At 60.2% G+C, this 54,510-nt stretch carries 56 protein-coding genes (1 of these 56 only partly in view); 29 read left to right on the top strand and 27 right to left on the bottom strand.

Translation table 11 applies throughout. The annotated features are described in order from the left end of the window. On the top strand, positions 1-266 hold the final stretch of the coding sequence (locus tag Q1A07_RS07315; protein WP_299779324.1) for a DUF1523 family protein. It extends 385 nt beyond the left edge of the window; the window shows 266 of its 651 coding nt (coding positions 386-651); its start codon lies off the left edge, out of view; the stop codon is at positions 264-266. Positions 267-269: 3 nt separating this feature from the next. On the opposite strand, the gene Q1A07_RS07310 is transcribed toward Q1A07_RS07315, so the two are convergent. Then, positions 270-647 (bottom strand): histidine triad nucleotide-binding protein, encoded by a 378-nt coding sequence (locus tag Q1A07_RS07310; protein ID WP_299779322.1) that lies wholly within the window; start codon positions 645-647, stop codon positions 270-272. A gap of 9 nt (positions 648-656) precedes the next feature. Continuing rightward, the gene (locus tag Q1A07_RS07305; RefSeq protein ID WP_299779320.1) at positions 657-2,234 is read right to left on the bottom strand and encodes a DUF5928 domain-containing protein; all 1,578 of its coding nucleotides are present in this window, start codon (positions 2,232-2,234) and stop codon (positions 657-659) included. Positions 2,235-2,379: 145 nt separating this feature from the next. Between Q1A07_RS07305 and Q1A07_RS07300 the strand changes: the two genes are divergently transcribed. Further along, positions 2,380-3,198: a sulfotransferase family protein gene (locus tag Q1A07_RS07300; RefSeq protein WP_299779318.1), complete on the top strand. Its 819-nt coding sequence runs from the start codon at positions 2,380-2,382 to the stop codon at positions 3,196-3,198. A 9-nt stretch (positions 3,199-3,207) separates the two neighbouring features. Here the strand turns inward: Q1A07_RS07300 and Q1A07_RS07295 are convergent, their stop codons facing one another. Further along, on the bottom strand, positions 3,208-4,059 hold the full coding sequence (locus Q1A07_RS07295; RefSeq protein ID WP_299779316.1) for a hypothetical protein: 852 nt from the start codon (positions 4,057-4,059) through the stop codon (positions 3,208-3,210). A gap of 138 nt (positions 4,060-4,197) precedes the next feature. Here Q1A07_RS07295 and smpB point away from each other — a divergent pair, with 138 nt between their 5' ends. From smpB to Q1A07_RS07280, 3 genes are all read left to right on the top strand, one after another. Then, a complete protein-coding gene (gene smpB / locus Q1A07_RS07290; protein ID WP_299779315.1) occupies positions 4,198-4,686 on the top strand; it encodes an SsrA-binding protein SmpB in 489 nt (162 codons plus the stop codon). Between the two features lie 152 nt (positions 4,687-4,838). Beyond that, the gene (gene sseA, locus Q1A07_RS07285; RefSeq protein WP_299779313.1) at positions 4,839-5,693 is read left to right on the top strand and encodes a 3-mercaptopyruvate sulfurtransferase; all 855 of its coding nucleotides are present in this window, start codon (positions 4,839-4,841) and stop codon (positions 5,691-5,693) included. After that, complete coding sequence (locus Q1A07_RS07280) at positions 5,693-6,877, top strand: amino acid aminotransferase (RefSeq protein WP_299779311.1); 1,185 nt, start codon at positions 5,693-5,695, stop codon at positions 6,875-6,877. The genes sseA and Q1A07_RS07280 overlap by 1 nt, the downstream gene beginning before the upstream one ends. A gap of 125 nt (positions 6,878-7,002) precedes the next feature. Here Q1A07_RS07280 and Q1A07_RS07275 read toward each other — a convergent pair whose 3' ends face one another. After that, on the bottom strand, positions 7,003-8,337 hold the full coding sequence (locus Q1A07_RS07275; protein ID WP_299779309.1) for an ammonium transporter: 1,335 nt from the start codon (positions 8,335-8,337) through the stop codon (positions 7,003-7,005). Between the two features lie 28 nt (positions 8,338-8,365). Then, on the bottom strand, positions 8,366-8,704 hold the full coding sequence (locus Q1A07_RS07270) for a P-II family nitrogen regulator (RefSeq protein WP_195821407.1): 339 nt from the start codon (positions 8,702-8,704) through the stop codon (positions 8,366-8,368). A gap of 256 nt (positions 8,705-8,960) precedes the next feature. On the opposite strand from Q1A07_RS07270, the gene Q1A07_RS07265 reads away from it, so the two are divergent. Further along, positions 8,961-11,171, top strand: a complete 2,211-nt coding sequence (locus Q1A07_RS07265) for a transglycosylase domain-containing protein (RefSeq protein WP_299779307.1) — start codon at positions 8,961-8,963, stop codon at positions 11,169-11,171. Between the two features lie 18 nt (positions 11,172-11,189). Here the strand turns inward: Q1A07_RS07265 and Q1A07_RS07260 are convergent, their stop codons facing one another. Together Q1A07_RS07260 and Q1A07_RS07255 are read right to left on the bottom strand one after the other, a co-directional pair. Beyond that, on the bottom strand, positions 11,190-11,789 hold the full coding sequence (locus tag Q1A07_RS07260) for a phospholipid-binding protein MlaC (RefSeq protein ID WP_299779305.1): 600 nt from the start codon (positions 11,787-11,789) through the stop codon (positions 11,190-11,192). Further along, on the bottom strand, positions 11,779-12,540 hold the full coding sequence (locus tag Q1A07_RS07255; RefSeq protein ID WP_299779303.1) for a VacJ family lipoprotein: 762 nt from the start codon (positions 12,538-12,540) through the stop codon (positions 11,779-11,781). The genes Q1A07_RS07260 and Q1A07_RS07255 overlap by 11 nt, the downstream gene beginning before the upstream one ends. A 435-nt stretch (positions 12,541-12,975) precedes the next feature. Between Q1A07_RS07255 and Q1A07_RS07250 the strand changes: the two genes are divergently transcribed. From Q1A07_RS07250 to Q1A07_RS07230, 5 genes are read left to right on the top strand one after another with little or no spacing between them, the layout of a single operon-like run. Next, positions 12,976-13,434, top strand: coding sequence for a RidA family protein (locus tag Q1A07_RS07250; RefSeq protein WP_299779301.1), 459 nt, complete (start codon positions 12,976-12,978; stop codon positions 13,432-13,434). After that, on the top strand, positions 13,431-14,198 hold the full coding sequence (locus tag Q1A07_RS07245) for a glycerophosphodiester phosphodiesterase family protein (protein ID WP_299779299.1): 768 nt from the start codon (positions 13,431-13,433) through the stop codon (positions 14,196-14,198). Before Q1A07_RS07250 ends, Q1A07_RS07245 begins: the two co-directional genes overlap by 4 nt. A gap of 45 nt (positions 14,199-14,243) precedes the next feature. Beyond that, the gene (locus Q1A07_RS07240) at positions 14,244-15,431 is read left to right on the top strand and encodes a GNAT family N-acetyltransferase (protein WP_299779297.1); all 1,188 of its coding nucleotides are present in this window, start codon (positions 14,244-14,246) and stop codon (positions 15,429-15,431) included. After that, positions 15,428-15,724 carry a 4a-hydroxytetrahydrobiopterin dehydratase gene (locus Q1A07_RS07235; RefSeq protein WP_195821413.1) on the top strand — a complete coding sequence of 99 codons (297 nt, stop codon included), beginning with the start codon at positions 15,428-15,430 and terminating at the stop codon, positions 15,722-15,724. The genes Q1A07_RS07240 and Q1A07_RS07235 overlap by 4 nt, the downstream gene beginning before the upstream one ends. A 3-nt stretch (positions 15,725-15,727) precedes the next feature. Beyond that, the gene (locus Q1A07_RS07230) at positions 15,728-16,654 is read left to right on the top strand and encodes a mechanosensitive ion channel domain-containing protein (RefSeq protein WP_299779292.1); all 927 of its coding nucleotides are present in this window, start codon (positions 15,728-15,730) and stop codon (positions 16,652-16,654) included. A 65-nt stretch (positions 16,655-16,719) separates the two neighbouring features. On the opposite strand, the gene Q1A07_RS07225 is transcribed toward Q1A07_RS07230, so the two are convergent. Then, positions 16,720-17,208: a peroxiredoxin gene (locus tag Q1A07_RS07225; protein WP_299779290.1), complete on the bottom strand. Its 489-nt coding sequence runs from the start codon at positions 17,206-17,208 to the stop codon at positions 16,720-16,722. A gap of 98 nt (positions 17,209-17,306) precedes the next feature. Between Q1A07_RS07225 and Q1A07_RS07220 the strand changes: the two genes are divergently transcribed. The 3 genes from Q1A07_RS07220 to Q1A07_RS07210 are packed head-to-tail and all read left to right on the top strand — an operon-like array spanning position 17,307 to position 19,270. Next, positions 17,307-18,515: an FAD/NAD(P)-binding oxidoreductase gene (locus Q1A07_RS07220; protein WP_299779288.1), complete on the top strand. Its 1,209-nt coding sequence runs from the start codon at positions 17,307-17,309 to the stop codon at positions 18,513-18,515. Continuing rightward, the gene (gene rsmD / locus Q1A07_RS07215; protein ID WP_299779286.1) at positions 18,512-19,069 is read left to right on the top strand and encodes a 16S rRNA (guanine(966)-N(2))-methyltransferase RsmD; all 558 of its coding nucleotides are present in this window, start codon (positions 18,512-18,514) and stop codon (positions 19,067-19,069) included. The genes Q1A07_RS07220 and rsmD overlap by 4 nt, the downstream gene beginning before the upstream one ends. Positions 19,070-19,087: 18 nt before the next feature. Further along, on the top strand, positions 19,088-19,270 hold the full coding sequence (locus tag Q1A07_RS07210) for a hypothetical protein (RefSeq protein WP_299779284.1): 183 nt from the start codon (positions 19,088-19,090) through the stop codon (positions 19,268-19,270). Here the strand turns inward: Q1A07_RS07210 and map are convergent. Then, positions 19,255-20,073, bottom strand: coding sequence for a type I methionyl aminopeptidase (map, locus tag Q1A07_RS07205; protein WP_299779282.1), 819 nt, complete (start codon positions 20,071-20,073; stop codon positions 19,255-19,257). The genes Q1A07_RS07210 and map overlap by 16 nt on opposite strands. A 67-nt stretch (positions 20,074-20,140) precedes the next feature. After that, positions 20,141-20,848 (bottom strand): DNA/RNA nuclease SfsA, encoded by a 708-nt coding sequence (gene sfsA / locus Q1A07_RS07200; protein WP_299779280.1) that lies wholly within the window; start codon positions 20,846-20,848, stop codon positions 20,141-20,143. A gap of 50 nt (positions 20,849-20,898) precedes the next feature. Here sfsA and Q1A07_RS07195 point away from each other — a divergent pair, with 50 nt between their 5' ends. The 4 genes from Q1A07_RS07195 to Q1A07_RS07180 are packed head-to-tail and all read left to right on the top strand — an operon-like array spanning position 20,899 to position 23,870. After that, entirely contained in the window at positions 20,899-21,624 is a 726-nt protein-coding gene (locus Q1A07_RS07195) for a molybdopterin-binding protein (protein ID WP_299779278.1), read from the top strand. After that, positions 21,621-22,346: a GNAT family N-acetyltransferase gene (locus Q1A07_RS07190; RefSeq protein ID WP_299779276.1), complete on the top strand. Its 726-nt coding sequence runs from the start codon at positions 21,621-21,623 to the stop codon at positions 22,344-22,346. The genes Q1A07_RS07195 and Q1A07_RS07190 overlap by 4 nt, the downstream gene beginning before the upstream one ends. A 1-nt stretch (position 22,347) precedes the next feature. Further along, a complete protein-coding gene (locus tag Q1A07_RS07185) occupies positions 22,348-22,920 on the top strand; it encodes a peroxidase-related enzyme (protein ID WP_299779274.1) in 573 nt (190 codons plus the stop codon). Next, complete coding sequence (locus Q1A07_RS07180) at positions 22,917-23,870, top strand: OmpA family protein (RefSeq protein WP_299779272.1); 954 nt, start codon at positions 22,917-22,919, stop codon at positions 23,868-23,870. Before Q1A07_RS07185 ends, Q1A07_RS07180 begins: the two co-directional genes overlap by 4 nt. Positions 23,871-23,944: 74 nt before the next feature. On the opposite strand, the gene Q1A07_RS07175 is transcribed toward Q1A07_RS07180, so the two are convergent. The 4 genes from Q1A07_RS07175 to Q1A07_RS07160 all read right to left on the bottom strand — a co-directional run bounded on the left by Q1A07_RS07175 (position 23,945) and on the right by Q1A07_RS07160 (position 28,361). After that, on the bottom strand, positions 23,945-24,850 hold the full coding sequence (locus tag Q1A07_RS07175; protein ID WP_299779270.1) for a LysR family transcriptional regulator: 906 nt from the start codon (positions 24,848-24,850) through the stop codon (positions 23,945-23,947). Between the two features lie 151 nt (positions 24,851-25,001). Then, positions 25,002-25,739, bottom strand: a complete 738-nt coding sequence (locus Q1A07_RS07170) for a hypothetical protein (RefSeq protein ID WP_299779268.1) — start codon at positions 25,737-25,739, stop codon at positions 25,002-25,004. Continuing rightward, on the bottom strand, positions 25,736-26,230 hold the full coding sequence (locus tag Q1A07_RS07165) for an RNA polymerase sigma factor (RefSeq protein WP_299779266.1): 495 nt from the start codon (positions 26,228-26,230) through the stop codon (positions 25,736-25,738). Before Q1A07_RS07165 ends, Q1A07_RS07170 begins: the two co-directional genes overlap by 4 nt. Before the next feature lie 103 nt (positions 26,231-26,333). Then, on the bottom strand, positions 26,334-28,361 hold the full coding sequence (locus Q1A07_RS07160) for an NADPH-dependent 2,4-dienoyl-CoA reductase (protein WP_299779265.1): 2,028 nt from the start codon (positions 28,359-28,361) through the stop codon (positions 26,334-26,336). 106 nt (positions 28,362-28,467) lie between these two features. Between Q1A07_RS07160 and Q1A07_RS07155 the strand changes: the two genes are divergently transcribed. Both Q1A07_RS07155 and Q1A07_RS07150 read left to right on the top strand, forming a co-directional pair. Next, positions 28,468-28,926, top strand: coding sequence for a GNAT family N-acetyltransferase (locus tag Q1A07_RS07155; protein ID WP_299779263.1), 459 nt, complete (start codon positions 28,468-28,470; stop codon positions 28,924-28,926). Beyond that, a complete protein-coding gene (locus tag Q1A07_RS07150; RefSeq protein WP_299779261.1) occupies positions 28,923-29,405 on the top strand; it encodes an RNA pyrophosphohydrolase in 483 nt (160 codons plus the stop codon). Before Q1A07_RS07155 ends, Q1A07_RS07150 begins: the two co-directional genes overlap by 4 nt. On the opposite strand, the gene Q1A07_RS07145 is transcribed toward Q1A07_RS07150, so the two are convergent. From Q1A07_RS07145 to nth, 3 genes are read right to left on the bottom strand one after another with little or no spacing between them, the layout of a single operon-like run. Beyond that, complete coding sequence (locus Q1A07_RS07145) at positions 29,402-29,998, bottom strand: GNAT family N-acetyltransferase (protein WP_299779259.1); 597 nt, start codon at positions 29,996-29,998, stop codon at positions 29,402-29,404. The two genes, Q1A07_RS07150 and Q1A07_RS07145, sit on opposite strands and share 4 nt — an antisense overlap. Positions 29,999-30,000: 2 nt before the next feature. After that, positions 30,001-30,987 (bottom strand): adenosine kinase, encoded by a 987-nt coding sequence (locus Q1A07_RS07140; protein ID WP_299779257.1) that lies wholly within the window; start codon positions 30,985-30,987, stop codon positions 30,001-30,003. After that, the gene (gene nth, locus Q1A07_RS07135; RefSeq protein ID WP_299779255.1) at positions 30,984-31,628 is read right to left on the bottom strand and encodes an endonuclease III; all 645 of its coding nucleotides are present in this window, start codon (positions 31,626-31,628) and stop codon (positions 30,984-30,986) included. Before nth ends, Q1A07_RS07140 begins: the two co-directional genes overlap by 4 nt. Positions 31,629-31,775: 147 nt before the next feature. Here nth and Q1A07_RS07130 point away from each other — a divergent pair, with 147 nt between their 5' ends. From Q1A07_RS07130 to Q1A07_RS07115, 4 genes are all read left to right on the top strand, one after another. Then, the gene (locus Q1A07_RS07130) at positions 31,776-32,861 is read left to right on the top strand and encodes a Hint domain-containing protein (RefSeq protein WP_299779253.1); all 1,086 of its coding nucleotides are present in this window, start codon (positions 31,776-31,778) and stop codon (positions 32,859-32,861) included. A gap of 50 nt (positions 32,862-32,911) precedes the next feature. After that, positions 32,912-33,778 (top strand): bifunctional helix-turn-helix domain-containing protein/methylated-DNA--[protein]-cysteine S-methyltransferase, encoded by an 867-nt coding sequence (locus Q1A07_RS07125; RefSeq protein WP_299779251.1) that lies wholly within the window; start codon positions 32,912-32,914, stop codon positions 33,776-33,778. A 134-nt stretch (positions 33,779-33,912) separates the two neighbouring features. After that, positions 33,913-34,575, top strand: coding sequence for an OmpA family protein (locus tag Q1A07_RS07120; protein ID WP_299779249.1), 663 nt, complete (start codon positions 33,913-33,915; stop codon positions 34,573-34,575). A gap of 108 nt (positions 34,576-34,683) precedes the next feature. Beyond that, positions 34,684-35,226, top strand: coding sequence for an NADPH-dependent FMN reductase (locus tag Q1A07_RS07115; RefSeq protein WP_299779248.1), 543 nt, complete (start codon positions 34,684-34,686; stop codon positions 35,224-35,226). Here Q1A07_RS07115 and Q1A07_RS07110 read toward each other — a convergent pair. Both Q1A07_RS07110 and Q1A07_RS07105 read right to left on the bottom strand, forming a co-directional pair. Continuing rightward, positions 35,223-35,639 carry a VOC family protein gene (locus Q1A07_RS07110; protein WP_299779247.1) on the bottom strand — a complete coding sequence of 139 codons (417 nt, stop codon included), beginning with the start codon at positions 35,637-35,639 and terminating at the stop codon, positions 35,223-35,225. The genes Q1A07_RS07115 and Q1A07_RS07110 overlap by 4 nt on opposite strands. A gap of 110 nt (positions 35,640-35,749) precedes the next feature. Beyond that, positions 35,750-36,781 (bottom strand): FAD-dependent oxidoreductase, encoded by a 1,032-nt coding sequence (locus tag Q1A07_RS07105; protein ID WP_299779245.1) that lies wholly within the window; start codon positions 36,779-36,781, stop codon positions 35,750-35,752. Positions 36,782-36,844: 63 nt separating this feature from the next. Between Q1A07_RS07105 and mnmD the strand changes: the two genes are divergently transcribed. After that, positions 36,845-37,522 (top strand): tRNA (5-methylaminomethyl-2-thiouridine)(34)-methyltransferase MnmD, encoded by a 678-nt coding sequence (mnmD, locus tag Q1A07_RS07100; protein ID WP_299781362.1) that lies wholly within the window; start codon positions 36,845-36,847, stop codon positions 37,520-37,522. Continuing rightward, positions 37,519-38,388, top strand: coding sequence for a DMT family transporter (locus Q1A07_RS07095; protein ID WP_299779243.1), 870 nt, complete (start codon positions 37,519-37,521; stop codon positions 38,386-38,388). The genes mnmD and Q1A07_RS07095 overlap by 4 nt, the downstream gene beginning before the upstream one ends. Here the strand turns inward: Q1A07_RS07095 and Q1A07_RS07090 are convergent. Continuing rightward, positions 38,353-40,290: a lytic transglycosylase domain-containing protein gene (locus tag Q1A07_RS07090; protein WP_366944041.1), complete on the bottom strand. Its 1,938-nt coding sequence runs from the start codon at positions 40,288-40,290 to the stop codon at positions 38,353-38,355. The two genes, Q1A07_RS07095 and Q1A07_RS07090, sit on opposite strands and share 36 nt — an antisense overlap. A 163-nt stretch (positions 40,291-40,453) precedes the next feature. Here Q1A07_RS07090 and dapA point away from each other — a divergent pair, with 163 nt between their 5' ends. After that, positions 40,454-41,329: a 4-hydroxy-tetrahydrodipicolinate synthase gene (dapA, locus tag Q1A07_RS07085; RefSeq protein WP_299779241.1), complete on the top strand. Its 876-nt coding sequence runs from the start codon at positions 40,454-40,456 to the stop codon at positions 41,327-41,329. 70 nt (positions 41,330-41,399) lie between these two features. Here the strand turns inward: dapA and Q1A07_RS07080 are convergent, their stop codons facing one another. The 6 genes from Q1A07_RS07080 to Q1A07_RS07055 all read right to left on the bottom strand — a co-directional run bounded on the left by Q1A07_RS07080 (position 41,400) and on the right by Q1A07_RS07055 (position 50,360). After that, on the bottom strand, positions 41,400-42,272 hold the full coding sequence (locus Q1A07_RS07080; RefSeq protein WP_299779239.1) for a DmsC/YnfH family molybdoenzyme membrane anchor subunit: 873 nt from the start codon (positions 42,270-42,272) through the stop codon (positions 41,400-41,402). Next, positions 42,272-43,024, bottom strand: coding sequence for a 4Fe-4S dicluster domain-containing protein (locus Q1A07_RS07075; protein ID WP_299779237.1), 753 nt, complete (start codon positions 43,022-43,024; stop codon positions 42,272-42,274). Before Q1A07_RS07075 ends, Q1A07_RS07080 begins: the two co-directional genes overlap by 1 nt. 118 nt (positions 43,025-43,142) lie before the next feature. Beyond that, positions 43,143-45,956, bottom strand: coding sequence for a molybdopterin-dependent oxidoreductase (locus tag Q1A07_RS07070; protein ID WP_299779235.1), 2,814 nt, complete (start codon positions 45,954-45,956; stop codon positions 43,143-43,145). Positions 45,957-45,971: 15 nt separating this feature from the next. Beyond that, positions 45,972-46,970, bottom strand: a complete 999-nt coding sequence (pta, locus tag Q1A07_RS07065) for a phosphate acetyltransferase (RefSeq protein ID WP_299779233.1) — start codon at positions 46,968-46,970, stop codon at positions 45,972-45,974. A 44-nt stretch (positions 46,971-47,014) separates the two neighbouring features. Then, entirely contained in the window at positions 47,015-48,793 is a 1,779-nt protein-coding gene (xsc, locus tag Q1A07_RS07060) for a sulfoacetaldehyde acetyltransferase (RefSeq protein WP_299779231.1), read from the bottom strand. A gap of 70 nt (positions 48,794-48,863) precedes the next feature. Next, positions 48,864-50,360: a PLP-dependent aminotransferase family protein gene (locus Q1A07_RS07055; protein WP_299779229.1), complete on the bottom strand. Its 1,497-nt coding sequence runs from the start codon at positions 50,358-50,360 to the stop codon at positions 48,864-48,866. 483 nt (positions 50,361-50,843) lie between these two features. Between Q1A07_RS07055 and Q1A07_RS07050 the strand changes: the two genes are divergently transcribed. Then, entirely contained in the window at positions 50,844-51,083 is a 240-nt protein-coding gene (locus Q1A07_RS07050) for a DUF465 domain-containing protein (protein WP_299779227.1), read from the top strand. 80 nt (positions 51,084-51,163) lie between these two features. Here the strand turns inward: Q1A07_RS07050 and Q1A07_RS07045 are convergent, their stop codons facing one another. Continuing rightward, positions 51,164-52,558: an aminotransferase class III-fold pyridoxal phosphate-dependent enzyme gene (locus tag Q1A07_RS07045; RefSeq protein ID WP_299779225.1), complete on the bottom strand. Its 1,395-nt coding sequence runs from the start codon at positions 52,556-52,558 to the stop codon at positions 51,164-51,166. A gap of 773 nt (positions 52,559-53,331) precedes the next feature. Between Q1A07_RS07045 and Q1A07_RS07040 the strand changes: the two genes are divergently transcribed. After that, positions 53,332-54,333 carry an ABC transporter substrate-binding protein gene (locus Q1A07_RS07040; RefSeq protein WP_299779223.1) on the top strand — a complete coding sequence of 334 codons (1,002 nt, stop codon included), beginning with the start codon at positions 53,332-53,334 and terminating at the stop codon, positions 54,331-54,333. The last annotated feature ends 177 nt before the right edge of the window (positions 54,334-54,510 follow it).

The following is a 54,510-nucleotide window of genomic DNA, read 5'->3' as shown; positions in this document are numbered from 1 at the left end:
TTTCGATCTTCCCCAATGCGATCTCGGTCTGGCCGGTGGAGGGGCCGGAGGCCAACAAACCCTTGCCCTGGCTGAATGCGCTGATCCTGCTTTTCCTGGCGGCGATCTTCTACGGTATCTGGGTGCGCTGGCGGCGTTTTCGCGAAAAGCGGATCGACCCCAAGCTGGAAGAGATGCAGGATAGCTGGGAAGCCACCGAGGATAGTTTTGCAGAGAAGCGCAGCCGTTTGCGGCGCTGGTGGGCAGCAAAACGGCGTGGGTACTGACGCTTAGGCCTTCGCCAGCATCCGGCCCAAAGGGCGCCCGCCCAGAATATGCACATGCAGATGCGGCACGTCCTGCACACCGTCTGACCCGGCGTTGGAGATCATGCGAAACCCGTCGCCTGCCGTCAGGGCGACACCTTCCATCCGGCACACTTCTGCAATGGCGCGGGTGTAATCGACGATTTCCGCCTCCGATGCCTCTGACGCGAAATGGTCGTAACTCACGTAAGGCCCTTTCGGGATCACCAGTACATGGGTTGGGGCCTGCGGATAGAGATCGCGAAAGGCGAGGCTGTGTTCGGTCTCCAGCACGGTGGTGTTCGGAATCTCGCCGCGCAGGATTTTTGCAAAGATGTTCTGATCGTCGTAGGCGTAGCTCATGTGGGGTCCTCAATCGGCAAAGAGATGCGGGCTGCTGGCGATTTCGCGCGCGGAATCCTGTGAGATCGACAGGAACTGCGCCAGCGCCTGCGCATTGTCATCCAGATCACCGGTTTCACGGACGCGGTTGTAATTCTTGAATTCGGCGTCCCTGATGCGGTCGCTTTCAAAGATCATGTCGTTGCGGATGGTGGGCAGCAGCCGCTCCAGCGTCTCGGTCGAGGTCTGCTCCCCCGCAAGCCCCACGCGCATGGCGTGGCCAATCAGGTATTCATCCGTAAAGCCGCATTCGATCTCCAACAGGCGGGTAACGGATCTGTCTGCGGCGAAGTCCTGCAGCAGCTCGATGTTGCCCGGGTCCATGCAGACGATCATGCGGTCGGTTTCATAGTAGTCAAAGAGCATCCGCATCAGCGCCCGGCGGTGGCGGGTACGTTTTTCAAGGCTGGTCTGGATGCCGCCAAGATCTGGCAGGGGCGTGTCCTCTTCGTTGAAGAGGTATTCGACCGCGGGCACATTGGTGGTTTGCCGGATGCGTTCCAGCACCCGCTTGGCCACATGCCATTTCTTGCAGACCACGACGAGCAATTCCCGCTCGCGGCCCAGCGTCGATTCCGTTTCCCAGAACCGCGAGGCAAAGCGGCGTCCGATACGTCCGCGCCCGGTGAGGAACTTAAAGAGGCTTGGTCCCTCGCCGGAAATCTGGAAATCCACGCCCGAGGCGGCATAGAGCAGGCCGAGGCGGCGTTTCAGGTCGCTGGCCTCGGGGCTGATCTTGCGGGCAAAGAGGTAATCCTGACTGATCAGCATGTCGTAGTGATCGTTGTAGAAGGTCACCGGCATCCCGTAATCGGTGAACATCAGGAAGGTCAGGGTGCGGCTGCGGATTTCCGTTTCCGGCACCAGATGGGGCACGATGGTCTGGAAAAAGGTCTCGTCCGGAATCCATGTGGTTGCAAAAAAACGCATCACGTCACGGCGCTCTTTCAGAAACTCGAGCATCTTCTCAACCGTCTCACGACGCAGGCACCACCACTGGCTGCCGATCCTGATCTGAATGTCATCGGGCAGTTTGCGATCGAGCTTCAGGCGCCGCTGCAGGTCCATCGACGCATAGAACAGATGCTTGTGTTTGCGTTCGTTGAAGAAGTGACGGTATATCAGCCGTTCCTCCTTCATGCCGGTCTTGATCCAGTCGCTTTCGAAGTAATCGAAGCTCTCGATGAAATCCGCGTCGTTTTCATCCAGAAATTGGTGGGTGTATTCAGCTGTCTTGATCGCCATGCAATCGCCCGACAGCATGTAGAAATGCGTCGCGCGCGGGTAGGCATCCACCGCGGCTTGAACAGCGTTCAATGTGGCCTGTACCAGTGACCACTCCCCCCAACCGCATTTCACGCGTTTGCGGGCAAAGGTCACGTTCGCATTTCCGTTCAATGCTTTGCGGATTTTTTGGTAATGTTCTGGATTGGCGCGGGCATCGAAGTGGATGGCCATGTAGTCGCCAGCCGCAGTTAATTTCTCCGCCTGCCGGATGATGGCATCGGGGTCTTTATGGCATAAAAGGATAAAGGCGATCTTTGCCACGTTTGATTTGATCTGCTCTTATTGTTGCCACTCTATATGTTGATAAGCATGAAGGCTCATTGAATAAACCGAAATTATTTGCTTTTTTCTAACCTAACATCGTCAAAAGCCTCAAAACGGGCGGACCGGGCAGGAGTTAAACAGTATGGGTTTCCCAGGAACCTGGATGACCACCAGTGAAAGCATGGTGTACCGCGTGGTGCCCAAATGCGCCTGTTCGACCATCGGTCAGATCATGTACTATTCAGATCACGGCGTATTTTTCGACGGGGACATCCATGATGCGAAAGAGGGGCTGCACAAATGGGCGCTGGACGATAGTCAGACGCCGATCACCGAAAATGTGCAGCAGCATAAATCCTATGCTTTCACCTGTGTCCGGAACCCCTACACGCGCGTTCTGAGCTCGTTCTTCGACAAGATCTGCGGTATTCAGCGCAATGGCAAACGGTATCGCGGCAATCTGGTGCCGGTGTTGGTGCAGAAATACGGTATCGATGTGGGGGGCGATGACGGTCAGGAGGAATTTGACCAGATCGCGTCGTTCCGCCGGTTTCTTCTCTTCGCGCGCGACACCATCAAATTTCGTAAACCCATGGATCCGGACATTCATTGGTCGGCGATGTCAGGCCATGTCAGCACCTTTATCGTAAACGGCGGCACATACGACAAGATCGTCTGGACGGAGAGTTTCAACGAAGGCATGCAGGAGGTTCTGAATGCGATTGAGACACCGTATCAGATTAAGCTGGATGAGGTGCCGCGCTTTAACGAAAGCGAAGGGCATGGGCCCAAGCGGGCACATCCGGTTGAGGCGTATTTCGACGATCTGTCGATGCATCTGGTCTATGAGATCTACAAACGGGATTTCGAGCTCTTTCGGTATGATTTCGAGAACCCTGGCAACAAGATGCCTGTCTCCGAGATCGACCTCGATGAGGTGCACGCCAAGCTGGGGGACTGACCTGGTAGGTTACCGGCCGTCGAAAGGACCCAGAAGGCTGGTCCGATGGTGTACCTGAAAGATGTGGTTATAGAGTTGCGCCACCCACTGCTTGCCTTCCATCGTGTGTTCCAGATGGTTCAGCGCCGGGCCGATCAGCGGTTGCACCTGCGCCCAGAAGAAATCGGGAAACTTTTCCATCAGGTCCACCGCGCTTTTGTAGCCAAGCTGCTTGGCCATGCCGGTCTCCTCGAACTCCAGGTAAAGCGCGCCGATTTTGCGGTGATAAAACGGATCCGCCATTTGGCCGATCAGGTCGGCCGCCCGTACCAGAGCCGGTTCGCTTGTGGTGGAGCCGTAATGCGCGTCATCGGGCACCGGGAAGCGGGTGTAATCGATGGCCGCTGCAATGCGTTCTTCGTCAATCAGGGCCGAGTCGGCAAACCGCTGGCGGGCGTACATCATGCCCCGGTCCACGTGATAGGGTGCGAGGTAAGCGTCGGAGGCCCCACGAGGCGGGGTGATGGTCTTGCCTGAAGGATCAATGACCACCTTTGATCCGACATCCCCCTTGCAGATATCGCGCATGTATCCGACATCGTGCAGAAGCAGGGCGACGATGTAGTGCAGCCAGTCGCAGGGTTGCAGGGCTTCGGTAACCAGACGCCCGCGTATGATCTGCTGACCCACAAGCGTTACCATGATCGTGTGTTCGGCGTTGTGATAAAGCGCGTCTGAATTGGCCAGCCGCTCCAGCACCATCTTGGCGCATCCGTTTATGAAGGCAGCATATTCCGGTTCTCGTCCGGAAAAATACTGCAGGAATGTCTCCGATAGGTGGTCGCCGAAGGAGGACGCCAGCGTTGCTGTCGGGTTGAACATCTGGACCTCCCGGGAATGAATTATCCGCCTTGCATACACTATTTTTCTGTAGACGCCTATGTGTACGGGCCATGAAGGGCACAAGTGTCCATGCGGGGCGGCTTGCGCGTGGAGATCGCAGGCACTACATCTGCGCCCATGGCCCAGGTGAAATCAGCATCCAAATCCGATCCGAACTACAAGGTGGTCGCCGAAAACCGGCGGGCACGGTTCGACTATGCGATCGAGGAAGATCTGGAGTGTGGGATCATTCTGGAAGGCTCGGAAGTGAAATCCCTGCGCGGGGGCGGGGCGAACATTGCCGAAAGCTACGCCGCCGTGGAGGACGGGGAGCTGTGGTTGGTCAACAGCTACATCGCACCCTACAAGCAGGCCAAGAGCTTTCAACACGCGGAGCGGCGTCGGCGCAAGCTACTGATCTCGCGCAAGCAACTGGCTGACCTTTGGAATGCCACCCAACGCAAGGGCATGACACTTGTGCCCTTGGTGCTCTACTTCAACCACCGTGGCATGGCGAAGATAAAGATCGGCGTCGCCAAAGGCAAAAAGCTGCACGACAAACGCGAAACCGCGGCCAAGCGGGACTGGTCACGTCAAAAGTCGCGTCTGATGAAAGACCACGGATAGGCAAAGGTGGCCTGAAGCCCACCTTACCTGCAGGCGGTGAGCGCCGTGGTAGACAGGTAGGGTGGGCTTCAGGCCACCCGCGCGCAAGCAGGCTTGCCACTGCAGCTGGCGGAGGGTACCCAGAAGCCGATCTGCAGCACTAGGAGAATCTCATGTCCGATGATCCGAAAACACTGGTTTCCACCGCCTGGCTGGCCCAGCACCTAAAGGATCCGGATCTGCGGATACTCGACGCGTCCTGGTACCTGCCTGACGCTGGCCGCGATCCGAAAGCGGAATACGATGCGGCGCATATTCCAGGGGCCCGGTTTTTCGACATCGACGATATTTCCGACCATCGCTCCGATTTGCCGCATATGGCGCCTCCGGTTGAAAAATTCATGTCCCGGCTGCGGGCAATGGGCGTTGGCGATGGCCATCAGGTAGTTGTTTATGACGGCGCTGGTTTGATGTCTGCCGCGCGGGTCTGGTGGCTTTTCCGTTTGATGGGTCAGGAGAATGTGGCCGTTCTGGACGGCGGCTTGCCCAAATGGCAGGCCGAAGGTCATCCCATCGAGGATATGCCCCCGGTCATTCGGGACAGGCACATGACTGTCCGGTTCCAGAACCATCTTGTGCGGGACGTGACGCAGGTGTCTGCGGCGTCGAAGCTGGAGGACCACGTTATTGTCGATGCGCGGGCAGCCGCGCGGTTTCGCGGGGAAGCGCCCGAGCCCCGCGAAGGCCTGCGGTCTGGTCACATACCCGGCGCGCGCAACGTACCCTTTGCTGACCTGCTGAACGCCGACAGCACCCTGAAAGATCCCGAAGCCTGCCGCGCGGTTTTCGAAGCCGCAGGCGTGGACCTCGACAAGCCGATCATAACCTCCTGCGGGTCGGGCGTGACGGCGGCGATCCTCGCCCTGGCGCTGGAGCGCATGGGGCATCTTCAGTGGTCCGTCTATGACGGCTCCTGGGCCGAATGGGGGATGTTTCCCACCGTACCTGTCGCAACCGGAGACGCATGATGTTTGAAAGCCTGAAAACCCGTCCTGCCGATGGCATTCTTGCCCTGATGCAGATGTACAAGGACGATCCGCGCCCGACCAAGATCGATCTGGGGGTGGGTGTCTACAAGGATGCAACGGGCCTGACGCCGATCATGCGGGCCGTGAAGGCGGCCGAACATCAGCTTTGGGAAGCGCAGGACACAAAGGTCTATACCGGCCTTGCCGGTGACCCGGCCTTCTCCGATGCGATGATCAATCTGGTGCTGCGCGACGCAGTGCCCCGTGACAGTGTCGCGGCGGTGGCCACGCCCGGCGGGACGGGCGCCGTGCGTCAGGCGTTTGAGCTCATCCAGATGGCACGCCCCGAGGCGCGAGTCTTTGTCTCTGACCCCACGTGGCCAAACCATCTGTCCATTCTGGGCTATCTGGGTATCGAAGTGGTGAACTATCGCTATTTCGATGAGGACACGCGCGGCGTCGATTTCGACGGGATGATCGAGGATATCAAAACAGCCAGGGCGGGGGACGTGGTCCTGCTGCACGGCTGCTGTCACAACCCGACAGGTGCCAACCTGAACATGACCGAATGGCGCGCCGTTGTCGACGTGCTGCTGGAAACCGGCGCGGTGCCGATGATCGATATCGCCTATCAGGGCTTTGGCGATGGTTTGGAGGAAGACGCCGCCGCCACCCGCCTTGTGGCGTCGTCGGTTCCGGAATGTCTGATCGCGGCCAGCTGTTCCAAGAATTTCGGGATTTACCGGGAGCGCACCGGCCTGTTGATGGCCGTGAGCCAGAACACCGAAGCCCGCAAGCTGCATCAGGACACGCTGGCCTTTCTCAACCGACAGAACTTTTCCTTCCCGCCGGATCATGGCGCGCGTCTGGTGACGATGATCCTGAATGACGACGCGCTGAAGGCGGATTGGATGGCGGAGCTGGAGGAGGTGCGGTCCAGTATGCTGGGCTTGCGCAGTCAGCTGGCAGGCGAATTGCAACGGCTGTCCGGCTCTGACCGGTTCGGGTTTCTGGCGCAGCACCGGGGCATGTTCTCGCGCCTTGGCACCACGCCTGACAAGGTGGTCGAGATGCGGGAGAAGCACGGGATTTACATGGTCTCGGACAGCCGGATGAATATCGCCGGGCTGAACGAACACACAATTCCGATTCTGGCCAAGGCGATCATTGATGCGGGTGTCTGACCTGCCTTGAGACGATGTGACGGGACCCGGAGTCGCCGGAAACCTCACCTTCCCCTCTGTCGCTGTGAACAAAAAGAAACCCGGGCGCGGACGCCCGGGTTTTTGCTTTTACAAAGGTGTTCAGCTCAGCCTTTGGAGAAATCCGGATAGGCTTCCATGCCCAGCTCCGAGGTGTCGAGACCGTTGATCTCTGCCTCTTCGGAGACCCGGATACCCATGGTTGCCTTGAGAATGAACCACATCACACCCGACGCGACGACGGTGAAGATACCCACGACGAAGATCGAATAGATCTGAACGCCAAGGGAAGCATCGGGGTTGGTCAGGACCACTGCGATCGTGCCCCAGATACCGGCAAACAGGTGCACCGGGATGGCGCCGACCACGTCGTCGATCTTGAGCTTGTCGAGGAATGGTACCGCGAAGACCACGATGACACCGCCAACAGCGCCGATCAGCGTGGCAGACCCCAATGTTGGTGTCAGCGGTTCTGCTGTGATGGAGACCAGACCAGCCAGTGCGCCGTTGAGGATCATGGTGAGGTCGGGCTTTTTGTAGAGAAGCTGCGTCAGGATCAGGGCAGCAACTGCGCCACCGGCAGCAGCGGCGTTGGTATTGGCAAAGATGCGCGATACGTCTGCGACGTCACCCACCGTGCCCATGGCCAGCTGCGAGCCGCCGTTGAAACCGAACCAGCCCATCCACAGGATGAATGTCCCAAGCGTGGCAAGGGCGAGGTTGGAGCCCGGCATCGGGTTCACACGTCCGTCCTTGTATTTGCCGATACGCGGCCCGAGGATCAGTGCGCCTGCCAGAGCCGCCCAACCCCCGACGGAGTGCACAACGGTCGAACCCGCGAAGTCCAGAAAGCCCATCGCGTCGAGGAAACCACCGCCCCACTTCCAGGAGGCCTGCAGCGGGTAGATCACGGCGGTGAGCACGATCACGAAGATCAGGAAGGGCCAGAGCTTGATGCGTTCGGCCAGCGCACCGGACACGATGGACGCCGTGGCCGCACAGAACATCAGCTGGAAGAAGAAGTCAGAGCCGGTAGAGGCATAGCCATAGTCATCGGCGGCGTCAGACGTCACGCCAACGGCCTCCAGAACGCCCGGACCCCAGACGCCGGAGAGGACGCCGTCAACCATCCACGTGCCGAGTGGATACATCAGGTTGTAACCAATCAGGTAATAGAAGATCGCCGCCAGTGAGAAGAGCGCCATGTTCTTGGTCAGCTGCATTGTGACGTTCTTAGAGCGAACGAGACCCGCCTCCAGCATGGCGAACCCAGCCGCCATCCAGAAGACGAGGAAGCCGCCGATGAGGAAAAGGAGCGAGTTGAAGATAAAGACCGAATCCGTAGACGGATTAATGCCGGGCGTCGGGCCATCCTGGGCCAGCCCGAGGCTGGGCAGCGCGATCAGCGCGGCAGCGGGGGCAAGTGTGTTGAGAAGCTTCATTGTACGTATCCCTGGTTGATGCGCAGCTTTACAGCGCGTCTTCGTTGGTTTCGCCGGTGCGCACACGCACGGCCTGATCGACACTGAGGACAAAGATCTTGCCATCGCCGATCTTGCCGGTCTGCGCGGTCTTGGTGATGGTATCGACGACCTGATCGACCACGCTTTCGGCGACCACGATCTCGATTTTGACCTTCGGCACGAAATTCACGGCGTATTCAGCCCCGCGGTAGATTTCAGTGTGGCCGGACTGGGAGCCGAAGCCCTTGATTTCCGTGACCATCATGCCGCGCACACCGGCCTCGGTCAGTGCTTCGCGCACCTCCTCCAGCTTGAACGGCTTGATTGTTGCAATGATGAGTTTCACCTCGTGTCCCCTTCGCTTGGCAGACGTATCTGCAATGTTTGCGCCTGCAGAAAACGCCAGAGGGCAGCAGACATGGAAGTTTCTGGGCGGAGTCGCGACGGAAAACGCAAGCCATGTGCTCAAGAAATAGTCACGTTGGGGATATTGCATAATTATTAGGCATATATTTAATCATGTTTCTGCGCATGAGCGCCTCAACAATTTGGTGCAGAGCCGCTAGACTGCGCAAAACAACAGTGAGCCGGGCAGGTTCTTCATGAGTGATTCACGTAAAGGCAGACGACCGCTGGTCGCTGACAAGCGCTACGCTGCGCAGCCTAAAAAGGCGCGCAAGACCAAGGCGAAACCCAAAGCCAAACCCAAGCCGCGCAAAACAGCACGGCGCAAAGCCCCTACGCGGCGGCGGGGCGGGATTATTGGCCTCATTCAGCGGCTCTTTGCGTGGCTGCTCCGGCTGATCTGGCGAGTGGTGTGGCGGGTGGGTGCCGTAGCCTGCCTGATGCTCGGGCTGATCGTGGGGTACTATTACACGACCCTGCCGGATGTGACGGAGCTGTTGGACGGACGCGCGCGCGGGTCTGTGACATTGCTGGACGATTCCGGTCAGGTCTTTGCCTGGCGCGGGGATCAGTTTGGCGGCGCGATCACGGCAGACACCGTCTCTCCCCATCTGCGCAATGCGATCATTGCGACGGAAGACAAACGCTTTTATCGGCACTTCGGTCTCAGCCCGCGCGGGATCGCCAGCGCCGTGCGTATCAACCTGAGCGAAGGGCGCGGGCCACTGTCGGGGCACGGGGGGTCGACGATCACGCAGCAGGTGGCCAAGCTTTTGTGCCTTGGTGTGCCCTATGATCCGACCGTTCAGACCGAGGCCGAGTATGAGACCGAATGCCGGCGTGGCACGATCAAGCGCAAAGCGTCGGAGGCGGTCTATGCCTTGGCGATGGAGGCCAAGTATTCCAAGGATGAAATCCTCACGATCTACATGAACCGGGCGTTTCTGGGGGCCGGGGCCCGTGGGTTCGAAGCCGCAAGCCAGCGGTATTTCGGCAAATCCGCCGCCAATGTGACCCCGGCGGAATCCGCAATGCTGGCAGGTCTGCTGGTCGCCCCGACGCGGTTTGCGCCGACCAATGACCTCACCCGCTCGCAGAACCGCGCGGCAACCATCGTGCGCCTGATGAATGAACAGGGCTACTTGAGCGACGCAGAGGCCCGTTCCGCACAAAACAACCCTGCGGAATTGTCCGAGGCGGCAGAGGCACGGGCTGGCGGTTATTTTGCCGACTGGGTCATGTCCTCCGGGCCGGAGTTCTTTACCCGCAAGACCACCGAGGACGTGATCATCAAAACCACGCTCGATCAACGCATCCAGCGCGCCGCCGACGAGGCCATGCAGTGGGTGTTCGAGAACAAGATCCGCGACGGCAGCAAGGCGCAGGCGGCGATTGTCGTCATGTCGGCAGATGGGGCCGTGCGTGCAATGGTCGGGGGGCGCAAGACCAAGGTGGCAGGGGCGTTCAACCGGGCGGTCCAGGCCAAGCGGCAGACCGGATCGGCGTTCAAACCCTTTGTCTATGCTGCCGCGCTGGATCTGGGCTATTCCCCCAATGACACGGTGACCGACGAGCCGCTGACGATCAACATTCCCGGGTCCGGTCCGTGGTCGCCGCGCAATTACACCAACCGGTTTTACGGCAAGGTGTCCCTGACCCGTGCGCTGGCGGACAGTCTGAACATTCCGGCAGTGAAAGTGTCTGAGTTCGTCGGCCGCGATCTGGTGCGGCAGGTGGCCAGCGACTTCGGTCTGGAGAGCGATCTGGCCGCTGGCCCGGCGCTGGCGCTCGGGGCGTCGGAAAGCACGCTGATCGAGATGACGGGCGCCTATGCGGGCATTCTGAATGGTGGCTCCTCCGTCGAACCCTACGGGCTGGTTGAACTGCGCCTGATGGGGGAAGACGAGCCGTTGATGGGCACGGGCGGCGGGATCGGTGAACGCGTGGTGCAGGAACCGGCGGCGCGGCAGCTCATCTACATGATGGAGAAAGTCGTCTCTGAAGGAACCGGCGCGCGGGCGCAATTCGGCGGACGTCAACTGGCGGGTAAGACCGGCACAACGCAGGCCGCGCGGGACGCATGGTTCGTTGGTTTTTCCGCCGACTATGTTGCGGGCGTGTGGATGGGGTATGACGATAACACCCCGCTGACCGGTGTGACTGGCGCTGGCCTGCCTGCGGACATCTGGCGCGAAACCATGTCGCGGGTGCATGAAGGTGTGCCGCTGAAACCCCTGCCGATGATGTCCCCGTCTCAGGCAGGTGAGGTGCGTGATCCGTCAGGTGGCCAACAGGGCGGCGGCGGGGGTGCTGTCGGCATCCTGGAAGGGCTGTTGCGCGATATTCTGGGGGGCGGCACCGACAGCGGTCGGGAACGGCAGCCCAATGTCAGTGGCAGCGACCGGTAACCCGCCGCTGCCGCTGGTTCAGCCTGCGCCTTTGAGATCGGCGATCATCGCATTGATATCGCCGCCGCGCCTGTCGAGCATGGAACCGATCTCGCTCCGCTCGGTCAGCAGCAGGTTCACGCCTTCAATATAGATGTTGAAGAACTTCCGGCTGCCGGATCTGTCTGACACGTGGAAGGTGACCTCGAAAGGACCGTCGCCGCGCAGATAGGCCAGCGTGTTGATCTCGTACCCGGCCTTGATCTGACGCGCGGATTGCACTTCAACACGTCCGCCGATGAAATCACGGAACTGCTTGCCATACTTGCGCGCGATATAGGAGGTGAAGGCATCGTTGAACGCCCGCTTCTGCGAGGACGACGCAGAGCGGCCGTCCGCTCCCAACGCGTATTGCGCCATGATGTTGACGTCCGCGTAGCGCACGAAAAGCCGCTCGAACTCGCGCAGGATTGCAGCGTCGGACTGACCTGAGGAAATGACGCGATCAATGTCTGCGACAACCTGGTCCACGAGTTGGCGCGCACCGGCTTCGGTCAGCGCGGCGGCGGGTGTTGCTGCCAGAAGGGCAGCGGCGGCGGAACTCAGGAAAAAATCTCGGCGGGTGAGATTACTGGGCATAAGGGTCCTCATACGGGTCTGTTGCAAACGGGTCGATATCTGTGCCTTGACCCTGTCCAAGCTCGAACCGACGGTTCTGCAAATAGATCGACCGGGATTGCGAGTAGCTGTCCGCACTCTCGTAAAGTACGGAATCGATCGTGTCGGAGAATTTCTCCCGGTCGTTCAGGACGGAGGCAGCGGCAGCGGTAGGCGGCACAACGCGCGCATCCCCGTCAATCGTGTTGTAGGTCAGCGGGTTGGTGAAAAAATCGACCACGAGACCAACTGTGTCGCGTTGCGTCGAGGGCCCGAAAACGGGCAGTTCGATATACGCGCCTTCGCCCGATCCCCAGACGGTAAGCGTTTCGCCAAAATCGGTTTGGTGCTCGGGAATATTCAGTTCGGAGGCTGCATCGAACAGACCTCCAAGCCCGATGGTCGTGTTCATCACGAACCGTAATGTCGCCAGTCCGGTTCCCCGCAGGTCCCCCTGCAGCAGGCTGTTCACAGCAACGCCTGGCATCGAAAGGTTGTCTGAGAAATTGTTCACCGTGTTGCGGATCTCCACCGGCACGACACCATAGGCCTGCGACACGGGGCGCACGATATTCTTGTCCAAGCCCTTGTTGAACCCGTGAACCTTGCGGTTCTGTGTCTCGTAGGGGTCATTGATGCCGTCCGAGCGGGTCGCAACATCCTGCGTGGTCGCACATGCGCTCAACAGCAATACAGTTACGAGCGCCGTAGCGGGCCGCGCGAAAGCCTTCATTCTGGGAGTACGGGACACTGGGTAAATCCTGTGAAATTGACTGAACGGTAGTTAGAACTTTTTACAGCGATGCCTAGGGGGCGAAAATGTGGAATTCATATGATGTGGCACATGCGCGACAGCGCAACTCTAAAGCTATTGAGCGTATACAGTCTAGAACTGTGGCGGCAAGAACCGATTTGTAAGCGGAAATGCGATCAATGCAACCTGCAAGGGTCTCTCGATGGGAATTGAGAGGGCATTCCCGACATTGAGCGTCGCTTGGCATTTCTTATTGATTTCAAATTTTTGCCCCGGAACTTTCCGTAGGAGTCAACGTACCGATGGCGCTCCCAGCACCGTGATCTTGACGCTTGTGGATCGTGGCAGACTGGGCATAATCCACGCTGAGTGCTTGGCCCGCCAACACGCCATCCCATCCTGAAGGACTCCGATATGAGTATTGCCTCCCGCCTCGCCGACCTGGGCGTCAGCCTGCCTGATGCGCCTGCGCCCGCTGCCAACTACGTGCCTTTTGTGCAGGTCGGCAGCACGCTGTACGTCTCCGGCCAGATTTCAAACGGTCCTGATGGTCTTGTGACCGGCAAGTTGGGCGCGGATATGCAGGTTGAAGGGGGCGCTGCCGCTGCCAGGCTCTGCGCGATCAGCCTGCTGGCGCAGGTCAAAGCAGCCTGTGGCGGTGATATCGATCGGCTTAATCGGGTGGTGAAACTCACCGGGTTCGTGAATTCCACGGCGGATTTCACCGATCAGCCCAAAGTCATCAACGGCGCGTCGGACTTCCTGGTCGAAGCTTTGGGCGATGCGGGTCGGCATGCGCGATCTGCCGTGTCCGCCGCATCGCTGCCGCTGGGCGTTGCTGTCGAGATCGAAGGCATTTTCGAGATCAAATGAGGGTCCCCCTGCCAGAGATATTCCTGACGATCCCGCTGGCGCACCGCGCCTTGCATGATGTCGCGGATGGCCGCCCGGAAAACAGCCGCGCGGCGATCCGCGCGGCAATTGACGCAGGCTACGGGATCGAGATCGACGTGCAGCAGAGCGCGGATGCGCAGGCGATGGTGTTTCACGACGATGCGCTGGACCGGCTGGCCAACGGCAGCGGACCGGTACGGGAGCAAATGGCGGAACAACTCGCTCAGGTACTGCTGCGCGGGGGCGAAGAAGGTATTCCCGATCTGCCGGAAATCCTCAATTTGGTCGCGGGTCGCGTGCCACTGCTTATCGAAATCAAGGATCAGGATGGCGCAATGGGCCCGAACATCGGACCGCTCGAAGAGGCGGTGGCCGCCGCCCTCAAAGGCTATGACGGGCCGGTGGCGGTGATGTCGTTCAATCCGCATTCGGTGATGCGCATGGCAGCTCTTTGCCCCAATGTGCCGCGCGGGTTGGTGACGGATGGATATGATGCAGCGCATTGGAAACTGCCTGTCGAGACCTGTGACAGGTTGCGCGGCATCCCCGACTACGATGCAGCCGACTGCAGTTTCATCAGCCACAATATGCATGATCTGGCGCGAGCGCGGGTCGCCGCGTTGAAAGCCCAAGGTGCGTCGATCCTCTGCTGGACGGTGAAATCGCCCGCAGACGAGGCGCAGGCGCGCGAAATCGCCCAGAATATCACTTTCGAGCAATATCGCGCGGCGCTTCCCGCTTGATCCCGCGGCTGGCGGGCACAAGTAAGGCGTGAAGGGGCGATGCGGATGCAGCAACAGGAAGTCGAGATCAGGGTGGTGCCGACGCTGCGCGCGATTGACGCCAGCGACTGGGATGCCTGCGCCTGCCCGGAGGCCGTCGCGGGTGCGCCACCTATGGACCCCTTCACGACGCACCGTTTCCTGAGCGCACTGGAGGACAGCGGATCGGTTGGCACCGGCACCGGCTGGCAGCCGCAGTATCTGACGGCCTATCTGGCGGGGCAATTGATCGGCGTGGCGCCCATGTACGTCAAATCGCACAGCCAGGGCGAATATATCTTTGATCACAACTGGGCGCATGCCTATGAGCGTGCGGGCGGGCGCTATTACCCCAAGCTGCAGGTCGCCGTGCCGCATACCCCCGCGACGGGCCGGCGGTTGCTGGTGCGTCCGGGGTTCGAAGAGACCGGCACGGCCGCGCTCATACAGGGAGCAGTGCAGCTGGCGGACAGCAACAACCTTTCCTCGGTGCATGTGACCTTCTGCACGGAAGAAGAGGCGCGGCGCGGTGAAGAGATCGGCCTGCTGCTGCGCAAGACCCAGCAATTTCACTGGCGCAACGACGGATATGAGGATTTCGACGGGTTTCTGGCGAGCCTGAGTTCCCGCAAGCGCAAGAACATCCGCAAGGAACGCGCCCGCGCGCAGGATTTCGGCGGCATGATCCAGACCTTTTCCGGCGATGATCTGCAGCCCGAACACTGGGATGCCTTCTGGCGGTTCTATCAGGATACCGGCGCGCGCAAGTGGGGCACGCCCTATCTGACGAGGGCCTTTTTCGACATCGCGCAGGAAACCCTGCGGGACGACATGGCACTGGTGCTGGCCGAACGGAACGGGCGCTGGATTGCGGGCGCATTGAACTTTATCGGCGCTCAGACGTTATACGGGCGGTACTGGGGATGCACGGAACATCATCCTTGCCTGCATTTCGAGCTGTGCTACTACCGCGCGATTGATATCGCCATCGAACGGGGGCTGGCGCGGGTCGAGGCGGGCGCGCAGGGCGAACACAAGTTGGCACGCGGCTATCTGCCGACGCCGACGTGGTCGTTGCATTGGGTGAATGATCCGGGTTTTGCTGATGCCATCAGCAGCTATCTCAAGGCCGAACGGGATGCCGTGGACGAAGAGATCACCGTGCTGACGGAATACGGACCCTTCAAACGGGCCGAGATTGAGGAACAGGAATGACAGAGAGATTGAGCGAAGAAACCCGTGGCCCCCTGCTGGCACCGCTCTTCGATACCGGTTGGGAGATGGTCGAGGACCGCGACGCGATCCGCAAGACATTTGTCTTCAAGAATTTCGTCGAGGCCTTTGGCTGGATGACCCGCGTGGCGATCTGGGCTGAGAAATGGGACCACCACCCCGAGTGGCACAACGTATATAAAACCGTCGATGTGGTGCTGAGCACCCACGATGTGGACGGGCTCAGCGCGCTTGACGCGAAACTGGCCCGCAAGATGGACAGTCTTTCGGAGTAAATAATGCAAGACCTACTGCAAACTGAAATCTGGCAGGGGAAGACCCTTGCCGATCTGCTCACCGTTGAATTTCTGATGAGCGCGGCGGGGTCCGTCCTCGCCGCAATCGGCATTCTGATCATTGGCTGGATCGTCTCGGCCTGGCTGCAGCGCCGCGTGCGCAACATTGGCCTGCGACACCGTCACCTTGACGACATGCTCTTTGATTTCCTGGCCTCGATCGTGCGCTACGTGGTGCTGGGTTTTACGGTTCTCTTCGTGCTCAACACCTTCGGCGTGCAGACCACTTCTGTTGTTGCGGTCATCGGTGCGGCGGGTCTGGCCATCGGTCTGGCGCTGCAGGGCACCCTGTCGAATGTCGCCGCCGGTGTGATGCTGATCCTTTTCCGACCGATCAAACTGGGGGATTTTGTCGAAGTGGGCGGGGAGATGGGCACTGTCAAAGCCATCACGCTCAACTTCACCGAATTGGCGGATCTGAGCAATGTGCAGGTGATCATCCCCAATTCCGAGGTCTGGGGCAATGTGATCACCAACTATTCGACGAATGACATGCGGCGTGCCGAATGGACCTTTGGCGTGGGCTACGGCGTCAATCTGGCCGATGCAGAGCGGATCATTCGCGATACGATCATGGCGGATGCGCGGTCAAAGAGCGATCCTGAGCCCTTCATTCAAGTGAACAATCTGGGTGCCAGTTCCGTCGATTTCCTGGTGCGTGTCTGGGTCGAAGCCTCCGAGTATTTTGCCTATCAGGCAGACATGAAACGGGCGGTCAAAGAAGCGCTGGATGCCGGAGACATCGACATTCCCTTCCCGACGCGCACCATTGTGCGAGCGGACGCGGAAAGTGGTGATGAACCGGAAAGCAACCAGAATGGTGCGGTGCGTACGGGCTTCGACGGGGATGCCGAGGAAGAGCGTGCCTGACCTGCGCCATCACATGCCAAACATATCCAAAAAGGCCCGGAGGGATGCTCCGGGCCTTTTGCGTTTTACATGTTTTCCAGCAGAGCCTCCCCGGCGGAAACCTCGCACATACCGGGGCTTTCCTCGGGCTGGAACAATGTGACCTTGCCGTCATCCACCAGCATTGCGTAGCGCTTGGAGCGGCCCATCAGACCGGCAGGGGGTGCGTCGAAATCCATGCCGATCGCCTTGGTGAACGAACTGTCCGCGTCGCCCAGCATGGTGATACCGGCATCGGCTGCCCCGGTTGCCTCACCCCAGGATTTCATCACGAAGGGGTCATTCACGGAGACGCAGATGATCTCGTCCACGCCCTTGGCGTCGAACTGGTCCTTGGTCCGCACAAAGCTCGGGACATGCGCGGAATGGCAGGTGGGCGTATAGGCGCCCGGCACGGCAAAGATCACCACCTTGCGGCCTTTGACCTTGTCGGAGAGCGAGACGGGCGCTGGTCCCTCCGCGCCCAATTCCATCAATGTTGCGTCGGGAAGTTGGTCGCCCTGTGAGATCGTCATGTGATACGCCTTTCTTGCAATTGCGTTTGTCGTTGCGCTGGATATAGGTTGCGGCCTCGGGCAGGGCCAGAAAAATCGGGCAAGGTGAGGGACACGACATGAGCCACGTTATCGTGATCGGAGCAGGGCAGGCGGGCGCCTCCTGCGTGGCCAAACTGCGCAATGGCGGGTTTGACGGTCAGGTGACGCTGATCGGAGCCGAACCGGTGCCGCCTTATCAGCGCCCCCCCCTGTCCAAGGCCTATCTGATGGGCGAGATGGCGCTGGAACGGCTCTACTTGCGGCCCGAGGCCTTTTACGCAGAGCATGACATCACCCTGCGTACCGACGCAGAGGTGACGTCGATTGATCCGGTCGAAAAGCGCGTGGCGCTCGGGGTTGAAACCCTCAGCTATGATGAGCTGGTTCTGACCACAGGTTCGGTCCCGCGCCGTCTGCCTGCCAGTATCGGTGGTGATTTTGGTGGGGTGTTTACGGTGCGCGATCTTGCTGATGTGGATGCCATGGCGCCACGGTTCGAGGCGGGTAAGAGGGTGTTGATCGTGGGCGGCGGCTATATTGGCCTGGAGGCGGCGTCGGTGGCAGCCAAGCTGGGTCTCGACGTCACATTGGTGGAAATGGCCGACCGGATTCTGCAGCGTGTGGCCGCGCCGCAAACCAGTGATTATTTTCGCGCTCTGCACCAGTCGCATGGGGTGCGCATTCTGGAAGGCGTCGGCCTCAATCGTTTGACGGGTGACGGTGATGTCAGTGGTGCCGTGCTGAGCGACGGCACAGAGATCGCGGTTGATTTCGTGATTGCCGGTGTGGGGATCGCGCCTGCAACAGCACTGGCTGAGGCCGCAGGTCTCGACATCGAAAACGGCATCAAGGTGGATGCGCAGGGCCGCACTTCCGAGGATCATATCTGGGCGGCGGGGGATTGTACCTCTTTCCCTTATCGTGGCGGTCGTATCCGTTTGGAGAGTGTGCCGCACGCGATTGATCAGGCGGAACTGGTGGCCGAGAACATCATGGGTGCGGGTAAGGAATACATCGCCAAACCGTGGTTCTGGTCGGATCAATACGATGTGAAGTTGCAGATTGCCGGGCTGAACACCGGCTACACCGATGTCGTCAGCCGGGTTAGCGCGGGGCAGACCGCATCCTTCTGGTACTACCGGGATGCCGAGCTTCTGGCCGTGGACGCGATGAATGACCCGCGCGCCTATATGATCGGCAAAAGGCTGATCGAGGCGGGTAAATTTGCGGAACCCTCCTTGGTGACCGACCCCTCTGCGGATTTGAAAGTGCTGCTGCAGGCGTGAGGATCATCGCCGGACAGTTTCGCGGCACAGCCCTAGCCAGCGTCGGCAAGGGGGACAAAGGCGCGCATCTGCGGCCCACGTCGGACCGCGTGCGCGAAAGTCTCTTCAGCGTGTTGGCGCATCATGGGGTCGTCCACGGCGCGCGCGTCCTCGACCTGTTTGCTGGAACCGGTGCGCTGGGTCTTGAGGCGCTGTCGCGGGGCGCGGCGCATGTCCGTTTCGTCGATGATGGGCGGGTGGCGCAAGGGTTGATCCGCCAGAACATCGCCAAGCTGCGCGTCGAAGACCAGACTGATCTGGTCCGGCAGGATGCAACCCGGCTGCGTGCCCATGAGGCGGCGCCCTATGATCTGGTGTTCCTCGACCCGCCTTACGGGAAGGACCTGGGTGGTCGGGCGCTGATGGCGGCGATGGCTGGCGGCTGGCTGGCACAGGAGGCGTTTGTGGTCTGGGAAGAAGCCCAGCCGATGCCCGCGCCGGACGGGTTCGAACCTGTCGATCAGCGCCGGTACGGCGACACGCATGTCACCTTGTTGTCGAAAACTTCACCCTGATGTGCTAACCAATCAGGCATGTTCGCGAGTGCTGTCTCCTTCTTCTGGCCGCCGGTTTCGCAGGCTCCGGTCAGGCCGGCCCCGCCGAAACGGTACCCGTCGCCGGTGTTCATCGGCGATGCGGTCCAGCCCTGGGGGCAGGGGACGATGCTGCTCGACATCCTGCGCCGCGAGGCGGATGCCGATCAGTCCTTGGAGTAAGTTGGGTGAAACAGCCCGCCGGGTGATGTCGTGAAAATCTCCGCCCCGTCCGATGTCACGCCAATCGAATGCTCGAACTGGGCCGACAGGGATTTGTCGCGGGTCACGGCGGTCCAGTCGTCTGACAGCGTCTTGGTCTCGGGCCGTCCGAGGTTCACCATGGGTTCGATGGTGAAAAACATCCCCTCTTCCAGCACAGCGCCGGTGCCGGGCCGCCCATAGTGCAGCACGTTGGGTGGCGCGTGAAAGACACGGCCCAGCCCGTGGCCGCAGAAGTCCCGCACGACGGACATGCGGTGGCTTTCAACATAGACCTGTATGGCGTGCCCGATATCGCCGAAGGTATTCCCCGGCTTCACCGCCTCGATCCCGTGCATCAGCGCGTCATGGGTCACCTGGATCAGCCGTTCGGCTTTGCGCGGCAGCTTACCCGCCACATACATCCGGCTGGTGTCGCCGTACCAGCCATCGACAATCACGGTCACGTCGATGTTCAGGATGTCACCGTCCTTCAGGGTCTTGTCGCCCGGAATGCCGTGACAAACGACGTGGTTCACTGAAATGCAACTGGCGTGCTGGTAGCCCTTGTAGCCGATGGTGGCAGAGGTCGCGCCCGCGTCCTCGACCATGTCGGTGATGGCCTTGTCGATGGCTCCAGTTGTCTGGCCGACAAAGACATGTGCGGCAATATCATCCAGAATACGCGCGGCCAGCGCGCCGGCGGTATGCATACCGGCGAAATCCGACGGATTGTAGATGCGTATGCCGTCTTTGGTGTGACGGCCCCGAAGGTCTTCGTTCACGAATGTGCTCCACCGTGGCTGTTCGAGGCGCTTTTAACGCGCAATAATCCTGAGAACCAGAGGGCGCTCAGGTCGAAATCCGCAAAGCATCGGCCAAATCGACACCTGCGGGACTGATATTGGTACCATAGCACAGAGTTTCAACGCCCGCTTGTCGGGCGCGCTGATAGGCGGTGGCATAGGCCGGATCGATGTCCGCCGCGAGCGTAAAATCATGGCAATCGGTGCGCTGCACCAGGTAAAGCATGATCGCGCGATGCCCTGCCGCTGCCATCTGCGCCAGTTCCTGCAGGTGCTTGGCGCCCCGTGCGGTGACGCTGTCGGGAAATTCCGCCAGACCGGCCTGCCGCGAGAGGGTCACGCTTTTGACCTCCACATAGGCGTCGGGCAGTCCCGGCTCGCTCAATAGGAAATCGATGCGGCTGTTTTCGCCATACTTCACCTCCGGACGGACCGTTTCATAGGCGGAGAGGGGCGTAATCGCACGGGATTGCAACGCCGATTTCAGCGCTCGGTTGGGCAGGGAGGTATCCACACCGGTGAAATGACCGTTTTCATGATCGACCAGTCGCCAGCCGAATTTCAGCTTCTTCTTGGGGTCGTCATTGGGTTCCAGCCACACCCGGGTGCCGGGCTCTGCCAGCCCCATCATCGAACCGGGATTGGCGCAGTGGGCGGTGATTTCCGCTCCGGTGTCTTCGAGCACGCAATCGGCGAGAAAGCGTTTGTAGCGGCAGGTCAGCCGGGCGGGCACAAGATCGGTTTGAAAGCGCATGGGGGCAGGTCTATACCTCGCATTAGGTGAGACGCAAGGAGAGCCGAAACATGCCCAACCCGACTGCCGCGATGATGGTGATTGGAGATGAAATCCTGTCCGGGCGCACGCGCGACGCCAATATGTACCATCTGGCGGGTCAACTGACGGAGGCCGGTATCGACCTGCGCGAGGTGCGCGTGATCAGCGATGATCGCGGGGCTATCATTGCTACTGTGCAGGCGCTTTCCGCCGCATATGACCACGTGTTCACCAGCGGCGGTATCGGGCCCACGCATGATGATATCACCGCCGATTGCATTGCAGCAGCCTTTAACAAGAATATCGATGTGCGCGAAGACGCACGCGGCATTCTGGAACGGCACTACGCCACCTCAGGCACCGAGTTGAACGCGGCGCGCTTGCGCATGGCACGCATTCCGGATGATGCCCGGCTGATCGACAACCCGGTCTCCGCAGCGCCAGGGTTCACGCTTGAGAATGTGCATGTCATGGCCGGGGTGCCTTCGGTGTTTCAGGCCATGATGGAAAGCCTGCTGCCGACGCTGACAGGCGGCGCGCCGCTTGTGTCGGAAACGCTGCGCATCGACCGGGGAGAGGGGGACATCGCGGGTCCTCTGGGCGCGCTGGCTGCTGAATATCCGATGCTCAGCATGGGGTCCTATCCGTTCCAGAAAAAGAGCGGGAAATACGGATCGAATGTGGTGATCCGGGGGGCCGACGCGGCCTTGGTGCGCAAGGTGAAGGAATTGCTCGCGGAAACCTTCCCGACATGAACCATGACATGCTCTTTGCAGCAATTGATGCCACGTGGCCCGCCGCGCGGCAAATCCCGCTGGGGCCGTGGATTTTGCGCGATGGGGAGGGCGGTGGCAAGCGCGTGTCCGCCGCTACGGCAACCGCAGAGGTCGGGCCTACCGACATTCGGGAGGCGGAAGAGGCCATGCTGCATGCGGGGCAGCAACCGCTGTTCATGATCCGACCGGGGGACGAGGTGCTGGACGAGATGCTGCAGGCCAGAGGCTATCGCACTCTTGATCCCACGACAGCGTACAGCCTGCCTATCGCCCGGTTGACGGATGTGCCAGTACCGCGCGTGACGGCCTTTTGCATCTGGGAGCCGCTGGCGATTATGGAAGAGATCTGGGCGCAGGGCGGCATTGGGCCGGAACGGTTGGCGGTGATGGCGCGGGCGGAGGTGAAAACCGGTATTCTCGCCCGCTGGAATGAAAAACCTGCCGGGGCGGGTTTTGCGGCCCTGCACCGGAAGACATGCATGGTCCATGCCGTGGAAATCCTGCCGGCGCAGCGGCGGCAGGGTGTTGCCGGATGGGTCATGCGTGCTGCGGCTTTTTGGGCACGGGAGCAGGGGGCCGAAGATATTTCGGTGCTTTGCGTGGAGGCCAATGTGGCTGCCAATCGCCTCTATTCCTCTCTGGGCTTTGTCCCGGTGGGACAGTACCATTATCGCTACAAAGACCTGCAAGAGGTGCAATGACATGGCCGATACCGCTCTTCCCACAGCGTTGAACCTGCCAATGGTGGACCCGCTGCCCGAGCCCACGCAAAAGTATTTCGATGTCTGCCAGGAAAAGCTGGGCATGATCCCGAATGTCCTGCGTGCCTACGCTTTCGATATCGAAAAGCTTGATGCCTTTACCGGTGTGTACAATAACCTGATGTTGGCCCCGTCCGGTCTCAGCAAACTGGAACGGGAGATGATTGCGGTTGTCGTCTCCTCCATAAACAAGTGCTTTTACTGCCTTGTTGCCCATGGCGCGGCGGTGCGGGCCATGTCGGGGGATCCCAAACTGGGCGAGGCGCTGGTGATGAACTACCGGGTTGCCGATCTGGATACGCGGCAGCGCGCAATGCTGGATTTCGCCGCACAGATGACGACTGCCAGCGCCACGATCGAAGAGCAGGACCGCGATGCCCTGCGTCACGTTGGCTTTACCGATCAGGACATCTGGGACATTGCCAATGTTGCCGGGTTTTTCAACATGACCAACCGGGTGGCCAGCGCCACGGCCATGCAGCCGAATGATGACTACCACGCGCAGGCCAGATGATATCGCCCCATCTCTCTTTTCTCGCGATGATCTTGGCCTGTGCACAAGCAGCCAGCGCCGCTGATCTTGTCTTGCCGTCCGATGCACAGATGACGGTCGAACGCGCCACGGATCTGGACAGTTTCGCCGCACCCGTTGCCGGGTTTCTGGATGGCACTGTGCCGTCGCAAACCCTTGAAGGGGCGGTGACGCGGCGGGCGTGGCGGATCGGAACCGGTGGGTTGACACCTCTGCAAGTGATGGCCCCGCTGCGCGACCAGATTGATGCGCTTGGTTACGATATCGTGTTTGAGTGCAGCAGTACTGCTTGCGGCGGATTCGATTTCCGCTTTGGTATCGAGGTGCTGCCCGGGCCGAATATGTACGTGAACATAGGGTCTTACCGATATCTCACGGCGTTCAAGGGACCGCGGAGCGACCCTGCGGAAGCCCTGGCCGTTTTGACCAGCGTGACAGCAGCTTCGGCTTATGTGCAGATCATTCACACATCAACTGAAGCTGATGTGCAGCCACCAGTCACGACTGAAACACCGTCGCCGGTGCTGACACCACCTGACCGACCGACAGAGGTGAGTGACCCGGAAACCGGCCTTTTGCAGCGCGGTTTCGTCGTTTTGCGTGATCTTGATTTCGACACCGGAACCACGGCGCTTGGGCCGGGCCCGTTTGTGTCGTTGGAACGCATGGCGGAGTTCCTGCAAGCACGGCCAGAGATGCGGATCGCGCTGGTGGGGCACACGGATACCGTCGGGGGCCTCGCGCCGAATATTGCATTGTCGCGGGAACGGGCGCGGATGGTACGCGCAAGACTGATCGATCAATATGGGATTGATCCCGACCGATTGGAGGCGGAAGGAATGGGTTATCTGGCACCTCTCGCCTCGAACCGTACCGCTGAAGGACGCGATCAAAATCGTCGGGTTGAGGCCATTCTTCTCAACACGGAATAGCGCCCTCCCAGACAAAAATCCTCCGGTACGAGACTCGTACCGAAGGAAGTGTCACCGAGGAGGTGTTTGAGCGGTTACCAGTCCGAGGGGCCTTTTTCGGCAAAGGCATGGACGAGGAAATCGATGAAGGCGCGCACTTTCGGCTGTGTGAACCGGCCGGGCGGGTAGACGGCGTAGATGCCTTGCGTTTCCAGCGGCAGATCGGGGATCGCATCCTCGATCAGGCCTTTTTCCATCGCGTCGGCATAAAGAAAGCTGGGCAGATAAGCGATGCCCAGACCGGAAATCGCAGCATTCAGCAAGGATTGCCCGTCATTCACGCTCAGCCATCCCGCCGTGCGCACCTGACGTTTCTCGCCAGACGGTGCCGTCAGCTTCCAGACATTGCCGGACGACTGATTGGAATAATGCAGCAGTTTGTGGTTGTTCAGGTCGTCAATCTTTTCGGGCCGCCCGTATTTTTCAAAATACTCGGGGCTCGCAATCATGCGTTTGGTTGTTTCGGTCAGCTTGCGCGCACGCAGGGTGCTGTCTTCCAGCTCACCAATCCGCACAGCCATGTCGAAGCCTTCGGAAATTAGTTCGACGTAACGGTTGTTGAGCACCATGTTCACGGTGATGTCCGGGAAATCGGACAGGAATTCACTCAGAACGGGCGACAAGTGGTTCACACCGAAATCGGTCGCGACGGAGATGCGCAGAAGGCCCGAAGGCGCGCTTTGCATCGACGTGACCAGCGCATCAGCCTCGCCCGCGTCGTTCAGGACGCGGCGTGCGCGGTCGTAGTACGCCAACCCGATTTCGGTCGGGCTTACGCGGCGCGTTGTGCGATTGAGAAGGCGCGCGCCGAGGCGCGCTTCGAGGGAGGACACGTGTTTTGAGACGGCAGACTTGGAAATCCCCATCTTTTTGGCCGCATCGGTGAAGCCGCCCTGGTCCACAACCGTGGCGAATGCTTCCATTTCAGTGAGGCGGTCCATTGCCTTCCCCTTTTATTCTGTCAGTTCCAGAGACGGGTATGCCGGTCAATTCGGGCAGGAACGCGGCGCAGGTGAGACAGTATCGCGGTTTTTGCGAGGATCGTTGAGGGCGTGGAAACGAGTTGGCCACAATTCCGGCGGAAATCCGCGCTCAAAGCGCCGCGGCGAAAACCTCTGCTGCCTGTTTAAGAGGCATCGGATCCATGTCCCCGATCAGTAAAAAGCCATGATTGTCCCGGTTCCAACGTACCGTTTGCAGACCCTTGTTTTCGCTTTCCGTCAGCGGCATCGGGTCCTGAGACGGGGACAGGATGATACAAAGCGCCACGGGCGTGCCATCCGTGCGTTGGTAGGCGATCTGCACAAGAGGCTTGCCCTTGAAGCCCAGTATTTGCGCGCGTTTCAGGGTCAGCCCGTCCACGGCAGGCAGATTGCCGAGGTCCAGACCAATCGCTTCGGAGACCCGCAACAGTTGCGCCTGCGTCTCTGCAGCGGGCTGATCAATCGCGTTGAGCGTCTCAGCCGTATAGAGCTTTTGGTAGCTTGCGACGAACCCCGCCCAGCCTTCAGGCGGTGCAGGTTTTGTAAAGAAGGTGGCGAAGGTGAAGGCGCCAATGGCCAAACCTGCCGCGAGCCCGGCGCTGAACATCCCAAAGGGTGCGCGTGACCGGTTGGCCGCGGGCAGGGTGGGCATGGGCGGAGGTAGCGGAAAGGCCGCCAACACGCCCGCGCGCAATGCGTCCACATCCAGTGTCAGCGCCGAAAGGCGTGCCTGAAGCTCGGTATCCTCAGCAAGGGTCTTATCGATCTTGCGGCACAGCGCCTCCTCCGCCTCTCCATCAAGATAGGCGGTCAGGTCTTCGTCGCTAATCCATGTGCCTTCCGTCATCGTGACGACCTCTTTTCATCCGGCATACTTTGATTCAGCGTCTTACGTGCCGCGGCCAATCGGCTCATGACGGTGCCGATCGGTATTTCCATAATGTCAGCTGCCTCGCGGTAGCTCATGCCCTCCACGTAGACCAGCGACACCGCGTGGCGCTGCGCATCGGGCAGGGTATTTATCTGGGATAACACCTCAGCGACGAAAATATTCGTTTCCGCAGCCGGTGTTTTGTGGTCTGCGACGTCAATGTCCTCGACGGGCAAGAGGCCACCGCCGGTGCGCACCTTGCGCGCCCGCAGTTCGTTGAGCCAGAGCCGGTGGGCAATGCGCATCATCCAGCGGTCAAGATGGGTGCCGGGTTCAAACCCGTCCGCCTTTTCGATGGCGCGCAGGCAGGTCGCCTGCAGAACATCCTCACCCCAATCCCGGCGCCCGGTCAGCGAGACGCAGAACCGCCAGACAGCCGGATAGGCGTCCGGCATGCCCTCCCGCACGGCCTGCTCACCTGATTTTTTTCCGAAAAGCGCGATGGGAGTGATCCTGCAGTGGTTTGTCCGCCAGACTACTGCAAGTTTTCACTGCCAACAACGCGGCTTGTCATAACGTCGCCGCGAGGCGCGTGCCCTGATTGATCGCGCGTTTGGCATCGAGTTCTGCGGCTACATCCGCTCCGCCGATCACGTGACAGGCTGTGCCTTGGGCCTCCAGCGCATCGGCAAGACTGCGTTCCGGGAGCTGTCCGGCGCAGAGCACAATGGTGTCCGCCTCAATCAGCGTGGGGTTTTCGCGGGCTTCTCCGTGGGAGACCAGAATGCCGCCGTCTTCGATCCGTTCGTAGTTCACGCCACCCACCATCTTCACGTCCTTCATGGCGAGGGCGGCGCGATGTATCCACCCGGTGGTCTTGCCAAGGCGCTTGCCCGGTTTTTCCGCCTTGCGCTGTAGCAGTGTCACCTGGCGGGCAGGGGCATGCGGTTGTGGCCCCTCGGGGGCCAGACCTGCGCGGTGCTCTGCCGGATCTGCCACTCCCCATTCCCGCATCCAGTCGGGTAGGCTTTCGGTCGGGCTGGTACCCGCGTGCACGAGATATTCAGCCACGTCGAACCCGATCCCGCCCGCACCGATGATGGCGACTTTTTCGCCAACCTCGGCCTTGCCGCGGAGCACGTCGATGTAGCTGAGGACATTGGGGCCGTCCTGACCGGGGATTTCAGGGTCGCGCGGCACCACGCCGGTTGCAATGATAACCTCGTCGAACCCCTGCAAGTCAGCCGCCGTGACATCGCGGCCCAGCTCCACCGAAATACCCAGGTCGGCAACCATCGTCCGGTACCAGTCCACAAGTCCCCAGAATTCTTCCTTGCCCGGCACTTGCTTGGCCATGTTGAGCTGCCCGCCGATCTCGGTCGCCCGATCAAAGAGCGTCACTGCGTGGCCGCGTTCGGCAGCGGTTATGGCAGTCGACAACCCGGCGGGACCCGCGCCCACCACGGCGATGGTCTTCTGCGCGGCGGCCGGGGTGATCACCAGTTCGGTTTCATAGCAGGCGCGCGGGTTCACCAGACAGCTGGAAATCTTGCCACTAAAGGTATGATCAAGGCAGGCCTGGTTACAGGCGATGCAGGGCGCGATCTGGTCGGATTTGCCGCGCATGGCCTTGGCGACGAAATCCGCATCCGCCAGCATGGGCCGTGCCATCGACACCATATCGGCGCAGCCGTCGGCCAGCACGCCTTCGGCCACCTCGGGTGTGTTGATCCGGTTCGAGGTGATCACCGGGATACTCACCTTGCCCATCAGCTTCTTGGTGACCCAGGCAAAGGCCGCGCGGGGGACAGAAGTGGCGATGGTCGGGATGCGCGCCTCATGCCAGCCGATGCCGGTGTTGATGATCGTCGCACCCGCCTTCTCGATTTCCTGGGCCAGCTGCACCACTTCGTCATGGGTGGAGCCGTTGGGGACCAGATCGATCATCGAAAGGCGGTAGATCAGGATGAAATTTGGGCCCACCGCTTCGCGCGTGCGGCGCACCACCTCAATGGGCAGGCGCATCCGGTTTTCGTAGGATCCGCCCCAGTCGTCCTCGCGCTTGTTGGTATGGGTGACCAGGAACTGGTTCAGGAAATAGCCTTCGGAGCCCATGATCTCGACGCCATCGTATCCGGCCTCTTGTGCGCGCTGCGCGCAGGCCACGATGTCGCTGATCTGCTTTTCGATGCCGTCCGCGTCCAGTTCCGCAGGCGGGAAGGGGGAGATCGGGGATTTGATCGCCGAGGGGGCCACGCATTTCGGCCCGTAGGCGTAGCGGCCTGCGTGCAGGATCTGCATCGCAATCTTGCCGCCAGCCTCATGCACCGCTTTCGTGATCACAGAATGGTTGGCCACATCCTCGTCGCTCACCATCATCGCGGCACCAGGTAGCACGGAGCCTTCGAGGTTTGGACCGATCCCGCCCGTGACCATCAGCGCGACCTCACCACGCGCGCGCGCGGCGTAGAATTCCGCCACGCGGGCCCAGTCCTTGGTTTCTTCCAGCCCGGTGTGCATGGACCCCATCAGCACGCGGTTTTTCAGCGTGGTAAAGCCCAGATCAAGCGGTGCCAGAAGATGCGGATAGTCGGCCATGGTGAATCCTCCCCGGATGGTATTGGCACGGGATCACATTTTCACATATGTGCTGTCACGTCGAACGCGGCGTCACAAGAGGCCGCAGCCTGCAGGAAAGACAGACATGATCAGATGGGCGACACCACAGGACGCTGACGCGCTGGCGCAGGTTTTCTACGCGGCGGTGCGTGACGGTCCGAGCCCTTACACGGAGGCGCAGCGGGAAGCCTGGTTGCCTGCACCGCCCGGCGGTCCGGAGTGGGCCGCACGGCTGGCCGCGCTGCAGGTCGCCATGGCAGAGATTGACGGTCGCCCCGCTGGTTTCGTAAGCGTAGAGACAGGCGGGTACATTGATCTCGCCTTCATTCTGCCTGCGCATCACGGCACGGGTCTCTTTCGCAAGCTCTATGGCCACGTCGAGAGATGGGCACGCGAAGCGGGGGAAACGCGGCTTTGGACCCACGCCAGCCTCATGGCGCAACCGGCCTTTCGGGCCATGGGGTTTTCGATTATCCATCACGAGACGGTCGAGCGGAGTGGCGAAAGCCTGACGCGGGCCAAGATGGAGAAGATGCTCACATGACCCCTGAAGAAATCGAGAAGCTGCCGTACCGGCCTTGTGTGGGGGTGATGCTGGTCAATGCGGAGGGCCATGTCTTTGTCGGGCAACGGCGTGACAGCGAATACGACGCCTGGCAGATGCCGCAGGGCGGGATCGACAAGGGGGAGGAACCGCAGGAGGCTGCCCTGCGCGAGCTGTGGGAAGAAACCGGCGTGACCGCCGATCTGGTGACCGTGGAGGCGCAGAACAGCGCATGGCTGCCTTATGAATTACCTTACGATCTGGTGCCAAAGCTGTGGAAGGGTCGGTTTCGCGGGCAGAAACAAAAATGGTTCCTCATGCGGTTTCAGGGCGATGATACCCAGATCAATATCGCCACGGAGCACCCGGAGTTTTCCAAATGGCGCTGGCTGGCGGCAGAGGCGCTTGTGGAGAACATCGTGCCCTTCAAGCGGGACGTCTACGCTGCCGTCATGTCCGAATTCCGCGATCTGCTCTAGGGGCGCAGCAGCGGCACCATCGGCCCTGCAGAGTCCGGTAATACGCCGAGAACGCGGGGATCATCGGCGATTTCGACACTGCGCTTGACTGGCGTGAAACCGCTGCGTTTGTAGAAATCAAGCGCCTGTGGGCTGTCGATCGTGCAGGTGCGCAGGTGAAACCGCTCAATCGGCTTCGCCCAGGCAAGCTCGACGGCTTTATTCATCAGCCAGCGGCCGGATCCTGTGCCAATCAGGTCGGATGTCAGCCCGAAGTAGGCCAATTCGCAGGCTCCCTCCTTGCGAAAATCCAGCTCCATCAGTGCCAGGTCCTGCCCATCGCGCGACAACGTGTATATTTCGACCTGCGGGTCGGAGAGTATGGCGTCCAACGCGTCGTCTTTAAGGACCAGACGCCCGTACCAGAGCCAGTCGAGGCCGCCGACGCGGGTAAAGATATCGCGATACCAGGTGATGTCCGCCGCCACGCGACGAAACGTCAGACCGGCCGGCAGCGGGACGTCTCTGGTATCCGTTTTCGACGTCATTTCCAGATAGGTCACGATCATCGCGAGCTTGCCTGCGGGGACGTCATGGAAACCGTCTTCGAGCACGGTCAGACGAGCCCCTCTGCCTCGAAAGTTTTCATCATGTTCACCTGCGGACGCGGGCCGACGTGGCTGATCACTTCGGCAGCGCAGAGGTTACCCATTTTTGCACAGGTTTCCAGGTCGCGCTTGGTCGCGAGCCCGTAGAGGAAGCCGGCGGCAAACTGGTCGCCCGCGCCGGTCGCGTCAACCGGGGTGATCTTCTGAACCGGCACATCGACACGCTGGCCTTTCGAGATCACCGTCACGCCGTCACCGGAACGGGTGCAGACGACCAGCGGACAGATCTCGGCCGTCTTAGCCAGAGAGGTTTCCAGATCGGTTTCGAAAAGCGATTCAATCTCGTGCTGGTTGCCGATCACATAGTCCAGATCGTGTTCGATCAGGGCCAGGAAATCGGCGCGGTGCCGTTCGACGCAAAAGGGATCGGAAATGGCGATGCCCGCAATACCACCGCCGGCTTTGGTCGCGCGTGCCGCTTCGCGGAAGGCGGTTTTGCCGGCGTCATGGTCAAAGAGATATCCTTCTAGGAACATGATCCGCGCATTGCCGGATACCTCTGGCGGAACATCCGCCGATGTCAGCCCGGTCGAGATGCCCAGGTAGGTGTTCATCGACCGCTCGCCGTCGGGCGCCACGAAGATCATGCTGCGCGAGGTCGGATCCTCGCCATTCTCGACGGGCGGATTCACAAAGTCGATGCCGTTGTCGGTCATCGCGCTGGCGTAGAACTGCCCCAGCGCATCGTCGCGGACCCGCCCGATGAACGCCGTCTGCAACCCAAGCGCGCCGACCCCGGCCACCGTGTTTGCCACGGCCCCGCCGGGGGTTTGCAAACGGTCGTTCATTGCACCGTACAACTTTTCGGACCGCGCGCGATCGACCAGCTGCATGATGCCTTTTTCTATGCCCATGAGATCGAGAAAGCTGTCATCGGCGTGGGTGATCACATCGACAACGGCGTTTCCGATGCCAACAACCTGGTAATTCTTCATTGGGTTTTGTCCTCAAATGGGCAGAGATCGCGGATGATGCAGGTCGGGCACATCGGCTTGCGTGCCTTGCAATGATAGCGCCCGTGCAAAATCATCCAATGGTGGGCGTGCAGCTGAAAATCAGCCGGAATATTGTCTTCGATGGCGCGCTCGACGGCTTCGACGGTTTTACCCGGTGCGATGCCGGTGCGGTTGCCAAGCCTGAAGATATGGGTGTCGACCGCCTGCGCCGGGAATTGCCACCACATGTTCATGACCACATTGGCCGTCTTGCGCCCGACGCCGGGCAAACCCTGAAGCGCTGCACGGCTGTTTGGCACCTCACCACCATAGTCATCGACGAGGATCTGGCTCAGCTTGATGACATTCTTGGCCTTTTGCCGGAAAAGCCCGATGGTCTTGATGTGTTCGGTCAGCCCCTCAATCCCGAGGTCGAGCATCTTTTGGGGCGTATCGGCAATCTGGAACAGCTTGCGCGTGGCCTTGTTCACGCCGGCGTCCGTGGCTTGTGCACTCAGCGCTACGGCAACAACCAATGTGTAGACGTTGACATGCTCCAGCTCCCCCGTGGGTTCCGGATCAGCCTCCTGAAAACGCGTGAAAATCTCGCGTATGGTGTGATATCCAAGCTGCTTTGCCATGCGCACGGTATGCGGGCTTTCCGACGTGTGGGCAAGACCATGTGCCTGTGATCGCTAAAATGCGTTTAAAAACTTGGCGTATTTTTCAGCAGTATCTTCATTTGACTGTGTCACTGTCCGGTGGTTCCCGTCTTTCAAGGTGCTGTCATGGCAACACATTCTTTCTACGGCTATTCGTCGAATGCGCTGGTCTACAATCCCAGCAATGGCACGTTCACGCTCGATCCGAACTACGATTTCAGGACTGACCGTGTGTTGTTCGAGGTGACGGATGACGACAGCTTTCTGGACGGCGACGAAAAAAACAATGAGGTGGGCGAAGACTCGAACCAAACCGGTGTCGTCACAACGGCAGATGGCACCCCGGTATCCTCGGGTCTTATCTATGGGGAAGAATACGCCATTCTGCGGGCGCCGGATGGCTCCTATGTCACAATTGACCGGATCGAGATCGATGGTGTGAAGATGGGTTATGTTCCATCGGAGCCGTTGCAACCAGGCGTGGCCTATACCTACACCGGGGGGCGTGACATCGACAATTTGCTGGGCGGCCCGGACGGCGATGATACACGCCTGTCCTATTCCCAGTACGAACAGCAAAGTGTGCCCTGTTTTGGACCGGGCACACTGATCCGCACCCAGGATGGCGAAATTCCGGTAGAATGGCTGGAAACCTCTGACATGGTGCTGACCCGCGACCACGGCTATCAGCCCATTGTCTGGATCGGGCGTACGCGCCTGCAGCCGGGATATTTCATGCAATACCCTGACGAACGGCCGGTGTGCATTCCGGCGGGGTCCTGTGGACCGAACGCGCCAACCCATGATCTGCATGTCACGGGTGATCATCGGTTGCTGTTCGCCTCTGCGCGGGCGGAGTTGCTCTACTTTTCCAATGAGGTGCTGGCGCCGGCAAAGGCCTGGGCGGATCGGGGGCGTGCTTTTCCAATCACACCGGTTCGGCCCTACACCCTTACCCATATCGCTTGTGCCAACCATCAGGTCATTCTGGCACAGGGGGCTTGGGTTGAGACCTTGTTCCCTGGCCCTGAGACAATGCGGCGGCTGTCCAAAACAGACAAGGAAAGCCTGATACAGGCCTTGGGTATCGATGGAACCGATGTTGCAATGGCACGCCCTTGCCTGACCCGAAATGAAGCGCGACTGCTGATCGCCCGCGACGATGAAGGCCGGGCCTTGAGAGATGGCAAGCCGCTATTGCGCAGCGCATAATTCGCAGGTTTCGGGTCGCGCCGCGTCGTCTGGTTTCCTAGATTGAAGGCATGACACAGCATCAAGCACTCCCCGATGAGTCGGAAACCGCATATCACTATCGCGTCATACGCCGCGCCATCGATTTGATCGATCAGGCCGAAGACCCGCTGTCGCTGGAACATCTGGCCACCGAAATGGGCATGAGTGTTGCACATTTCCAGCGCTTGTTCTCGCGGTGGGTTGGGGTTTCCCCCAAAAGGTATCAGCAGTACTTGACCCTCGGACACGCAAAGACGTTGCTCCGCGACCGTTTCACGACACTGGAAGCGTCGCATGCGGTTGGTCTTTCGGGCAGCGGACGGTTGCACGATCTCTTTGTGCGCTGGGAAGCGATGAGCCCCGGGGAATTTGCCAGAGGTGGCGCTGGTCTGACCATTTACTGGGGATGGTTCGAAAGCCCCTTTGGCCCTGCTGTTGTGATGGGCACGGACAAAGGCATCTGTGGTATGGGGTTTGCTGCTGAAACGGGTGAAGAGGCGGCTCTGCAGGATCTGGTGTCACGTTGGCCACAAGCCGAGTTTGTCGAGGATCCGATGATGTTGCGTCCTTGGGTGTTGAATGCCTTTGGAGCCGGCGAAGGCGCATTGGAAACGGCGCCCCTGTTTCTCATCGGTGCCCCGTTTCAGATCAAGGTCTGGGAAGCGCTTCTCAGCATCCCGTCGGGGCAGGTCACGACGTATTCCGAGATTGCCCAGGCAATCGGCAACCCGCGTGCGGTGCGTGCGGTGGGCACAGCAGTTGGGCGGAACCCGATCAGTTGGTTGATCCCCTGCCATCGTGCGCTGCGCAAATCGGGGGGACTGGGTGGGTATCACTGGGGCTTGCCGATGAAGCGGGCCATGCTTGCGTACGAAGCCGTGCACGCGGAGAAGTGATGGAATGCCGGGAGTGGCGGGTTATCGCCGAGCCGTTTTCCCCTTGGTTTGTTGCGGAACCGCCGCCATATATACAGCGTTAACATCAAGACGCCCTGCCCGAACGGGGCCGCAACCACTGAAGGCAGTACGCTATGACATTTGTAAAAACTCCGTTGATCCTTGCACTTTCGGGCACTTTGGTGCTTGCCGCCTGTACCGATCCCAATCAGATCGGCGCGAATTCCAACAATCCTAAAACGCAGCGAGGTGCCTTGATCGGCGCGGGCGCAGGCGCGGTCTTGGGAGCCCTATCTAAGGGGGATGGAAACCGGGGTGACGGCGCATTGGTCGGGGCCGCTGTGGGTGCCGCTATCGGCGCGGGCATTGGCTACAATCTTGATCAACAGGAGGCGGAGCTGCGCCGCGATCTGGATGATGACGTCATCATCACCAACACCGGCGACCGTCTGATCCTGAATATGCCGCAGGATATCTTGTTCGCCACGGACAGTTTCTCCGTTCGGTCAGACTTGCAGAACGACCTCTACGCCGTCGCCGCAAGCCTGAACAAATATCCGCAATCCACCGTGCAGGTGATCGGTCATACCGATAGCGATGGCGACGCGGCCTATAACCAGCAGCTGTCGGAGCGGCGTGCGAATGCCGTGGGCAATGTGTTGCTGAATGCCGGCGTACCGTCGGGACGCTTGCAGACATTCGGGCGTGGTGAAAACCAGCCGATTGCCAGCAACCTCAACGCCGCAGGCAAGGCGCAAAACCGTCGGGTCGAGATCGTCATTCTGCCCACGGCCTGACAAAAAACCTCATATTTTGTCCTGGAGCCCCGGAATTTTTGCCGGGGCTCTTGTTTTTTCGGGCCGCTGCCACAGGGTAACGGAAACCATTTGTGAGGAAGTAAATTCATGGCGAAATACACAGTTCTCGGGCTGTCCGGCTCACTGCGCAAAGCATCCACCAACACCAAGCTGTTGCACGAGGCCGCACGCCTTTTTGAAGATTGCGCGTTCTCCGTCGCCGACCTGAACCTGCCGCTTTACGATGGTGACGTTGAATCCGCCGAAGGTGTGCCGCAGGCGGTGCAGACCCTGGCTGATGATATCGCTGCGGCGGATGCCGTCCTGATTTCCACGCCCGAGTACAACAAGGGACCCTCCGGCGTTCTGAAAAACGCACTGGATTGGATCAGCCGCACGACGACACGCCCGTGGTCCGGAAAACCGGTGGCCGTGATGTCCGCGGCGGCGGGCCGGGCTGGTGGCGAGCGGGCGCAGATGGTGCTGCGCGGGTTCATGGTGCCATTCCGGCCGCGCATCCTGCAGGGGCCGGAAATCCATTTGGCCGACAGCGGCAATCAGTTCGACGAAAACGGCAGGCTGACCGGCGAGATTTACCTGCGCGAATTGACCGCCCTGATGCAGGCTCTGCGCGCCGAGGTGGACCGCTAATCCTGTGGCACGGATACTTCGATCAGATTGCCGTCCGGGTCCCGCAGATAGAGGGATGTGATCGGCCCGGTTGCGCCGGAGCGCGGTACCGGCCCGTCCTCAATGTCGACCTGATGCGTAGCAAGATGGGTCATCCAATCGTCCAGCGGCGCATCCGTCAAAAAGCACAAATCCGCTGTTCCGGGGTTCGGGTGCGCCGCCTTCGGATCGAATTCGTGCCCCTTTTGGTGTAGATTGATCTTGCTCTGACCAAAGAGCAGGGCCCATCGCCGCGTCCCGTCAGCGGCATCGAATTGCTCACCCCGCATGCCCAAAACCTGCGTGTAAAAGCGGACGGTTTCAGGAATACTGGCGACGGTGAGCACCAGATGATCCAGGACACGAACGCGGCATTGAATGTCGGACGGCGGCATTGGATGGTTCCTCGCTTCGTGTGTATTGCCGAAGATGTACCTAAAACGGAGGCCGGTCAAAAGCTTGTCGGGTGCTTGTGGATCAGGTGCCCGGGATCAGCATTGTCACCTCAGAATGACGCTTTGACCTCAAAACCGTCAGGAATCTGATTGCGATCTTCCAGTACCAGATCGGCCATCACCTCGGCAATCTTCGGCGCCATGCCAAACCCAATCTTGAAACCGCCGTTTGCAACGAAATGACCCGGCCTGTCTGGCCAGTGACCCAGCATGGGCGCACGGCTGCGGGCGCGAGGACGTACGCCTGCCCATCTGTGGATAACTGCCGCGTCTTTCAGAACGGGTACGGCGGCGCGGGCGCGTTCGATTACCCCATCCAATTGCGCATCCGTCGTGCCCGGATCTTCATAGTCCCGCTCCGAGGTGGAGCCGACGGCCACTGTACCGTCAGAATGTGGAATGACATGAACACCATCTGCAAAGATTTGCGGCGCGGCACCCGCGTCGAACTGTAAAACTGCGGCCTGACCCTTTACGCCATTGCCGACCATTCGGTGATGCCGTCGGTTCAGCGCCTCCAGTCCCGCTGTCCCGGTGGCCCAGATCACAGCGCCTGCGTCAGGGCCGTTGCTTTGAATGGTAACTCCTTTGGCCGACAGCGCAGATACCAGTGCATTGCATGCCGTCCTTGGGTGCAGATGGGCGCTCAATGTGTCCCGGATCAGCCATCCCGTTGGACTGAGCGGGGCCCACGGGGCGCCGTCCGCCTGATTGACGGACCATTTCGCCTGATTGCCCCATAACGCAGCAGAACTGATCGCGCGCTGTCGGGCCAGTTCAAGACCCTTCGCGTCAAGAATGGGTTGCAGCCTGCCGCTGCGGGCGTACCCGGAGGGGATACCACCCACCTCTTCGACCTCGGCCCAAAAAGGCTCTGCCATCAACAGGCTTTCCAGCTGGAAGGCCTTCTTTGCATTCCAGTTTTCCGGGACATGGGGCGCCAATGCACCGACAACCCCGCCACTACTCCCCGCACCGGGTCCGTTTGGATCTATGACTGTCACATGCGCGCCGCGCCGGATGCAGGCCCATGCGATCGACAGGCCAAAAATGCCTGCGCCGCGTATGGTGATATCGGCCATTGCCAAAGGTCTTCCACTCCCTCAATGTCGCGCCAGAGTTCAGCCATCCTACAAGGCCCCTCCGTGCAGAACCAGACGGCAGATGTCACATGGAACGCATCAGGTGTTCCAGTCTCAGAGCGTTTTGACGATCCTTACTTCAGCCTGGAAAACGGGTTGGAGGAAACGCGTCATGTTTTCCTGAAAGGCAATGGTCTTCCGGAAAGATTCCGCGACGGCTTTCATATTGCGGAACTGGGTTTCGGAACCGGCTTGAGTTTTCTGACAGTGGCCCAAGCTTGGCAGAAGGCAGGTGTTCCCGGCCAACTCACGTTCACCAGCTTCGAGGCCTTCCCGATGACCGCCGAGGAGATGGCGCTTGCGTTACGCCCTTTCAATGCCCTGGGCGCGTTACGTGAGATTCTGAGCGACCAGTGGCACGTCGACGGCGGTTCGTTCAGGATAGCGCCGGGGATTTCCCTGAACATAGTTCTGGGTGATGCCCGTGAAACACTTGCGCCCTGGCAGGGCGCGGCGGATGCATGGTTTCTGGACGGATTTTCACCGGCAAAAAACCCGGAGCTTTGGTCCGATGAGCTGATGCAAGAGGTGGCTCGACATACCGCTCCGGGTGGAACCTTTGCGACCTACACCGCTGCGGGGGCTGTGCGCCGCGCGCTTGATGCGGCAGGATTTGACGTGCAGCGGACTACCGGCTTTGGGCGCAAACGGCATATGACGGTCGGGATTCTTCGGCCATGACACAATCCAACAATGTGCGCCTGGGTGTCTTGCTGATGCTGCTGACGACCATTGTCTTTGCCTTGCAGGACGGGATTTCCCGCCACCTCGCCGATGCCTACAACGTCTATCTGGTTGTAATGGTTCGGTACTGGTTCTTTGCCGCCTTCGTGATGGCCATCGCGCGCCGCAAGGCAGGGGGCGTGCGCGCGGCGGCGCGGACCAGGCAACCTCTATTGCAGGCTTTTCGGGGTGTCCTGTTGGCCTTGGAAGTTTGCGTCATGGTCACGGGCTTTACACTTCTGGGACTGGTCGAGAGCCATGCGGTCTTCGCCTGCTATCCATTGCTGGTCGCCGCATTGTCCGGCCCGGTTCTGGGGGAGGCTGTGGGCTGGCGCAGGTGGGCGGCCATTGCCGTGGGGTTTGTCGGGGTGATGATCATCCTGCAGCCTGGTGTTTCTGTGTTTGACCCTTATGCGATTATCCCATTGGTCGCGGCGCTGATGTTCGCGCTTTACGGTTTGCTGACCCGATACGCGGCGCGACAAGACAGCACGGCGACCAGCTTTTTCTGGACCGGCGTGGCGGGGGCGGTAACGATGACCGTCATCGGCATCTGGTATTGGGAGCCGATGACCCAAACCGATTGGCTTTGGATGGCACTTCTCTGCGTGACCGGGGCGTCTGGCCATTGGTTGTTGATTCGCTGCTACGAGGTTGCCGAAGCCAGCGCCGTACAGCCTTTCGCCTACTTCCAGCTTGTGTTTGCATCGCTGTTGGGCGTTACGGTTTTTGGTGAGACAATACGCCCGAACGTGGCGCTTGGCGTGGCGGTTATTGTGGCGGCGGGACTATTCACCCTTTGGCGCGAACGCCAGCAAAGATGAGCCGGTCAGTTCTTCAAGAAAGGGCGCAGGCATCGGATTTTTTCCCAGACGGGCGCGGTAAATCGGCAGGCTTTCAGCCACGCGCATCACGTAGTTGCGTGTTTCGCGAAACGGGATGTGTTCGATCCAGTCCACCATGTCGATGTCGCCTTTGCGCGGATCGCCATAGGTGAGCATCCAGCGGTCCGGGCGGCTCGGTCCGGCGTTGTATCCGGCGGACATCATGATGATGTTTCCACGGAACCGGGCGGCCAGTCTCGACAGGTAAACAGCACCAAGCTCCGCGTTATAGACCGGATCGGAAGTCAACCTCTCCGTACTGTGTTCGCCCCTGCGCCCAATCGAGGCGGCCACTTCGCGCCCCGTTGCGGGCATGATCTGCATCAGGCCGCGGGCACCGACGCCGCTCTGGACACCGGGATCAAACTCACTTTCTCGCCGGGCGATTGCCAGCACCATTTCCGGTGCCATCGGAAGGTCTTGCTTGGCCACCGGGTGCAGCGGATAGTATCCCCTGGGCACCACGATCGCGCGCCGCGCCGCCCGCTTTCCGATCATCACCGCCAGATGCGGTTGTTCAACCTCCAAAGCCGCCTCCGCGAGGAGCCCGGCCTGCTCGCGGTTCAGGCTTTCCGCCAGATGTGTCCAGAACCGTTCCGCGAGATTGATCTCACCGGAGGCCTGCAGCAACATGCCGGCGATGAAAACTGGCGATGCGGCCACCTCTGAATTGCGCCATTCGCCATCGATTGTTTCCGCCGCCAATGCCGTATCAAAGGGTAAGCCTGCGCGGTCCGCTGCCAGCAGTCCGTAGAAGGATGTCTGATATTGTGCAGCATAGGTGTACGCCTGATCGGCCGCCGCCACATCGCCCATTGCCTCAAGCGCTCGGCCCCGCCAATAACCCGCACGGCCCTTGGAAATTGGCGACCTCACAGCCCCGTCGTGATTCTTGAAGTGCTGCAGGGCCGTCTCGGGTTCATTCAGTTTCCGCAGGGCAATGTACCCGGCAAGCCACTCCAGGTCCGCATAGTTGGAGCCCGATGTCAGAAAATGCCGCGCAGCAATCTCGTACGCGCGCTCCGCGTTGCCGTCCCGCATCTCGTCCCGTGCCATGGACCGTCGCCGGTTGGCCCAGGCTTCCGGTTGGCCCAGGGCCGCCGCACTTGTCGATGTCGCGCGCAGCAGGTCTTTTGCATCATCCCACCGTCCTTTGCGCGCGCGCCAGACAAAACGTTCATACTGCAGGCCCGGATTTTCCGCATGGCTTTTGGGGATTTGTGCAATCAACGTATCCACGCCATTTGCACGACCACGCAGGGCGATTCTTGCCTTCGCCACCGCGATATCGGCCTTTGATACCAACGTGTACATGCGCCGCGCATTCTCGAATGCCCCAGCCCAGAGCATCGCGTCCAGGCGGGCACTGTGATGTGATTTCAGCAAAGCACCGTGCGAGGCCAGAAACAAGGACTGCGCAGTGCTGCCCATGGGCATCTCGCGCCACGCAGACACGATGATCGCCTCTGCTTCTGACGGAGCATCGGCGCGCGCCAGCGCTGCGGCATGGCGCAACACCCCCTCGGGTGTCTGCGCCGCCCGCTCATCGAAAAACGAGAGAACCTGAGTGTCTTTTTGTGCAATTACAACCCGTTCCGATTGCTTGCGCAGATAGGGCTCGCCCGGCCAGTCCGGCCGCCGCTCAAGAAAGGAAGCCACTTCCGCGTAGGTGCCTTTTCCGGCCCGCAGTCTCGACCATTCGATCACATCTGCGGCGACATCACCGTCCCGTGCGGCAATCTTGGCCGCCGTGCTCCAATCCCCGTCGCGCATTGCATCCATTGCCCAGGCAAGCGGTCGTGGCCGCTCCGCCAGTGCAGGGGTCGCAGTGAGTAAAATCAAAGTCAGTGTTGTCAGCCAGCGTCTGATCACTTGCAATTCCCGGCGTTTGAAGGCTAGAGCCTCTGATACATACAGCGTCCTGTTCGTGTATCAAATCACGATCATGCTGAAATGTGGTTAATCTCAGGCCATTTGCCGGCCAAAATAAAAAAGGAGCGTGCACATGTTTAAAGGCTCTATGCCTGCCCTCGTCACGCCGTTCAGGAACGGCGAGCTGGATCTTGAGACACTCAAAAAACTGGTGGAGTGGCATATCGGTGAAGGCAGTAACGGTCTCGTGCCGGTTGGGACGACGGGTGAAAGCCCAACCCTGACACACCGTGAACACGAGGTTGTGGTCGAGGAAGTTGTCAAAGCCGCCGCAGGTCGTGTGCCGGTGATCGCGGGCGCTGGATCCAACAATACGATCGAGGCGATGCGCCTTGTCCGTCACGCCGAAGAAGTGGGTGCGGATGCGGCACTTGTCGTCACACCCTACTACAACAAACCTACCCAATCGGGCCTTCTAGCACATTTCACCGCGTTGCATGACTGCGCAGATCTGCCGATCATCATCTACAATATACCCGGTCGGTCTGTCGTGGACATGTCACCGGAGATCATGGGCGAGCTGGCCAAGCTGCCCCGCATTGTCGGTGTAAAGGATGCAACGGGTGATCTGGCGCGGGTCAGCGATCAACGCCTGACCTGCGGACCGGATTTCATTCAGCTGTCCGGCGAAGACGCCACCGCGCATGGGTTCAATGCCCAAGGCGGGGTTGGCTGTATCTCTGTGACGGCCAATGTGGCGCCGAAGATGCTGAGTGAGATGCAGGGCGCTTGCCTCGCCGGCGACTACGCCACGGCGCTGAGCATTCAGGACCGGCTGATGCCGCTGCACAAGGCGATCTTCACCGAGCCGGGGCTTGTGGGTGTGAAGTACGCCATGTCGCAACTGCGGCTCTGCTCAGACGAAGTGCGTCTGCCGCTGGTCGGGCTGTCCGACACCACCCGGGCGCTGGTGGACGACGGTCTGCGGCATGCGGGACTTCTGAACTAGGCGCTGGGATCAGCGAAACGCAAAAGGGCGTGGATCTTTCCACGCCCTTTTTGTTTTGCGCATGTGGGGTCTAGCGTTTGCCGTAGTAAAGGCCGACCACATGTTCAGCTTCCGCAAAGAAGAGCCAGCGCGCCGTGAGTACACCCGCGATATGGCTGGCGATGGCCAGAACACCGACAATATGTGAGAACGGCAAGGCGAGAAGAATAATCGGTACAATTGTCATCAGGCCAAGCGCAATCACCCGCAGCTTCTGACTGTGCTTACGCCCGATCACATGTACAAATTCGCACAGCAGATAGTTCGTCCCGGTGTGCGGGGGTTCGAAAGCGCGGACCTTGCCGATCCCACCCAGCCCAGTGGCGCTCGCCATGTCCGTGCCGGAACCTGCGAACGCCTTGTCACCCTCAACCCAAGCGTAGAGCTGCACGAGGCCCGCGATCACCAGCAGAACAAGGGCCGCATCGACCTGTCCAGCTAGCAGCGCGCCACCTGCCAGCGACAGGCTCATGAACTTCAGCGGCGTGAGTTTCATGTTCCAACGCGGGATGGTCTTGAGTTGCGTGTAGATCATTGAGGTGGTGAACACCGTGGCCATTGATAACCCCGCGCCGAGGATGCCAAACGCTGTCCAGCGGGAATCGAAGAACACCAAACCAAGTCCGTAGAGGCCCATCAGCATCAGCGCGCCGACTGCGCACCAGGCCTCGCGGCTGAGCCAGCTGGAGCGCCATTGCGTGAAGGCCTTGATGGCGCGCTCCGGGCGACCCAGGTGGAAGGTCGAGGCCATCAGGCCTCCGACGGCCATGACATAAGCGATGGCGAAGAACGCAAAGGCGGTCCAGCCGGTGACAGCCGGAAATCCGAGCCCGAGGAAGAACAGCAACCCAAAACCCAGGCCGCTGAAGGTGGTGAAGAAAATAACGGAAGGAGCGGGATGCATCAGAGTTTCTCCAGGGTCTTGTCGAGCCAGCCAAGGAAGCCCTTGGGCTCCTCCGCGACAGGTTCGAGGAAGGGGGCGAGCACGTCGAATTCGGGCATCTCGTCCTTGGGGCGCGGGGGCAGGTACTTGTTCACTGGCTTGGTGCCTTGTTCGGGCATCAGGTCCATGCCGCCGCGCTCAGCCACGAGCTTGCTGACCTCGCTGTTTTCATCTCCCAGATCGCCGAAGTGGCGGGCCCCGGCGGGGCAGGTGCGCACGCAGGCGGGCTGGCGGTCTTCCTCGGGCAGGTTTTCGTTGTAGATGCGGTCGACGCAGAGGGTGCATTTCTTCATCACCCCTTCCGCCTGGTCCAGCTCGCGCGCGCCATAGGGGCAAGCCCAGGCACATAAGCCGCAGCCGATGCAATCGGACTCGTTGACCAGGACGATGCCGTCTTCGACGCGCTTGTAGCTGGCCCCCGTTGGGCAAACGGTCACGCAAGGTGCGTCTTCGCAGTGCAGGCAGGACTTGGGGAAGTGGATGAGCTGAGCGGCGGCATCTGCAGCCTCGGGCTGGACCTCGAAGGAGTGAACGCGGTTGAGGAAGGTGCCGGAATTGTCGGCGCCATAAGCGTTCTGGTCGGAGAGGGGCGCGCCGTAGTTTTCAGTGTTCCACCCTTTGCAGGAGATCACGCAGGCATGGCAACCGACGCAAGTATCGAGGTCAATCACGAGCCCCAGTTTCTTTTCGGTTTTGGCTGGCAGAGTGGTCATGAGAGGCCCTCTTTTCTGGCTGTCGATGAGAGGTCGGCATCGCATCGGTATTGCGTCGGGTTGAGGGTTTTCCGGGGCTCTGCCCCGGACCCCGGGATATTTGTGGCCAGAAGAAACATCAGTTGCCCACCTTCCACGTCAGATCCTTCGGGCCAGTGCCGACGGGGGATTTGATTGGCGCGAACCCGGGTTGGGATTCGTCCGGCGCAGCGGCCTTTTCGATGCGGACCTTGAGATCGAACCAGGCGGCCTGGCCTGTGATCGGGTCCGAGTTGGCCCAGCGGAGCCCGTCACCCTTGGGTGGCAGCAATTCGTGGATCAGGTGGTTCAAGAGGAAGCCGCGGGTGGCTTCGGGTGCGTCTTCTTCCAGCGCCCAGGCGCCTTTGCGTTTGCCGATGGCGTTCCATGTCCAGACGGTGTTTTCGTTGAGGGCGGCCATTTCCAGCACCGGCACGGTGATTTCGCCATGGGGCGAGGTCACCTTGGCCCAATCACCATCGCTGAGGGTGTTCGCGCGCATCAGCTTGGTCGGCAGATAGAGCGGGTTATGCCCGTGCAGCTGCCGCAGCCATGCATTTTGCGACCCCCAGGAGTGGTACATCGCCATCGGGCGCTGGGTGAGGGCTGTGACAGGGTAGTCGGCGGCGTGGTTGTCCTCTTCCGTCGAGTACCAGATCGGCAAGGGCGACATGGTGGATGTGATGCGCTCGCGCAGGTGGTCGGGCGGTTGCCGGTCGCCATGGCCTTCGGCGGCGAGCTGGAATTTCCGCATGGGCTCCACGTAGAGCGAGAAGAGATAGGGCGTCGGCTTGTCGTAGAGGCCGAGCGTCACCGCCCACTCCTGGTATTCCATGTTCCAGGGTTTATAGTAATTGGCCCCGTCGGGGATGTGTTCGACGAAGAACCCGCCGTTTTCGATGTATTGGTCAAGCTGCTTGGGGTTCACTGCACCACGGCCTGCCTGATCGCCGTTTTCGCCACGGAAGCCCGCGAGCGGGCCGATGCCCGGACGGCGTTCGTGGTTCACGATGTAGTCGCCGTAATCCGCATACTTCTGGCTGCCGTCTTCATTCACGAACCCGGGCAGCTTCATCTTGGCGCCGAGCTCGCAGAGCATGGACTGGAAACCCTTGACGTCGCGGTCGGGCTCAATCACCGGCCAGCGGATGGCGTCGGCGGCGGCGTCCGCCTCGCAGATTGGGCGGTCGAGCAGCGAGATACAGTCGTGGCGTTCAAGATAGGTGGTGTCCGGCAGGATGAGGTCGGAGTAGGCGACCATTTCGGAGCTATACGCATCCGAATAGATGATCTTTGGGATCACATACTCGCCATTCTCATCCTTGTCGGTGAGCATGTCGATCACGCCACGGGTGTTCATGGTCGAGTTCCACGACATGTTCGCCATATACATGAAGAGCACGTCGATCTTGTAGGGATCGCCTGCGTAGGCGTTGGAGATCACCATATGCATGAGCCCATGGCTCGACATCGGGTTTTCCCAGGTGAAGGCCTTGTCGATGCGGGCGGGCGTGCCGTTGTCCTTCAGGGCGAGGTCTTCCGGGCCATGGGTGAAGCCCAGATGCGGGCCGTTGAGCGGCGCGCCCGGGGTCAGGCCCACATGGGGTTTGGGGTGCGCCGTGGCGGGTTTGGGGTAGGGCGGTTTGAAGCGGAAACCCCCAGGGACCTCGACGGTGCCGAGGATGATTTGCAGCACGTGCAGCGCGCGACAGGTCTGGAAGCCATTGGCATGGGCGGAGATGCCACGCATGGAGTGGAAGGAGACCGGACGGCCGGTCATCTTGTCATGCTTTTCGCCCCGGAAATCGGTCCAGGCGTGGTCGAGCGTGAAGGCCTCGCCGAAAGCGATGCGGGCGAGTTCGGCGGCGATGGCGCGGATGCGCTTAGCGGGGATGCCGCAGCGCTCGGCCACGGCCTCGGGCGCGTATTGGTCATCCAGATACATCTCAGCCATCTGATGAAAGACGGGGCGGTGGGTCTGGCCGTCTTTCTCGTAGGTGGCGGCGAGGTCTGGCTTCACGCCGGGCTGGTCGAAGGGTGTGAGCTTGCCGGTGGCGCGGTCGATCACAAGCTCCTTGCCGTTTTCGTCGCGCATCAGCAGGCCGTGGTCGGCCCCACCGGGGTTGTTGATCACCAGCACCGGCGCATTGGTGTATTGCGCAAGGTAGTGCAGGTCGATCTTGCCGGCCTTCATCAGGCAATGGATCATCGCGAGGATAAAGAGGCCATCGGTGCCGGGCGTGATGCCCACCCAGTCGTCGGCCACCGCGTTATAGCCGGTGCGTATCGGGTTCACGCCAATGACACGCGCGCCGCGCGCCTTGATCTTGCCGATCCCCATCTTGATCGGGTTGGAATCGTGGTCTTCCGCCACACCGAAGAGCATGAAGAGCTTGGTGTGGTCCCAGTCGGGCTGGCCAAATTCCCAGAACGCGCCGCCCATGGTGTAGATGCCCGCCGCCGCCATGTTGACCGAGCAGAAACCGCCGTGGGCCGCGTAGTTCGGCGTGCCGAAATTTTGCGCCCAGAAGCTGGTGAAGCTCTGCGACTGATCACGCCCGGTGAAGAAGGCAAGCTTTTCCGGGTTGGTCTGGCGCACCGGTTCCAGCCAGTCGGCGGCGATCTGCAGCGCCTCGTCCCATTCGATTTCCTCGAACTCGCCGGAGCCGCGTTCGCCGACCCGTTTCAGCGGCTTGCGCAGACGCGACGGTGCGTTGACCTGCATGATCCCGGCAGAGCCCTTGGCACAGAGCACGCCCTGGTTCACGGGATGGTCCTTGTTGCCCTCGATGTAGGCGACTTTTCCGTCCTTCATATGCACGTTGATGCCGCAGCGGCAGGCGCACATGTAGCAGGTGGTCTTGCGTACCTCGTCGGAGACTTTCGGGCTCAGATCAATAACGGGCTGGTTCATGGAAAGCTCCTGAAGTTAGCGGGCGACCTGAAGGGTGGTCACAGCGATCATATTGGTCACATCCTGCGCCGTGCAGCCACGGGAAAGATCGTTGGCGGGTTTTGCGAGGCCCTGCAGGGTGGGGCCGATAGCATCAGCACCGCCAATGCGCTGGGCAATCTTGTAGCCGATGTTGCCCGCGTCGAGGTTGGGGAAGATCATCACGTTGGCCTGGCCCGCGAGGGGGGAGTCGGGCGCCTTGGAGGCCGAGACGGCGGGCACGAAGGCCGCATCGAATTGCAGTTCGCCATCGGATTTGAGGTCGGGATTCTGGTCCTTCAGCAACGCGGCCGCGGCGCTGACCTTACTGACGACCGGGTGCTTGGCTGAGCCTTTGGTGGAGAAGGAGAGCAGGGCCACTTGCGGTTCCACATCTAGAAGCTGGCGGCAGGAGGCGGCGGAGGCGACGGCGATGGCGGCGAGTTCCTCTGCGGAGGGGTCGATCACCAGACCACAGTCGCCGAAGATCATGGCGTCGCGGCCCGACGGGTGGCCTTCGGGCAGGGCCATGAGGAAGAAGCTGGAGACCAACGGCGCGTCTTTGGCCTTGCCGATCACCTGCAAAGCGGCGCGCACGGTGTCGGAGGTGGTATGGATGGCGCCGCCCACTGTGCCGTCGGCGTGGCCAGCGTGAACCATCAGGGCGGCGAAGATGAGCGGGTTCCGGACCTGCGTCTCGGCGATCTCGGGAGTGACGCCCTTGTGTTTGCGCAGCTCGTAAAATGCTGTCGCAAGATCCGGGCTGAGCGCCGAGGTCGCCGGGTCTTCGATTGAGATATTCGGGTGGGTGGGTGTGCCCGCTGCGACAAGCTGCGCGGCCACGTCATCCTGCGGGCCAACCAGCGTAATACGCGCTGTGCCAGCGGTGACGGCGGCAATGGCGCCAGCCACGATCCTGGGATCGTGGCCTTCGCTCATCACGATATGAGCAGGCCGGGCGGCTGCGCGGTTGGTAAGGGCGCGCAGAACGCTCATGGCCTGATCCTTTGTTTTATACGGCGAGTCAGATGCACCCGAACTTAAACAACTTGCTCGCGCATGTCGTCTTTGCTGATGCCTGCTACCTGAACCGGCTTCTTCATCGCGTCGCGGCGGAAGGGGTCACCGAGTTCCTGGTTGATCATGGCTTCGATCAGCGTGGTCACGCCGTTTTCCATCTGGTCCTTGATCGCCTGATCCAGCGCCGTTGTCAGCTCTTCCTGTGTGCGGGCGATGACGCCTTTGAGACCACAGGCATTGGCGATACCGGCGTAGGACACTTCCTCGTCCAGCTCGGTGCCGACAAAGTTGTCGTCGAACCAGAGTGTCGAGTTCCGCTTTTCCGCGCCCCACTGGTAGTTACGGAAAACGATCTGCGTGATCGCAGGCCAGTCACCGCGGCCGATCGCTGTCAGTTCGTTGACGGAGATGCCGAAAGCACCATCGCCTGCAAAGCCCACAACCGGCGTGTTCGGTTGGCCGATTTTCGCACCCACGATGGAGGGCAGACCGTAGCCGCAGGGACCGAAGAGGCCCGGTGCCAGATACTTGCGGCTCTCGTTGAAGGAGGGATAGGCGTTGCCGATGGCGCAGTTGTTGCCGATGTCGGAGGAGATGATCGCCTCGACCGGCAGGGCGGCCTGGATCGCGCGCCATGCCATGCGGGGAGACATCCAGTCGGGCTTGGCCGCACGGGCACGCACGTTCCAGTCGGTGCCGGGATCGTCCTGCTCTTCGTTCAGCGAGGTCAGTTCCTGCGCCCATGCCGATTTGGTGGTGGCGATGGTGTTCTTGCGCTCGGCCCGGTCGGTGTCGCCCGCGTCATCGGAGAGTTGCGCGGTGATGCCCTGCGCCACCTTGGCCGCGTCGCCGACGATGCCCACGGTGACCTTCTTGGTCAGGCCGATGCGGTCGGGGTTGATGTCCACCTGGATGATCTTGGCGTCTGTGGGCCAGTAATCAATGCCGTAGCCGGGCAGGGTGGAGAAGGGGTTCAGACGGGTGCCGAGGCACAGGACGACATCTGCCTTGGAGATCAACTGCATACCGGCCTTGGAGCCATTGTAACCCAGAGGGCCCGCGAACAGTGGATGGTTGCCGGGGAAGGCGTCGTTGTGCTGGTAGCCGACACAGACCGGTGCGTCGAGACGTTCGGCCAACACTTTGGAGGCTTCGATACCGCCCTTGGACAGCACTGCACCGGCACCGTTCAGGATCACCGGGAACTTCGCGTTGCTGAGCAACTCAGCTGCACTGGCAACTGCGGAGTTGCCCCCCTGCGGCAGTTCGAAGTCAACAATCGCGGGCAGTTCAATGTCGACCACTTGTGTCCAGAAATCGCGTGGGATGTTGATTTGCGCCGGAGCGGAGGCGCGTTTGGCCTGCATGATCACGCGGTTCAGGGTCTCGGCGATGCGGGAAGGATCGCGTACTTCTTCCTGATAGGCCACGCAGTCAGCGAAGAGGTTCATCTGCTCCATTTCCTGGAAGCCGCCCTGACCGATGGTCTTGTTGGCCGCCTGCGGTGTGACCAGCAGCACTGGCGTGTGGTTCCAGTAGGCTGTTTTCACCGCCGTTACGAAGTTTGTGATGCCGGGACCGTTCTGCGCGATCATCATGCACATCTTGCCGGTGGCGCGGGTGAAGCCGTCGGCCATCATGCCGCCGGATGTTTCATGAGCGCAGTCCCAGAACTTAATACCCGCATCGGGGAAGATGTCGGAGATCGGCATCATAGCGGAGCCGATAATGCCAAATGCATTGTCGATCCCGTGCATTTGCAGCGTTTTTACAAAGGCTTCTTCAGTTGTCATTTTCATTGTGGGTGTCCCTGGATGAAAAGTTTCGATTCTCGGTTGCCGGTTACTTAGAGCGTACGGATGGGTGTGGTTAGGGCCAGTTGATTGCTTCGTTTAATCCCAGATCGCGTGTTTGGCACATCTCATCGGCGATCCGCGCGATGCCATCCGCAATGCGGTTTGCCGGGATGGAGGAGTAGGCGAGGCGGTAGTAGTTTTTTGGGCGTCCGGGCCCGCTGAAAAAGGCGTGGCCAGGTTCGATCAGGACGCCCCGTGTCTGCAAGCGGCGCGCCAGTTCTCGAGTGTCGATGTCGCTGCTCGCGCGCATCCAGAAAGAGGAACCGCCATATGCCCCCTGCCCGGCGATTTTCAGGCCCTGTGCAGTGATGGCATTCGCCATGATTTCGCGGCGCTCATGCAAGGCGGTACCCATGCGCCGGATCAGCGCGTCATGATGACCCAGCGACAGGAAATAAGCGGCGGTGCGTTGCACATGGCCAGGCGGGTGCCGCAGCACCGAGGCACGCAGTGCGCGCGCTTCGCGGATGAAGGGCTCAGACCCTACCAGATACCCAAGTCTCAGACCGGGAAAGAGCGATTTGGAAAAGCTGCCGACATAGATCACGCGGCCATCCGTATCGAGGCTCTTAAGCGCGGGCGACGGGCTTTTGAGAAAGGACATTTCGAATTCATAGTCGTCTTCGACGATCAACGCGTCCATGTCCGCAGCACGCTCCAGCAGATCGTGGCGCCGATGCATCGGCATGGTGCCGGTGGTCGGGCACTGGTGGCTGGGCGTGGTGAAGATCACATCCGTATCGGGCGGGATCGCGTCAGGCGGCATGCCATCTGCATCAACCCGCACCGGGGTGACATGACAGCGTGATTGGCTCAGAACATCCCTGAGCGCCGGATAGCAGGGATCTTCCAGCGCCGCGCGCCGCCGTTGAGTCAACAAGACCTGTGTGGTCAGCCAGAGCGCGTTTTGCGCACCCAGCGTGATCAGAATCTGCTCAGGACGCGCCGTGATGCCACGCCGGGGCAGGGTGTGCCGCGCGATGAATTCGATCAGCTGCGGGTCGTCCTGGTCGTAGTAATCGGTGGTGAGCGCAGTAAAGTCTTTTTGACCCAGCGCTTTCAATGCACAAAGCCGCCAGTTGGCGTGGTCAAAAAGCTCAGGGTCAGCTTGCCCGTAAATGAAAGGGTACCGATAGCCACCCCAGTCGGCAGGTTTGCGCGGCATGTCTCCGCCGGAGAATTTCTGGCCAATGGCGCGGGTCCAATCCACCGCGTCCGGACCGGTCTGGCTCGGGGCGAAGGCCGGCGGTACCGGCGCATTGTCGGAAACATAGTACCCTGACCGTCCCCGCGAGGTCAGATAGTCGTTGGCCAGCAATTCCGTGTAGGCAATGGTTACGGTGATCCGGCTGACCCCCAGATGGGTCGCAAGCTTGCGGGTGGACGGCAGTTTTTCTCCCCGTTGAAAACGTCCCGACAGAATACCCTGGGCAATCATCTGCTGGATCTGCGACTGCAGCGTTCCCTGTGCGTCAGGATGCAGAAAGAATGTCTCGACGGGCAGCGCCATGACGATAGCCTATACTGGATATAGACTGCCATCAATCTGGTATTAATCAGAGGTGAAAACCCCCGATCTTTCCCCCCATCTGCACAGTCTGCTTTGACCAAAAAGCGAATTATTGAAACTGTTAGTATCATTAATTGATGAACTTGACAAGTGCTTCGCCTGCGGCCCCGTCCAGCACACCTATGTCCCTGATTATGCAATATGCCGCAGATTTGGAGGCCCGTTTGATCTGTATCAGTGACCGGCCCGTGTGGTGCGGCAAAACTGCGTGCGACCGAGAAGCGAGGCGTCGCACATGAGAGACATAGGCCTTTTCATAAAGCAAGCATCCACCGCACGGCGTGGTGCCGTGATCGCGGCACCTTTGTGTCTCTCTGCCCGCCCTTCGCAACGAAGTTGAAGTGTCCTGCGTTTCAGAAGGGCGCGTTCATTTCCCATCAAACTCTGCCGGGTCTGACCCGGCCTCAGCCAACGGAGACATACATGGCCAACACCCCACACGAGTTGCACGAAGAGTTCCCGGATAAAAAGCAGGTGATCAGCGAACTGAAGGCATCGGATGGCCACTTTGCACGCCTTTTTGAGGAGTATCATGAGATCAATCGAGCCATTCATCGGGCGGAAACCAAGGTGGAACCCACTGACGATCTGCACATGATGGAAATGCGCAAGGAGCGAATGGTTTTGAAAGACGAGATCGCCAAATGTCTCGCCGACGTGTGAGGTTGCGCAGCCGAAAAAAGGAGTGATCGACGCAAAAAAGGCCCCGATTGTCCGTCGGGGCCTTTTCCAGTCTTGGCAGGTTAGCCGAAAACGCGGGTAAGGGCGCCGTCGACCGCGCTGCAGATGTGGTCGATATCGTCCTTGGTGGCAATCAGTGCTGGCGAGAAGCATAGCGTGTTGTTCTTGCCAGGCAGCGACCGGTTGGTCGCGCCGATGATCACGGCCTGTTTCATACAGTCGCCAACCACGGCCTGCACCATCTTTTCTTCGGCGGGGTCGCGGGTGGTGCGGTCAGCAACAAGCTCTGCACCGACAAAGAGGCCCTTGCCACGCACGTCACCGATCACCGCGTGCTTGTCCTGAAGCGCGCGCAGCTGGTCGACCATGTAGTCGCCCATGGCCACCGTGTTCTCGAGCAGGTTCTCATCCTCGATGATCCGCATATTTTCCAACGCCGCCGCCGGACCTGCCGTGCAGCCGCCGAAGGTGGAGATGTCGCGGAAGTAGCTCATGTGGTCCGAGGTGTCTTCTTTGAACATGTCAAAGACGGCCTCGGTTGTCGCCAGGACCGAGATCGCCGCGTAGCCCGAGGCCACACCCTTGGCCATGGTCACCATATCGGGCTGGATGCCGTAGTGCTGATAGCCGAACCACGTGCCGGTGCGGCCCACGCCGCAGACGACCTCGTCGATGTGCAGCAGGATGTCGTATTTCTTGCAGATTTCGGCCACGCGTGGCCAGTAGCCATCAGGCGCTTCGATCACACCGCCACCGGCTGTGACCGGCTCAAGGCAGAGCGCGCCCACTGTGTCAGGGCCTTCGCGCAGGATGATCTCTTCGATCTGGTTGGCCGCCCATTCGCCGTAGTTCTGCTCGGGCGCGCCCTCTTGCTCGTGCTTGCGGTATTCCAGGCAGTGCGGCACGCGCACAAAACCCGGCGTGTAGGGTCCGTATTGCGCGTTGCGCTCATCCTGACCACCGGCGCTGAGGCAGGCAATGGTCGTGCCGTGATAGTCGCGGTCGCGGTAGAGGATCTTGTGCTTCTTGCCGCCATAGCGCTTGTGCGCGATCTGGCGCACCATCTTGAAGGCCTTCTCATTCGCCTCCGAGCCGGAGTTGGCGTAATAGACGCGGCCCAGGCCGGGCATCTTGGTCAGCAGCTTTTCCGCAAAGAGCGCGCCGGGGATCGAGCCCACGGTGCCGCCGAAAAAGTTCATCTTCACAATGGCATCGCGCACAGCATCGCCCATGCTCTCGCGACCATAGCCAACGTTCACGGTCCAGACACCGCCTGAGACGGCATCGATGTGCTCGATACCCTTCTGATCCCAGACCCGCATGCCCTTGCCTTCGATGATGATCTTGGGGTCGGCACCGGTAAAGAAGGGCTGGTGCTGGATCAGGTGGTGCCAGACATTCGCGCGGTCCGCTTCGACGACGCGGCTGAGGTCGTTCTCGTTGAAATTACCGTCCATGAGTCGGGCCTTTCTGTTAGCGTAGAATCAGGTGAAATCGGACGCGGTAAGGTCCGGATTTGACTGACATGACTGTTTTTCCGACACTTCAAGTAGGGCCAGATGTGCGGCAAAGATAGAGCCAGATATGCAGTTCCTTCAAGTGTTATTGGTCCAGCGCCCTGATATTATGGGCCAAATGAACTCGAGCGATCAAATCCTGCGCTGCAGCGATGCTGTCAAAGTATGCCGCCTTTGTGAGCAGCTTGATCAGTCACAAGATGTTTGGCGCAGTTTTCCCTGTGGCTGCGTTTGCATCGCCAAGATTTAAAAACCCGGGGCACGTGTTGTGGAACAAATAATTCCACTGCGCTCCGACCTCTCGCAGGGCGAGTGGAAAATGGCTTCACGTTGCTTGCGCGACCAGATGGATCGGAAAAGCGACACCCATGGCAAAACTGGACTCATGAAGCCCCCCAAAGTGGACGTTTCTTCTCATTCGCGAGCATTGCCACTATGCGCCGCGTGACCCGCATAAGTGCCGGTCCGATTTAAGGGTTTTGCAATAGAGACTTTCAGGTTTTTGCAATGTCCCGCGTGGATTGAAAAGAGGGGCACTATTTTCGAGCAGTTTCATCCAGATGACAGTTTTGTATCAATAAGGCTCTTGCGGGCGCTGCAATTCTGACATTGGATGAAGACGTGCAAACAGAACGATAAGCGGCAGCAAGCCGCGACGCACCAAATGAAGGCCGGTCTGAAACAGGCTGGCGTATGATCAACGGGAGAACAAAATGATCAAAAAGACAACATGTGCTTTTGTAGCGGGCGCCGTGATGGCGATCAGCGCGCAGAGCGCGGTAGCAGACGGCCACGGTGAAATCACGGTTGGCTACTTCCTCGAGTGGCCCATGCCGTTCCTGGCCGCCAAAGCCTCCGGCGCATATGATGAAGCGCTCGGGATGAAGGTGAACTGGGTTTCCTTCGAGACCGGTACGGCGATGTCGGCGGCGATGGCCTCCGGCGACGTACAGATTTCCGTGTCTCAGGGGGTGCCGCCCTTCGTGGTTGCCACTTCGGGTGGTCAGGACATTCAGGTTATTGACGTCGCCGTGTCCTATTCTGAGAACGACAACTGCGTCGTTGCCGAAGCTCTGGAAATCGACAAGAGCAGCGCGGGCGAGTTGGCGGGCAAGAAGGTTGCTGTGCCGCTCGGCACGGCCGCACACTATGGCTTCCTGCGCCAAATGGACCACTTCGGCGTTGATGTCGCTTCCCTGCAGGTCGTCGATATGGCACCCCCGGAAGGGGCTGCGGCTCTGAGCCAAGGCGCTGTTGATTTTGCTTGCGGTTGGGGCGGCGGTCTCGCGCGCATGAAAGAGTACGGTAACGTGCTGCTGACAGGCGCTGAGAAGCAAGAACTGGGCATTCTGGTGTTTGACGTTACTTCTGCACCAGCGTCCTACATTGCCGAGAGCGGTGATGTGGTTGCGCAATTCGCAGCGGTGACAGCGGCGGCCAACGCGGATTGGAACGCCAACCAGAGCGATGAGATGCTGGCAGTGATCGCCCAGGAATCCGGTATGGATGTGGAAGCGGCGCGCGCGTCGATTTCCACGTTCGAATTCCCAAGCGTTGAAGAGCAGCTTTCGGAAGCATGGCTTGGTGGCAACGCGGCCGACTTCATGAAAGGTGTCGCAGACGTCTTTGTCGAAGCCGGGTCGATCGACAGCGCGCTCGACAGCTATGAGGACGCGGTGAACACAGGCCCGCTGTCTGCAGCAGGCGGCAGCTAATACTCTGGATCGGTGCGGGAAACAGCCTGCGCCGATCCGCCCAATGACCAGAGGCGGGGTCAACCCTGCCCATCCACCCGCAGTGCGCGGACAACAGGTGGGGACCATATGACTGGATTATCCATAAACAATTTATCGATGCGCTTTGAGTTGCCGAATGGCGATCATGTGCAGGCG

The organism is uncultured Roseobacter sp., from assembly GCF_947492555.1.
GTDB lineage: Bacteria > Pseudomonadota > Alphaproteobacteria > Rhodobacterales > Rhodobacteraceae > Roseobacter.
Note: the sequence above shows the minus strand (reverse complement) of the source record. Positions and strands in the feature narration are given on the sequence as shown.

What these genes read in the sequence shown, in the direction of transcription:
- Q1A07_RS07310 (WP_299779322.1), bottom strand. Translation starts at nt 647, where the DNA reads ATGAGCTACGCCTACGACGATCAGAACATCTTTGCAAAAATCCTGCGC.
- Q1A07_RS07300 (WP_299779318.1), top strand. Translation starts at nt 2,380, where the DNA reads ATGGGTTTCCCAGGAACCTGGATGACCACCAGTGAAAGCATGGTGTAC.
- Q1A07_RS07295 (WP_299779316.1), bottom strand. Translation starts at nt 4,059, where the DNA reads ATGTTCAACCCGACAGCAACGCTGGCGTCCTCCTTCGGCGACCACCTA.
- smpB (WP_299779315.1), top strand. Translation starts at nt 4,198, where the DNA reads ATGGCCCAGGTGAAATCAGCATCCAAATCCGATCCGAACTACAAGGTG.
- sseA (WP_299779313.1), top strand. Translation starts at nt 4,839, where the DNA reads ATGTCCGATGATCCGAAAACACTGGTTTCCACCGCCTGGCTGGCCCAG.
- Q1A07_RS07280 (WP_299779311.1), top strand. Translation starts at nt 5,693, where the DNA reads ATGTTTGAAAGCCTGAAAACCCGTCCTGCCGATGGCATTCTTGCCCTG.
- Q1A07_RS07275 (WP_299779309.1), bottom strand. Translation starts at nt 8,337, where the DNA reads ATGAAGCTTCTCAACACACTTGCCCCCGCTGCCGCGCTGATCGCGCTG.
- Q1A07_RS07265 (WP_299779307.1), top strand. Translation starts at nt 8,961, where the DNA reads ATGAGTGATTCACGTAAAGGCAGACGACCGCTGGTCGCTGACAAGCGC.
- Q1A07_RS07260 (WP_299779305.1), bottom strand. Translation starts at nt 11,789, where the DNA reads ATGCCCAGTAATCTCACCCGCCGAGATTTTTTCCTGAGTTCCGCCGCC.
- Q1A07_RS07255 (WP_299779303.1), bottom strand. Translation starts at nt 12,540, where the DNA reads ATGAAGGCTTTCGCGCGGCCCGCTACGGCGCTCGTAACTGTATTGCTG.
- Q1A07_RS07250 (WP_299779301.1), top strand. Translation starts at nt 12,976, where the DNA reads ATGAGTATTGCCTCCCGCCTCGCCGACCTGGGCGTCAGCCTGCCTGAT.
- Q1A07_RS07245 (WP_299779299.1), top strand. Translation starts at nt 13,431, where the DNA reads ATGAGGGTCCCCCTGCCAGAGATATTCCTGACGATCCCGCTGGCGCAC.
- Q1A07_RS07240 (WP_299779297.1), top strand. Translation starts at nt 14,244, where the DNA reads ATGCAGCAACAGGAAGTCGAGATCAGGGTGGTGCCGACGCTGCGCGCG.
- Q1A07_RS07235 (WP_195821413.1), top strand. Translation starts at nt 15,428, where the DNA reads ATGACAGAGAGATTGAGCGAAGAAACCCGTGGCCCCCTGCTGGCACCG.
- Q1A07_RS07230 (WP_299779292.1), top strand. Translation starts at nt 15,728, where the DNA reads ATGCAAGACCTACTGCAAACTGAAATCTGGCAGGGGAAGACCCTTGCC.
- Q1A07_RS07225 (WP_299779290.1), bottom strand. Translation starts at nt 17,208, where the DNA reads ATGACGATCTCACAGGGCGACCAACTTCCCGACGCAACATTGATGGAA.
- Q1A07_RS07220 (WP_299779288.1), top strand. Translation starts at nt 17,307, where the DNA reads ATGAGCCACGTTATCGTGATCGGAGCAGGGCAGGCGGGCGCCTCCTGC.
- Q1A07_RS07210 (WP_299779284.1), top strand. Translation starts at nt 19,088, where the DNA reads ATGTTCGCGAGTGCTGTCTCCTTCTTCTGGCCGCCGGTTTCGCAGGCT.
- sfsA (WP_299779280.1), bottom strand. Translation starts at nt 20,848, where the DNA reads ATGCGCTTTCAAACCGATCTTGTGCCCGCCCGGCTGACCTGCCGCTAC.
- Q1A07_RS07195 (WP_299779278.1), top strand. Translation starts at nt 20,899, where the DNA reads ATGCCCAACCCGACTGCCGCGATGATGGTGATTGGAGATGAAATCCTG.
- Q1A07_RS07190 (WP_299779276.1), top strand. Translation starts at nt 21,621, where the DNA reads ATGAACCATGACATGCTCTTTGCAGCAATTGATGCCACGTGGCCCGCC.
- Q1A07_RS07185 (WP_299779274.1), top strand. Translation starts at nt 22,348, where the DNA reads ATGGCCGATACCGCTCTTCCCACAGCGTTGAACCTGCCAATGGTGGAC.
- Q1A07_RS07180 (WP_299779272.1), top strand. Translation starts at nt 22,917, where the DNA reads ATGATATCGCCCCATCTCTCTTTTCTCGCGATGATCTTGGCCTGTGCA.
- Q1A07_RS07175 (WP_299779270.1), bottom strand. Translation starts at nt 24,850, where the DNA reads ATGGACCGCCTCACTGAAATGGAAGCATTCGCCACGGTTGTGGACCAG.
- Q1A07_RS07170 (WP_299779268.1), bottom strand. Translation starts at nt 25,739, where the DNA reads ATGACGGAAGGCACATGGATTAGCGACGAAGACCTGACCGCCTATCTT.
- Q1A07_RS07160 (WP_299779265.1), bottom strand. Translation starts at nt 28,361, where the DNA reads ATGGCCGACTATCCGCATCTTCTGGCACCGCTTGATCTGGGCTTTACC.
- Q1A07_RS07155 (WP_299779263.1), top strand. Translation starts at nt 28,468, where the DNA reads ATGATCAGATGGGCGACACCACAGGACGCTGACGCGCTGGCGCAGGTT.
- Q1A07_RS07150 (WP_299779261.1), top strand. Translation starts at nt 28,923, where the DNA reads ATGACCCCTGAAGAAATCGAGAAGCTGCCGTACCGGCCTTGTGTGGGG.
- Q1A07_RS07140 (WP_299779257.1), bottom strand. Translation starts at nt 30,987, where the DNA reads ATGAAGAATTACCAGGTTGTTGGCATCGGAAACGCCGTTGTCGATGTG.
- nth (WP_299779255.1), bottom strand. Translation starts at nt 31,628, where the DNA reads ATGGCAAAGCAGCTTGGATATCACACCATACGCGAGATTTTCACGCGT.
- Q1A07_RS07130 (WP_299779253.1), top strand. Translation starts at nt 31,776, where the DNA reads ATGGCAACACATTCTTTCTACGGCTATTCGTCGAATGCGCTGGTCTAC.
- Q1A07_RS07125 (WP_299779251.1), top strand. Translation starts at nt 32,912, where the DNA reads ATGACACAGCATCAAGCACTCCCCGATGAGTCGGAAACCGCATATCAC.
- Q1A07_RS07120 (WP_299779249.1), top strand. Translation starts at nt 33,913, where the DNA reads ATGACATTTGTAAAAACTCCGTTGATCCTTGCACTTTCGGGCACTTTG.
- Q1A07_RS07115 (WP_299779248.1), top strand. Translation starts at nt 34,684, where the DNA reads ATGGCGAAATACACAGTTCTCGGGCTGTCCGGCTCACTGCGCAAAGCA.
- Q1A07_RS07110 (WP_299779247.1), bottom strand. Translation starts at nt 35,639, where the DNA reads ATGCCGCCGTCCGACATTCAATGCCGCGTTCGTGTCCTGGATCATCTG.
- Q1A07_RS07105 (WP_299779245.1), bottom strand. Translation starts at nt 36,781, where the DNA reads ATGGCCGATATCACCATACGCGGCGCAGGCATTTTTGGCCTGTCGATC.
- Q1A07_RS07095 (WP_299779243.1), top strand. Translation starts at nt 37,519, where the DNA reads ATGACACAATCCAACAATGTGCGCCTGGGTGTCTTGCTGATGCTGCTG.
- dapA (WP_299779241.1), top strand. Translation starts at nt 40,454, where the DNA reads ATGTTTAAAGGCTCTATGCCTGCCCTCGTCACGCCGTTCAGGAACGGC.
- Q1A07_RS07080 (WP_299779239.1), bottom strand. Translation starts at nt 42,272, where the DNA reads ATGCATCCCGCTCCTTCCGTTATTTTCTTCACCACCTTCAGCGGCCTG.
- Q1A07_RS07075 (WP_299779237.1), bottom strand. Translation starts at nt 43,024, where the DNA reads ATGACCACTCTGCCAGCCAAAACCGAAAAGAAACTGGGGCTCGTGATT.
- Q1A07_RS07070 (WP_299779235.1), bottom strand. Translation starts at nt 45,956, where the DNA reads ATGAACCAGCCCGTTATTGATCTGAGCCCGAAAGTCTCCGACGAGGTA.
- pta (WP_299779233.1), bottom strand. Translation starts at nt 46,970, where the DNA reads ATGAGCGTTCTGCGCGCCCTTACCAACCGCGCAGCCGCCCGGCCTGCT.
- xsc (WP_299779231.1), bottom strand. Translation starts at nt 48,793, where the DNA reads ATGAAAATGACAACTGAAGAAGCCTTTGTAAAAACGCTGCAAATGCAC.
- Q1A07_RS07055 (WP_299779229.1), bottom strand. Translation starts at nt 50,360, where the DNA reads ATGGCGCTGCCCGTCGAGACATTCTTTCTGCATCCTGACGCACAGGGA.
- Q1A07_RS07050 (WP_299779227.1), top strand. Translation starts at nt 50,844, where the DNA reads ATGGCCAACACCCCACACGAGTTGCACGAAGAGTTCCCGGATAAAAAG.
- Q1A07_RS07045 (WP_299779225.1), bottom strand. Translation starts at nt 52,558, where the DNA reads ATGGACGGTAATTTCAACGAGAACGACCTCAGCCGCGTCGTCGAAGCG.
- Q1A07_RS07040 (WP_299779223.1), top strand. Translation starts at nt 53,332, where the DNA reads ATGATCAAAAAGACAACATGTGCTTTTGTAGCGGGCGCCGTGATGGCG.